We start from the raw sequence: 57,267 nt of genomic DNA on the forward strand, positions 1-57,267 counted from the left end.
GGATGGAATCAGATTTATGATTTAAAATCGGATTTGTTTGCAGCTATTTCTGAAAATGAATTCATGTATCTGGTTCATAGTTTTTACGCTCCAAATTGTGCTGAATCAATCGCTACAACCAATTATGATGTTGAATACGCATCGGCTTTGCAAAAAGATAATTTTTATGGAACACAGTTTCACCCAGAAAAAAGCGGGGATGTTGGGGAGAAAATCCTTGGAAATTTTTTGAAATTAAATTCCAAAGAATAAATTCCAAATTCCAATTGCAATAACAAAAATCAATATCAATTAAAATATCAATTTCAATTTTAGAATCTAAAATCTAAAATCAGAAATCTAAAATAATAAAAATGAGAATAATACCAGCAATAGATATCATTGAAGGAAAATGCGTCCGCTTGTCCAAAGGTGATTATGATACCAAGATAATTTATAATGAAAATCCGCTTGAAGTAGCGAAATCATTTGAAGCGCATGGAATCGAATATTTGCATTTAGTAGATCTTGACGGTGCAAAATCGAGTAAAATTGTCAATTATAAAATATTAGAACAAATTGCTTCACAAACGAGCTTAAAAATTGATTTCGGAGGTGGATTAAAATCGGATGATGATTTGAGAATTGCTTTTGAAAGTGGAGCAAAACAAATTACTGGTGGAAGTATTGCGGTAAAAAACAGAGCAATTTTCGAAAAATGGATTTCAGAATACGGAACAGAAAAAATCATTTTGGGAGCTGACGCAAAAGATGAAAAAATTGCAGTTTCTGGCTGGTTAGAAGAATCAAATGAAGATTTAATTCCGTTTATTCAGGATTATCAAAATAAAGGAATTCAATACGTTATTTGTACCGATATTGCTAAAGACGGAATGCTTCAAGGGCCAAGTTTTGATTTATATGCGAAAATTTTAGCAGAAGCTAAAGGCATAAAATTAATCGCTTCTGGAGGAATTTCAACTTTCGATGAATTGCCAAAATTAGCCGAATTAGGCTGCGAAGGAACAATAATCGGAAAAGCGATTTATGAAGGACGGATTTCGCTTAAGCAGTTAGAAAATTATATATTAAATAATTAGATTATTTCGCAAAGTTGCACAAAGCAAAACACAGAGATTCACTAAAAAAATCTTTGTGAATCTCTGTGAAAATCTTAGCGAACCTCTGTGAAACAAAAACAAAGATGCTTGCAAAAAGAATAATACCTTGCTTAGATATAAAAAACGGAAGAACGGTAAAAGGCGTAAATTTTGTAGATTTACGTGATGCTGGAGATCCTGTAGAATTGGCTGAAATTTACTCGGCTGAAGGAGCAGACGAACTGGTTTTTCTAGATATTTCTGCGACCGAAGAAAGACGTAAAACACTGGTGAACATGGTGCGCAGCGTGGCAGAAAAAATTAATATTCCGTTTACGGTTGGCGGCGGAATTTCATCTGTAGAAGATGTTGATATTCTGTTAAATAACGGCGCAGATAAAGTTTCGATTAATTCATCGGCAGTTAAGAATCCGCAGTTGATTAACGATTTGGCTCAGAAATTTGGAAGTCAGTGCGTTGTTGTTGCAATTGATGCTAAACAAATTGATGGACAATGGATTGTGCATTTAGTTGGCGGAAAAGTGCCAACCGAATTAAATTTATTCGATTGGGCTGTAGAAGTGGAAGAACGTGGAGCGGGTGAAATTTTATTTACGTCAATGGATAATGACGGAACTAAAAATGGTTTTGCAAATGAAGCTCTGGCTAAACTTTCTCAATTAGTAAATATTCCGATTATTGCTTCGGGAGGCGCCGGAAACATGCAGCATTTTGTAGATTCGTTTAAAGAAGGAAAAGCTGATGCTGCTTTGGCTGCGAGTGTTTTTCATTTTAAAGAAATCGAAATCAAAGCTTTAAAACAAGAGCTTAGAAATAATGGGATTGAAGTGAGATTGTGAAATTGCAATTTTTTAAATTCCAAATTCCAATTGTCATCCTGAGCGAAGTCGAAGAGCCAAATTTCAATTGCAATATCAAAAATCAATCAAAATATAAATATTTTCAGTTTTAAGAATCTAAAATCTGATCCCGTCCCGAAGTTTCGGGATCTGGACAAAAATCTAAAATAAAAATGGACATCGATATCAAAAGCGCACACGGATTAATTCCGGCTATAATTCAGGATTCAGAAACTAAAAATGTTTTGATGTTGGGTTATATGAACGAAGAATCGCTTCAAAAAACAATAGAAACTCAAAAAGTAACTTTCTTTAGCCGTTCCAAACAAAGACTTTGGACAAAAGGTGAGGAGAGCGGTAATTTTTTAAACCTCGTAAGTATCAAGAATGACTGCGATGGCGATACGCTTTTGATTCAGGCAAAACCTGTCGGGCCAACATGTCATACAGGTGCAGATACTTGCTGGCAGGAGCCCAATGATGCTAATTATGGCTTTATTTCGCAGTTAGAAAACACTATCAAAACCAGAAGAGAAAACGCTGATTCTGAAAAAAGTTACGTAGCATCTTTATTCGAAAAAGGAATTAATAAAATAGCTCAAAAAGTTGGCGAAGAAGCTGTAGAAGTAGTTATCGAAGCAAAAGATGATAACGACGATTTATTCCTTAGCGAAAGCGCTGATTTATTATTTCATTATTTAATACTGCTTCAAGCAAAAGGATATCAGTTGAATGATGTTGTTGAAGTTTTGAAGAAACGTCAGAAGTAAAAAATGTTTCAGATTTCACGTTTCAGGTTTAACGTTTCAGGTTGCTATACAGAACTTGAAACGTGAAACCTGAAACAAAAAACTTACTCCACAAACTCAAAAACAGCAAATTCTTTTGGCTGATGAAAACCAAACTTTGAAGTTTTATACGGCTGTAAGGCAAGATATTCCGTTGTATTACCGTAATCAATCCTAAAAGTATTTCCTCTCCATTTTGTTCCTGTTTTTGGTTTTGAAAAATGGCCGTTTTCAATTTTTTCAAGACTTGAAAAAGGAATTTTAATTTCTACAGAATAACCCTCTTTATTGATTTTGCTAACCGATTCTAAACCTGCAATATCAAAATCCATTGAAGTTTTCCATCCGCCACATTCTGCTGAAATGCATTTTAAAAGCAAATCGTAGTGAGTTGAAAATGCGTTTGCTCCAATTTCAATATAATTTCTGCCGTCTCCATCAGGATCGAGAAATATCTCTACGAGATCATCTGTGTAGAAGATTTCTGTATCTTTCTTTTGTGGCGTTCCAATAATCTTAGAATCTGTGGAATTGTAGGCGATATAAAGATTTTCGTCATTCCACGAAAGTGAAACAAGAGTCTTTTGTGTAGCATTTTGTCCTGAATTATGAATGACAAACGGACCCAAAAAAGGTGTTTTCCAGTCGGTTAAATCTCCATCAATACTGATTTTTTCTGCAGTTTTATAAATAGGAATTGTCTGTGAATAACTATTTATTGAAAACAGAAATGGCAGAAGATATAAAAACGGGGTAAATTTCATAAAAATAGAATAATTATCTAATTTGCTAATTATATTCAGCTAAAATATAAAAACAATACAGTATACTAATGTAATTTTGTAACATTATTCAAAAAAGAATACTAATTGTATAACTACATAATTCAAAACTTAATTAATAAATGATGAAAAAATACTTTGGAAGCGCTATAATGGCACTTTTTATTAGTTTTTCTAGTAATGCTCAAGGACTTATGGCGAAGTCTGAAACCACTTTTACGCATCAGGACACTTTACGCGGCAGCATTACAAAGGAAAGAGCTTGGTGGGATCTGAAATACTATCATTTGGATATCAAAGTAAATCCAGCAGATCGAACTATTTCGGGGTCTAATACAGTTCGCTATAAAGTTTTAACTGAGTATAATCGCATGCAGATTGATTTGCAACAGCCGATGAATATTACCAAAGTTACGCAGAACGGAAAAGAACTAAAATTTGAAAGAGACGGAAATGCTTTCTTTATTACTTTAGTCGAAAATCAGAAAATTGGTGAGACTAAAGAAATTGTAGTTTCATTTGGCGGTGTTCCAAAAGAAGCGGTTCGCCCGCCTTGGGATGGAGGAATTACTTGGCAGAAAGATAAAAATGGAAAAGATTTTATTGCATCGTCTTGTCAAGGACTAGGAGCGAGTGTTTGGTGGCCTTGCAAAGATCATATGTACGATGAAGTTGAGAATATGCTGATTAGCGTGAATGTTCCGGGGCATTTAACTGATGTTTCAAATGGAAGGTTGCAAAGTGTTAAAAAACAGAAAGATGGAACAAAGACTTTTAATTGGTACGTTTCCAATCCGATCAATAATTATGGGGTAAATATCAATATTGGCGATTACGTAAATTTCTCAGAAAAGTATAAAGGAGAAAAAGGCGATTTAGACTGTAATTATTATGTTTTGAGAGATAATCTAGCTAAGGCAAAAGAGCAATTTAAAGATGCTCCAAAAATGCTGAAAGCTTTTGAAAGCTGGTTTGGGCCATATCCGTTTTACGAAGACAGCTATAAATTGGTTGAAGCTCCTTATTTAGGAATGGAACACCAAAGTTCTGTAACTTATGGAAACAATTACCAGAACGGACATAATGGTCATGATATAAGCGGCAGCGGCTGGGGATTAAAATTTGATTATATCATTATTCACGAATCGGGTCATGAGTGGTTTGCCAATAATATTACTTATAAAGATATTGCAGATATGTGGATTCATGAGAGTTTTACCACTTATTCAGAAGTTCTTTTTATCGAATATTATTACGGCAAAGATGCAGCAAATGAATATGCTAGAGGAATTAGAAAAATGATTTCTAATAAGGAACCAATTATTGGGCATTATGATGTAAATAGAGAAGGTTCTGGCGATATGTATCCAAAAGGTGCTAACATGATCCACACCATTCGTCAGGTTGTTAATGACGACGCAAAATGGAAGTCGATTTTGAGAGGAATGAATAAAACTTTTTACCACCAAACGGTAACCACTAAAGAGATTGAAGATTTTATTAGTAAAGAATCGGGAATTAATTTTGGTCCCGTTTTCGATCAATACTTAAGAACGGCTCAGGTACCTACTTTGGAATATTATTTTAAAGATCAGAGATTGGTTTATCATTGGATTAATTGTATAGAAAAGTTTAATCTTCCTATAAAAGTAACTTTAAATGGTGTTGAAACTTGGCTGAAACCAACTACAGACTGGAAAGCTGAAAATGTAAAAGGAGATAAATCTACTTTAATAGTCGATAAGAACTTTTATGTTACTGAATTCAATATCACAAATTAAGATCGCTTAAATGGGACGCAGATGAAACGGATTCGCTATCGCAAAGACGCAGAAAAAAAACGGATTTTTACTTTTTAGATCGAAAAAAAATCCGTGCAAATCAGCGTTTTCGCAATAGCGAATCCGTTTCATTCGCGTTTACTTTAGATCAGAAATCATAAAATTTTAGAAATCTTAATTCGAATGTTTACATTTGTTTCAAATTGATTTCAAAATAATACTATTTTACTAATGAAAAATTACTTCGGAAGCATTTTTACTGCTTTTTTAATTGGTTTTACTGCCAATGCTCAAGGACTTCTTAATAAAGGAGAAACCGTTTTTACACATCAGGACACTTTACGCGGAAGCATTACAAAAGAAAGAGCCTGGTGGGATTTAAAATATTATCACCTTGATGTAAAGGTTAATCCGAAAGAAAAAGCTATTTCGGGTTCAAATACAGTTCGTTATACTGTTTTAACAGAAAACAACCGTATGCAGATTGATTTGCAGGAGCCAATGAACATTACCAAAGTAACGCAAAATGGTAAAGAATTGAAATTTGAAAGAGACGGAAATGCTTTCTTTATTACTTTGACAGAAAAACAAAAAGTTGGCGATGTAAAAGAAATCAAAGTTTTCTTTAGCGGAAAACCGAAAGAAGCTGTAAGAGCGCCTTGGGATGGTGGTTTTTCTTGGAAAAAAGATAAAAACGGAAAAGATTTTATCGCTACCTCTTGCCAAGGTTTAGGCGCGAGCGTTTGGTGGCCTTGTAAAGATCATATGTACGATGAAGTTGAGAATATGCTGATTAGTGTAAATGTGCCTGGAGACTTAACAGATGTTTCTAACGGAAGACTGCAAAGCGTTAAAAAAGAAAAAGATGGTACTAGAACGTTCAATTGGTATGTTGCTAATCCGATCAACAATTACGGCGTAAATATCAATATTGGTGATTATGTAAATTTCTCTGAAGTATTTAAAGGAGAAAAAGGCGATTTAGATTGTAATTATTATGTTTTGAGAGATAATCTGGCTTTGGCAAAAGAGCAGTTTAAAGACGCTCCAAAAATGCTGAAAGCTTTCGAAAGCTGGTTTGGACCTTATCCATTTTATGAGGACAGCTATAAATTGGTTGAAGTTCCGTATTTAGGAATGGAGCACCAAAGTTCTGTAACGTACGGAAACCAATACAAAAACGGCTATTTAGGACGTGATTTAAGCGGAACAGGCTGGGGATTAAAATTTGATTTTATCATTATTCACGAATCAGGCCACGAATGGTATGCGAATAATATCACGTACAAAGATATTGCCGATATGTGGGTTCACGAGAGTTTTACCAATTATTCTGAAAGCTTATTCTTGGAGTACTATTATGGGAAAGAAGCTGCCGCTGAATATATTATTGGATGTAGAAAAAATATTCAAAATGATGTTCCAATTATTGGACATTATGATGTTAACAGCGAAGGATCTGGCGATATGTATCCAAAAGGAGCTTCAATGTTGCATATGATTCGTCAAGTTATTAATGATGATGCCAAATGGAAGTCGATTCTTAGAGGAATGAATAAAACATTTTATCATCAAACCGTAACCGGAAAACAGATTCAGGATTATATGAATGAACAATCGGGAATTAACTTCAACAGGGTTTATGCGCAGTACTTGACAACAACTCAGATTCCAGTTTTTGAATATATGTTTAAAAACGGAACTTTCGGATATCACTGGACGAACTGTGTTTCTAAATTTGATATGCCGGTAAGAGTGAAATTAAACGGTGTAGAAACTTGGTTGAAACCAACAACAGAATGGCAGTCAATTAAGACAACAAGCGAAGATAGAAAATTGGAAGTAGACAAAGATTTTTATGTAACGACTTCTAATATTGTAGAATAACTTTTAGAAAATTCCAATATTTTAAATCCCAAATTCCAAATTTTGGATTGTACAAAGCGAACCCGACAGGTTTTTAAAACTTGCCGGGTTTGTTATTTTTCATAAAATTTGTCATTTCTGAGGAACTTGGCGAGAAAAAGATTATTTATAAAAGAATTACTTATTTCTTTCCACAATAGCGAGACCTAATCGAATTTTATCATAGGAGATTTTTTCTTCAAAATGATCGAAATATGGTTTTAGTGCCGTTGGATATTCTAATTCGACTTGTGCTTTATGCAAAAGCTTAACTTCTTCATCAGAAACAAATTGGCTCAAATCGATATCATTTCCGTCGGTATATAATTTGGCTAAATGAGAGATAATGGTCGGAACTCCAAGTTTTCGTCTTTCAGCGATTTCTTCTACCGAAACACCATTTTGATATAACTCTAAAGTTGCTTTATACGTGTTGCCTTCTTTTTTCTTTTTGGAATTCTCTTTCTTTACTTGTTCATAATAAATTATGGCATCAATAAACTCAGAACCATATTTTTCCAATTTTGCTTTTCCAACACCATCAATGGTAAGAAACTCTTCTTCACTCATAGGTCTTACTATTTCCATTTGCCTTAATGCAGCATCACTAAAAATAACATAAGCCGGAACTTCTTCGTCTTTTGCAATTTCATAGCGTAATTTACGAAGTATTTCAAAAAGAGAATTTTTGGCTGGTTTAGCTTTCGTTTCTTTGATTTCTTTTTTATCAATTACTTTCTTGATGACAGTTGTCAATTTTACTTTTTCATTTTCAAATAAAACTTTCTTAGCAAAAGAAGTAAGGAGAATTTTATTATGCTGATGAAATGCAATTTCGCAATATCCTAAATTAATAAGCTGAATAAGGTATTGATTCCAATCGTACCAAGAAACGTCAGCTCCAATTCCATACGTTTTTAGCATCTGATAATTTTTTTCGTAGATATACGCGTTTTTCGAGCCTCTTAAAAAATCAACTATTACAGCCAAAGGCTCAGATTCTTTTAAACGCACAATAGCAGACAAAGCTTTTTGCGCGAGAATCGTCCCGTCGAAAAAAGTTGGAGGATTTTTGCAAATATCGCAGTTTCCGCAATTCTCTGTAACCAATTCACCAAAATAAGAAAGCAGAATTTTTCTGCGACAACTTACAGCATCGGCATATTGTTTCATACGATCCAATTTTGCTAACTGAATATCTGCGTTCAAACCTTCTGAAGCAAATTTCTGCAATTGAATTACATCGGCATAACTTTCAAACAAAACCGTTTCAGCCGGAAGACCGTCTCGACCAGCACGCCCAATTTCCTGATAATAGCCCTCGATATTTTTTGGAAGATTATAATGAATAACCCAGCGTACATTAGATTTATCAATTCCCATTCCGAAAGCAATCGTAGCACAAACGACCTGACAGTCATCATTAATAAACTGATCTTGAGTTTTAGCACGTGTGTCATTATCTAAACCTGCATGATATGCTTTGGCTTCAATGCCGTTTTTTCTTAATTTATCTGCCAACTCTTCAGTAGTTTTTCTGCTTAAGCAATAAATTATTCCCGATTCATTGGGCTTTCTTTCAATGAAATCTATAATTTGTTTCACACGTTCCAAAGCCGGACGGACTTCTAAACTTAAATTCTTTCGATCAAAAGAAGCTATAAAAGTTTTTGGATTCTTTAGCTTTAATTGTTTAGTTATATCTGTTCGTGTCGCTTTGTCGGCTGTAGCGGTCAGGGCTAGGACAGGAGTAGAGGGAAAGCGACTTTTTAAATACCCTAAATTGGTATATGCAGGTCTGAAATCATGCCCCCAAGAAGAAATACAATGCGCTTCATCAATAGCTATTAAGCTAATATTCAATTCATTGAAAGCCACATCCAAATAAGAAAGACTTTCTGGTGCAATGTAAACTAGTTTAAAATGATTTGATTTTAAGTTGTCTATATAGTACTGTTGCTCCTGCGAAGATTGGCTGCTATTGATATAACAAGCATTAATTCCGTTAGCTTTTAAGCTGTCAACCTGATCTTTCATTAAAGCAATTAGTGGCGATATTACAATAGTAATTCCTGGTAGCACTAATGCGGGAAGTTGAAAACAGATTGATTTTCCACCACCAGTCGGCATAATTGCCAGAGTATCTTGACCCGATAAAACCGTATTAATAATACTTTCTTGATTGGGTCTGAACTTTTCAAAACCAAAATTTTCTTTTAATTTGGTGTGTAGTAATTCTGAATTCATTAGGCTGGTAATTTGTAAAATCATTATTAAAACCGAAAAATATAAATTTAAAAATAATCTTACGAATTTTAAATAATTTTGTTATAATTTGGAACAATTCATAAAAAAAAGGAACTCTAAGAGAGTTCCTTTATATTTTAAAGAAAAGAATTAATCTTCGTCTTCTTCATCTTCATCGTAATCAGTATCAGCTTTGTCGTCATCATCGTCATCGTCATCATCTCCGCCATCTGAATCTGGTTTGTCTTGAGTATCATCATCTTCGTCATCATCATCGCTTATATCATCATCAAGATCAATACCTTTAACTGGTGCAATTGCATCTACATCAACATCTAAATCGTCATCTTCATCGTAGTTTTCAATTCTGTCAGCAAGTTTAGTACTAATTTTTACCAAATAAATAGTGTCTTCAGTACGAACTTCTACAGCTTCAACCAATTCGTTTTTAGCATTTCTAAAACGGATTACATCCGAATCATCATAACCATCAGGAAATTTTTCAACCAAAAGGTTCAAAATTTCATTGGTAAGTTTGGCGTAGTCTACTATAACTCTTTTCATAAATTATCTTATAAATCTAATAAGTATGCAAAAATTAACGGAGCAACAATTGTAGCATCCGATTCAATAATAAATTTAGGGGTTTTGATGTCTAATTTACCCCAAGTGATTTTTTCATTTGGAACTGCTCCAGAGTAAGAACCATAACTAGTTGTTGAATCTGAAATTTGACAGAAATAACTCCAAAATGGAACATCGTGCATTTCCATATCTTGGTACAACATAGGTACAACACAGATAGGGAAGTCACCAGCGATACCACCACCAATTTGGAAGAAACCAATTCCGTTTGAACTGTTTTTAGAATACCAATCTGCAAGGAAAGTCATGTATTCAATTCCAGATTTCATGGTAGATGCTTTTAAATCTCCTTTAATCACGTATGAAGCAAAGATGTTACCCATCGTACTATCTTCCCATCCTGGAACGATAATTGGCAAGTTTTTCTCTGCAGCTGCATACATCCAGCTATCTTTTAGATCAATTTCATAATATTCTTCTAAAACACCAGATAATAGCATTTTGTACATGAATTCATGTGGAAAATAACGCTCTCCTTTATCGTCAGCATCTTTCCAGATCTTGTAAATATGTTTTTGTAAACGACGGAAAGCTTCATGCTCAGGAATACAAGTATCTGTAACACGATTTAATCCTCTTTCTAATAAAGCCCATTCGTCTTCTGGTGTCAAATCACGGTAGTTAGGAACTCTCTCGTAGTGAGAATGAGCTACTAAATTCATGATATCTTCTTCTAAGTTTGCTCCAGTGCAAGAAATAATATGCACTTTGTCTTGTCTAATTACTTCGGCAAAAATTTTACCAATTTCTGCTGTACTCATTGCGCCAGCCATACTTACCAGCATCTTTGCACCATCGGCTAATTGCTGCTCGTAAGCTTTTGCAGCATCTACTAATGAAGCAGAATTGAAATGCAAATAATGTTTTTCAATAAACTGACTGATTGGTCCTTTCATTTTTTTTTGTTTTTTTTGAATTAAAAAGTTTAACCTTTTTGGATGTTATTGCAAATTAAGAATTTTTAACAAAACTCTATTATTTAATCTGCCGTTTTTTTTACAACTTTTTTTTGTAGCCTAAAATCTTTAAAACATCGTCTGAAGTCTGTTGTTCTGAGAAAACCTCAGTTGCCAAAATTCCATTTTCGTCACGATCAATTAAAATATGTTTTGGCTGCGGAATCAAACAGTGGTGTAGACCGCCGTATCCTCCAATTGTTTCTTGATAAGCGCCAGTATTAAAGAATCCGATATATAACGGTTTTTCTTTGTTGTACTTAGGCAGGTAAATTGCATTCATGTTTTGCTCAGAATTATAATAGTCGTCACTATCACAAGTCAGACCTCCCAACAGTACCCGCTCGTAAGTATCATTCCAGCGGTTAATAGCCAGCATGATAAAACGTTTATTTATAGCCCAAGTATCTGGTAAAGTGGTAATGAAAGATGAGTCGATCATATTCCATTTTTCTCTATCATTTTGCTGTTTTTGATACAAAACCTGATAGATTGCACCACCGCTTTCGCCCACAGTAAATGACCCAAATTCCGTAAAAATATTTGGAACATCAACTTCCGCTTCATCACAAGCAATTTTAATTTGATTGATAATTTCATCAATCATATATTGATAATCATATTCAAAAGCAAGTGAGTTTTTAATAGGGAAACCACCGCCAATGTTTAGTCCGTCTAGTGTCGGGCATTCTTTTTTAAGAGCAATGTAAACTTTAATACATTTTACAAGCTCATTCCAATAGTATGATGTATCGTTGATTCCGGTATTGATAAAGAAGTGAAGCATTTTAAGCTCTAATTTATCATTTTCCTGAATTTGCTTTTTATAGAAAGAAACGATGTTTTTGTAACCAATACCTAATCTAGAGGTATAAAACTCAAATTTAGGTTCTTCTTCGGCCGCAATACGAATTCCGATTTTGAATTTGCTTTTAATTTCTGCCTGAAGTAAATCTAACTCTTCATAGTTATCAATAATTGGAATAGTATTTTTATGTCCGTTATTGATTAATCTAGCAATATTACTGATATATTCGTCTCTCTTGAAACCGTTGCAAATTACAAACGTACTTTTATTGATTTTTCCGTTTTCTAATAAATTCTCCACAATATTAACATCAAAAGCGGACGATGTTTCGATGTGAATGTTATTCTTGAAAGCTTCATTCATAATGTATTCAAAATGAGAGCTTTTTGTGCAATAACAGTAATAGTATTTTGCGTCGTATTTATTTTTCTCCATTGATTTTCTAAACCAAGCTTTTGCTTTATTGATGTTTTCAGAAATCTGAGGCAAGTAAGTAAACTTTAATGGCGTACCATATTGTTCAACCAATTTCATCAAATCGATATTATGAAATTGAAGGTTGTCTTTGTTTAGTTTAAATTCCTCTTGTGGAAAGTAGTATGTTTGGTTTATTAGATCAGAATATTTTGTATTCATTTATTTGTCAATGTTTTAGAGATTGTGATTTTAATTTAATTTTAGTTTTCTGAGACTTAATCTTAAATTTATACTCTAATGTTGGCAAATATAATGGGCAACTTTTCGTGCTCCGCTTTTGTACATTGGAAAACATCAATACAAAAAGGACTTTTAGTATTATAAAAACGGTTCAGCATTCTTAATAAAGAACTGCTGAGTCTGTTTCTGTAAGAGCTAAAATGCCTTTGCTGCTTGTTTGTTTTCATGGGGCAAATGTAAAAAATAATATATACCAAATGCAACGCTTTTGATTAAAAAAAGTTTAAGATTTATAATCTTGAAACGCCTCTAGAATCAATTTATTTTCAACGGATTGGTTAATTTTTATTTTTCCGATTCCTTCAATCAATGCAAATTGAATTAAACCGTATTCATTTTTTTTGTCATGAATAAGCAATTCTAAGATCGGATCAATGTCTTTTTCTTCAAAAATGACATCGTCATATATATCTTTAATAATGGTTTTAATTTCCCTGTATTCTTCTTCAGTAATTAATCCTTTTAGAAGCGAAATATAGCTTTCTAAAATCATGCCGACCGCAATGGCTTCACCATGCAGTAAAGTTGTTTTTTCTTCACTTTCTAAAAAATAACCCTCGATGGCATGCCCTAACGTATGACCAAAATTTAATGCTTTACGGATATTTTTCTCCGTTGGGTCCTGAATAACAATTTCATTTTTAATTTCAACAGAGCGATAAATCAGCTGATCTAATTCATCAAAAATAATTGACTTTAAATCTGAGAACTGTCTCCAATAGGGCGCATCGTATATTAAACCGTGTTTAAGCATTTCTGCCAAACCAGAACGCATTTCGCTTTGTGGCAAAGTTTCTAAATATTTCGTATCAATTAATACCATTTGAGGTACATTGATAACACCAATCTGATTTTTAAGATTTCCTAAATCAACTCCTGTTTTTCCTCCAACAGAAGCGTCAACCATAGACAATAAAGTAGTTGGAATGTTGATAAAATCGACACCTCTTTTAAATGTAGAAGCGACAAAACCTCCCAAATCTGTAACAACGCCACCGCCCAAATTAATAATCAGTGATTTTCTGTCAGCGCCAAGCTCTGTCAAGATATTCCAGATTTCAATACAAGTTTCTATATTTTTATTTGCTTCTCCAGCTTCAAATTCAATAATTTCGATTGCCAATTCTGTTTCAAGAAGCGGAATAAATTTTGACAAACAATACTCATTAGTCTGATCATCTACAATTATAAAAATATTAGAATATTTACTTTCTCTTAAATGTTTATTTAAAGCTTCGTAAGCATTCTCATTGAAATGTACGAGATAATTATTGGCTTGAATAGATTGCATAAGTCTTTAGTTAATTGAAAACGCAAAATAAGGCATTTTAAACTAAAAAATAGGGAGATTGATCTTATAATTTATTTCAAATTTGAAGATTAATGTGACAAATTAGATCTTTATTTTTTTGGTTTTAATTGCAATTTGCAGTTGTCTGTAATGCTTGAGCAAATTTTTTAGCTTTTGCTGAATTTAAATATTTGCAAAAATTAGACTCGTCACCAACATTCCTATAACAAAAACCTAAAAAATATTCTGTTTTACCATCTTGTAAATCTGGGTATTTTATTGCATTTAAAAGGTAAGGTATTGCTTCTTTATTTTTTCCTCGGTTGTAATAATAAAAACCAATATTTTGCAAAGCATATACATTTTTAGTGTCAATTTCTAAAGCCTTTTTATAACTCTGCAGCGCATTCTCAAATTGTGCTTTGGATTCAAATTCTTGTCCTTTTACAAGATAATCGGTAATTAAAATGCTGTTTTTAGACTTTAGCAAGATACTGTCTTTAGGAAAGATTTTTAAACCTTGGTCTATAAATTTCACTAATTGTTTTCGTTCAGCACCGCCATTTTGTAAAGCAGATAATGCGAGCGTCCATGCTACAGGCTTTTTTGTAATGGAGAAAAATAATTTATGCTCTTTTTTTATTTCTCCAGTATCTTTTTTCGTTGAAGCCAGTATAGTCGAAGTTTTATAAAAAAACAGATTAACAGGTTTTAAATAAAAAGCTTTTTTACAATAGATATAAGCACTGTCTAGATTTCCTTTATTTAATGCTATCATATATTTGTAAAAATCTATTCTACCCGAATATGGATTAATTTTGCTAGCCTTAGAGAAACAATTCATTGCTTTATCATAATTCTTTTCTCTCAGATAATAAATCGCAGCATATTCATAAAAAGATTCCGAGGTATTAAATACATTGGGATAGCTAGGAATTCTTTTTACTACTTCGTCTCCGCTTAAATAAAAACTGTTTACGTTTACATTTGTATTTACATCGTCGGTTTTTATCAAATATTCTAAATTTGAGGCCTTACAAATTAAATATGCAGAATAACTTGTAATTAAAGAAACAAAAACAATACTGCAAATTATAACTTTTGTTCCTTTAAGAACTGGTTTAGAATCTGAATTAAATAATGAAGAATCATTTATAATAGTTAAAGCTAGCAACAAGGCAAAAAATATTTGCATTGTTGGTCTGTACATTGGGAAATTGAATAATGAATCTAAGCCATAAACTATATTTAGCAGAAGGCAGAGTATAGCAACTGTTTTTACAGTAGAATCTTTAGATTTAAAAATTCGTTTGATATTAATGAAAGTAACTAGAATAAATATAGAGAGATAAATTAGGGAATTAAAGATTCCAGTTTCTGCCATTATTTCTAAAAAATCATTGTGTGCGTGTAAAGAAACTATAGAACCATCTCCGTGATTTTTCTCGTACGGAATTGATTCAACCTGATAGTTGCCTAAACCAATTCCTAAAAAGGGATATTTTTTGCTAATCTCAATTGCATTCTTCCAATAAAATAATCTAGCTTGCGACGATTCATCATCAGTGTTTATCTGCGTAAACCTATTTTCTATCGATTTATATCTTCCTGTATTTTGTGTTTTTTGAAGAATAGAATTAGAATATAAAAATGCGACTAAGATTGGAATAATTAGGTATACAATTTTTACGCCTGTTTGTTTATTAAAATGGTATTCCTTTATTAAATAAATTATATAAACAATATAAATTAAAATAATGTTGATTAACGAAGTTCTAGCGCCTGTTAAAAAAATGATAGTGGTTGCTGTAAAGAGTGCTAAGAGTAGAAAGACTCTTTTAAAATCTGTAAAATAAGTTATACCTAATAGTAGAAAAGGAATTTTAATACTTAGACTGGCTGCCAAAATATTAATATTTCCTGTATTTCCTTTCATTGCTCCAAGAACATTAAGAATAGACGAACCTCTTGGAACAATTAAAATATCCATTAATTGTTGTGCTGATTGCAAAAAAGCGGCAACACCAACAATTAAAATTATTTTGCTCCATAAGTGAAGTTTGTTTTTGAATAAGATAGAAAGATTGATAAAAAGACAAAATACAATCGCAATTTCTGTAATTTTTGTAAAGACAAGCGAAAGGTTTTTCCCAGTAAATATGGAGATGCTGCAAAGAAAAAGAAATGCTACATAAAACCTAAATGAATAGCTATTTTTAATGGAAATTATAGCACATGGATCAATCCTATAAGTATTCAAAAACAAATAAAGGCCAATTAATAAATTTAATATAGTGATATAGAAAAATTGTACATTAATGATTTCCATTGTTTTAAAATACGGTAAGAAATCAATAACTAATAAAGAAATTACAAACAATAATGCTACAAAATCGGGTACATTTTTTTGTCTATAAAAGTATCTATCCATAATGTAAAATAAGCAGAATAATTAAGTTAAAATTGTGATGTATTTTATTACAAACTTAGGTTAAATATTGCTAAAACTTTAGTTGTAAATTTAATTATGTCTTATTCTGATACAAATAAAACCTCAAAATTACTCCTCTGATATTGATCATTGTTTAAAACTCTGTCCTATATTTGCATAAAAAATAAATTTAATGGAAAAGATATTCGATAATACACAAGTTGCATTTTCACTTAAAAGTGATACAGAACTTGATAGAGCTTACTTTCTTTTTAAAATGATTGATAGCGAACCTCTTGTGAGGATTGGAACTGCTGTTACTAACTTTGCAATTAAAGCTCATTTGCCAGTAGAAGGATTAATACGAGCAACGGTTTTTGACCATTTTTGTGGTGGTGTAAACGAAAATGACTGCCTTACTGTTGTTGACAAAATGTTTACAAAAGGGGTGTCTTCTGTATTGGACTATTCTGTTGAAGGAAAAGAAGAAGAGGAGCAGTTTGATGCTGCTTTGGAAATGACATTAAGAACGGTTGAATTTGCGAAGGAACGCCTTGCTATTCCGTTTGCTGTATTTAAGCCAACAGGACTTGGACGTTTTGAATTGTATGAGAAATTAGGCGAAAAACAAACTCTTAGTCCAGCTGAACAAGCAGAGTGGGATAGAGTAGTGGCTCGTTTCGATAAAATCTGTAGCGAAGCACATAAAAAAGATGTTGCATTATTAATTGATGGTGAAGAAAGCTGGATGCAAGATGCTGCTGATGATTTGGTTACCGAAATGATGCGTAAATACAATAAAGATAAAGCAATTGTATTTAACACTTTACAAATGTACCGTTGGGATCGTTTAGATTATTTGAAAAAACTTCATGAAGTTGCAAAAACGGAAGGTTTTTATATCGGAATGAAATTGGTTCGTGGGGCTTACATGGAAAAAGAAAACAAAAGAGCCGAAGAAAAAGGTTATGTTTCTCCAATCTGTGTTTCTAAAGAAGCAACCGATGTGAATTATGATAATGCTGTTCATTATATGTTAGATCACATCGAAAAAATGGCCATTTTTGCAGGAACTCATAATGAAGCGAGTTCATACAAATTAATGGAAATGATGGCAGAAAAAGGAATGGATAAAAACGATTCTAGAATCTGGTTCGGTCAATTATACGGAATGAGTGATAATATTAGCTACAACTTAGCAGAAAACGGCTATAATGTTGCTAAATATCTACCATTCGGACCTGTAAAAGATGTTATGCCGTACTTAATTCGCCGTGCAGAGGAGAATACTTCTGTTGCTGGTCAAACGAGCCGCGAATTATCTATGATTAAAACAGAACGTAAACGTAGAAAAGGGAAATAATTGAGTGTTCAGTGTTCCGTTTTTTAGTGTTCAGTTACAATAATAATTGAAAAAGCTCCAATCAAGAAGATTGGAGCTTTTTATGTTTAATTTAGATTTATATTTTTATTAAACCCGACAGGTTTTTAAAACCTGTCGGGTTTGAAATCGAAAAAACTTCATTTGATTTATCAAATGAAGTTTTTTTATTGGAATTTGGAATTTCAAAAATTGGAATTTATTTAAGAATTGCTAAACTGTAAGTTGCTTAAATTCTTATAAATACCATTTTCTAAGTTTATTAATTCCTGGTGAGTTCCTTCTTCAGAAATTTTTCCGTTATCTAGAACTAAGATTTTATCTGCGTTTCTAATTGTAGAAAGTCTGTGCGCTATAATAATGCTTGTTCTTCCTTCCATTAAAACTTCTAAAGCTTCCTGAACCAGTTTCTCGCTTTCACTGTCTAGAGACGAAGTAGCTTCATCTAAAATTAAAATACTTGGGTTTTTAAGCAATGCTCTTGCAATTGCAATACGCTGACGTTGTCCTCCAGAAAGTTTAACACCGCGTTCTCCAACCAAAGTTTCAAATTTCTCTGGGAATCCGTCAACAAAATTAAAAGCATTGGCTTGTTTCGCAGCAGCAATAATTTCTTCTTCAGTTGCGTTCGGATTTCCGTACGCAATATTTTCTCTTATTGATCCTCCGAATAATATAACATCTTGAGGCACAATACTCATATTTCCGCGAAGGTCTTCTAAATCATAATCTTGAATCTTTTTGCCGTCTACTAATATCTCTCCAGAAGTGATGTCATAAAAACGCAATAAAAGTGAAGAGATAGTTGATTTTCCTGCACCACTTGGACCAACGATTGCTATTTTCTGTCCGAAGTCTGCATTAAAATTAACATCTTTCAAAACCTGAACTTCTTTTCTTGAAGGATAACTAAAAGCAACATTTTTGAAAGCTACATTTCCTTTTATTTTATCTACAGCAGTAAGTCTTGGTTTAGCATTGATTTCTTCAGGAGATTCTTCTAATAATTCAAAAACACGCTCTGTTGCTCCAACGGCTTTTTGAATCTGAGCATACATCTCGGCAATTCCACCAAAAGAAGCCCCGATAAAGGTAGTATACAAGACAAATGAAATTAGATCGCCCACACCTTCAACTTCTCCTTTAATCGTTAAAGTAATTCCGTACCAAACTACGGCAACAACGCATCCGAAAAGGCATAGGATAATAAACGAAGCAAAATAACCTCTATATTGACCGCCTTTAATAGCAATTTTTACAATTTCTCTAATCTTATTTTTATAGCGCTGAATTTCGTACCATTCGTTTGCAAATGCTTTCACATTACTTATTCCTTGCAAAGTTTCTTCGACAATAACTTGGCTTTCGGCTACTTTATCTTGTGTTTTTTTTCCGTATTTACGAATAAATCTTCCAAATATTACTGCCGCAATTGCCACAAGAGGTACAATTGCCAGCATCATTAAAGTCAGTTTTGGACTAATACTTCCTAAAATCACAAAACCTCCAATGATCAAAATAAATTGACGCAGAAATTCGGCGATAGTTGTACTGAAAGTGTCTTGTAACTGCGAAATATCAGCACTGATTCTACTATTCAATTCACCAACACGTTTTTGAGAATAAAACGACATTGGTAACTTTATTAGGTTCTCATATAAGGCAAAACGAATATTAGAAAGTGAGTTTTCTGTAAAATTTACGAAGAGTGAAATTCTAAAGAAAGAGAAAACGGCCTGCAGAACCAAAATCCCCATTAAGCCAAGCGCTATTTCGTTGGCTCTAGAAAGATCTTTATTGGTAACGCAATCTACGAGCATTCCCATAAGTTTAGGAAAGGCTAGGGCGGTGGCGCTGGTTAAAAAAAGGAAAATCAAACCTAGGAAAAATTTCCATTTGTGGTTTTTAGCATATTTAAAAATTCGAAGTGCTTTTTGAAGGGAGTTAGAGTTTAATTTAGCTTTCGGTAAATCATTTTCTTGAAATCTTGCCATTTGAATATACAATTAAGGTACGCAAAGGTATGACTATAGCAAATGAATACAAAAAGAATATGCCGAATTGCCTTTGATGGATCTGATTTTTAACTAAATTTAAGAAATTCCAGATTTTTGTCTTTTTTTAATTCCTTGATAAATAGATCTCTAATTATTTCATCAAAATTATTTTTCACTTTTTTCATAAAAAGGCTTGCAAATATAAAATCTAGCTGTATATTTGCACTCGCAATCACAAACGATAGCAACCTAGTAAAATAGGGCGATTAGCTCAGCTGGTTCAGAGCACCTCGTTTACACCGAGGGGGTCGGGGGTTCGAACCCCTCATCGCCCACCACTTTAAACAACCTCTAAAATCTTTTGATTTTGGAGGTTTTTATTTTATATCTATTTATGAGTTTCGTTGTTTACATCTTATTTAGCGAAAGCAAGAACAAAATTCTACATTGGCTTTACTTCTAATTTAGAAGAAAGAATGATCAGACACAATCAAAAAAGCAAAGGTTTTACAGGAAATACAAATGACTGGAAAGTAGTTTACACAAAAAACTATCAAACCAAAGAACTTGCACACAAAAGAGAACTTCAAATTAAGTCTTGGAAAAGCAGAATCAAAATAGAGGAATTAATTTCTAAAAAGATTAGTTCAGCTGGTTCAGAGCATTCCGATTAGCATCGGAATTCGTCGGGGGTTCGAACCCCTCATCGCCCACAAATTTCCGAAAACTCCAAAGTCATTTGATTTTGGAGTTTTTTATTTTACATCTATTTATGAGTTTCGTTGTTTACATCTTATTTAGCGAAAGCAATAACAAATTCTACATTGGCTTTACTTCTAATTTAGAAGAAAGAATTATCAGACACAATCAAAAAAGCAAAGGTTTTATAGGAAATACAAATGACTGGAAAGTAGTTTACACAGAAAACTATCAAACCAAAGAACTTGCACACAAAAGAGAACTTCAAATTAAGTCTTGGAAAAGCAGAATCAAAATAGAAGAATTAATTTCTAAAAAGATTAGTTCAGCTGGTTCAGAGCATTCCGATTAGCATCGGAAGTGGTCGGGGGTTCGAACCTTCCGATGAATCGGAACAAGCTATCATCGCCCACCAAGAAACTCCTTAAGAAATTAAGGAGTTTTTTTTATTGCACAATTAATATTATTTCTGCTTTATCATTCCAAAGTATTATTTTTTGTTCCATACTAGAAGTAACAATCCTGTTGCCTTTGTTATTCCAGGAGACACCCCATAAATAATCCTTTGAGTTGCCTTCTGAAATTAGATTTAAGTTTGCATCCCAAATTCTTAATGCATCACTTGCCGTTGCTAATCTATTTCCTTTTGAATTCCACGTTAAGTTTCTGTATTCAGCTTTACTTATATCAATTGCTTTCAAAAGTTCTCCTTCCTCATTCCAATATTGAAGCAACGATTTATCTTTTTCATCTCCATAGTCACCTGTAACAAAAAATAAACCTGAATTATGCCAAGCAACACTCAGCAACATAACATCTTCCTGTCTATGTTTTATTGATTTTAAAAGATTTCCTTCTATATCAAAAACGCGTATTTTATCTGCTACAGTTATAAGAATATTTTTTTTAGGATGCCAATCAACAGCAGTTATGCTCTTGGCATTTTCGTTGCTAAATTTTCTAATCAAGTTGCCTTTCTTGTCGTAAATCAATATTTGTCCTTGATTGTCTGCAACAGCTAAATATTCACCAGTATAATTCCAATCAATTCCTCTAGCTCCATCTGGAGAAATGCCGTTTAGCGCCACTTTCTCATTTGTATCTAAATTGAGTATAAACGATTTTTCATCTGACATTTGAGTTGTGACAGCAACAATGTTCATTGAAGGATGCCACTTTATACATGTAGTTGTGTTCTTTACTGGAAAGGATTTGTATGGTTTTAAATCGCCTTTTCTATAAATTTTTAAACTATTTACATTTCCGCCAATCGCTATGTACTTACCGTTAGGACTCCAATTTGTTGTCCAAAGAATTTCTTTTGTGGAAGCATTTTGTCCAAAAATCTAATTAGACAAAACAATAATCAGTAAGCTTAAGAATTTTAGTGTTTTATTTCTTTTCTTCATTTAAAATGGTTACTTAACAACCGCCTTCGCTAGGTTTACGTTTATAAATTACTTTACCATCTCGCTTTACATAGTCGCCCGATATAATTGGATAAGAATACTTGGGCGCATGCGATACACTATGGCTTTTTATAATTATTTTGTCATTAACTTTTAGGCTGTGTAATTGCTCAAATTGACTATTTCCAAACTGTTCTGGTCCAAAACTAAGAATATAATCATCATCATTAATTTTCACCATAACTCCAAAACCTAATCGTGAACCTGGCGGAAGAGTAAGAGATGTTACAACTGCTTCCATATCGGTATAATCACGAAGAGATTTCCTTATTTTAGCTTCACTGGCATACACTTTTTTACCTGCTGGCGAATTTTCCCATTTTTTGAACGTTATACCATCTGGTGTAGCTTCCCATTTTTTCAATCCAGCTTTTCTTTCAGCAGCAGAGCGCGGTTTTGTGATTGATTTTTTAGAAGTTTCTTTTTTAATTTCGCTATTCGCGAATACTAGTCCGCTCACCACAATCAAAGTTAAGATCAGCGCATAAATGATTTTTTTCATCGTTTTTTGGGTTTAATTAATAATTTCGTTTTCTCTCTTTTGAGGATTATGAAGCAAAATTAGTTTGATATTTTTCGGCTTGAGCAATTAGAATTGTAAATAAAAATGTAAACTTTGTAAATAAATACTTGACACTATGAATAATAGTAGAAACTGTCTGTTCGGAAAACGCAAATCTATTTTTGAGTTTATATTACTTTTATCTATTACTATAATCTGCGTCGCTTTTACTACGGAGAATGGAAATGATTTTAATATTTCCAAAAGAGAAATTTTATTCCGCAAAATCGGACATGAGCTACTGCTTCAGTCAGGTGACAGTACATCAAGAGTGCTTCCTGTAAAAAAGATTGCTGAAAATGAATATCAAATTAGGTTTGAAAATGAACTTACTTTCCAACCTGATTCTCTCGTGAATATTACCAGACGTATATTGGCCGAAGATCAGCTTGCAAATAATTATATCATTAACGTTCTTAACTGTGGAAATTCTAGTGTCGCTTATGGATATGGCATATCCAAAAATAAAGATGATATTGCATCCTGTTTAGGAAGAAGACAACCCAAAGCGTGTTACATAATCGATATTAAATTCGAACCAATAGGAATAAATACAACAAAGAATAGATATGTTCTAGGTAGCCTTTCACTTTTAGCATTTGCAGGTTTTATTTTTTTTAGATCTACTAAGCCGAGAAAAACATTGCCTGATGCTCAATTTACTGATATTTATACTTTGGGTTCGACATTATTCGATGCGAAGAATAAAAAACTTATCATAAATGGAGAAACAATCGTTCTTACAGGAACGGAAACTCGAGTATTACTAATTTTCGCTTCTTCTCCAAACCAAACAATAGAGAGAAGTCGCTTGCAAAAAGAAATATGGGAAGACGATGGTGTTATTGTTGGCCGTAGTTTGGATATGTTTATATCTAAACTTAGAAAAAAACTGGAATCAGATTCAAATATCAACATTGTTGTTGTACGCAGCAAAGGATATAAGCTTGAAATTAGTCAGTAAGAAAAAAACACTTACTTTAAATAGTGTGAGAGTAAAGAACAAGGAATTTGCCTCCTTATACTAATAAATAAAACTCCTTAAGAAATTAAGGAGTTTTGCTATATATCTTTTCAATATATTTCCTTTTGATTATGAATTTTGATTTCCTAATTAGCAACTTTATCTTTACGAACAAGTTCTATTTTAGTCTCCATATTATCTCTGATCAAGGTTACAGAAGTTGCTTTTCCATCAATAAATTCAAATTTCAATAAGTTAGGATAATCTACGATCTTGAACAATCCGTTTTTTAAATAGACTAGTTCATTGTCATTTTTTCCTTTAAAATGATCCAACAACATAGATTCAACATACAAACGATTATTTTTTTCTACTATTTTAGTTTCTACTCCTTGTTGATAAAGAAAATCATCGTAAGATCCAATTAATTGATTTTTAAGAGACGAAGACATTTCCTGAACCTCGCCATAAGTTGCTTTACCATTCCAGTTCATCAGCTTCAGAATTGTCTTTTGAGTGTGGCTCATTACAGGAAAACGATTCGGTTTTTCGCCATTGGCCAAAAAAGCAAAACCATTGCCATCAGTCATTGTTCCAGTAATAGTGCCGCCAACACCAGTATTAGAACCATTGCAGAAAAACCAATCATAGTTGTTGTAACCAAACGACTTTTGCCATCCGTAGCTCCAACCTCCAACTGCATTTTTTAGAGCAGTTACTTCCGTTACCTTTTTTGCTACATTATGAGAGATTACCTTATTATTTTTATTACGAAGCGCATTTTGCATTTCAATAGCAATTTTAGCTAAATCAGTAGGAGTAGACCACATTCCTGATGGTGCAACTTGTGGCGTAATGGGTAATCCTGTCTTAATTACTTTTCCTTCTTTATCATGAACCAAAGCCACATTTGTCGGGAATCCTTTTTCATTTGGCTGAATCATTGTGGTATTTTTCAAGCCAAGAGGAGAAAAAATATATTCTTTTGCAAGTTCTGCTATAGATTTATTAAAAGTATCTTCTAATGCCATTTGAACAATTGTGTACCCGCCGCCACTATATTCCCAACCAGTTCCTGGTGTAAACAAAAATTCTATTTCTTTATCATATCTCGGTATTTGCCCTAAAAGACTTTGTTTTAATGTCGGAATTGCTTCTCCTTCATAATGATCTTCAAACCCACCTTGAGTTGTACCAGCGGTGTGATTTAGAAATTGTCTCCAAGTCGGACTGCTGTTTTCGATAAATTTACTTTTAGGCAAATGCCAGCGTTTAAGATACGGATCTATCGGTTTATCTAAGTTAAGCAATCCTTTTTCTTCCAACATAAAACAAAGTAATGCCGTAATTGGTTTTGAAATAGATGCAGTAGAGAAAGCCGTATTCTCATCTATTTTTTCCTTCGAATCTAGTGATTTCACACCAAATTGGTTTGAATATACAATTTGGTAGTTTTGAAAAACGACAACACTAAATCCGGCTAGCTTATATTTTTCTAATTGCTGGTCAATATTTAAACTGTCTGTTAAAAAACTATAGTCTGCATTTTTTGTCAATATTTTATGACTTGTCTGACAATTTGCGCTTGCTACTACAAAAAGTAGTATGTAAATAATGTTTTTCATTGTATCGAATTTTGGTTAAAAATTTATTTCGATACAAAGATGTGGAGGAAGCCTATCGTGTGCGACCGAATGAAAAGATTCGAACGCATTTGTTTAAAAAAAGAAGTTCGAATAGTTTAAATAAAACGTACGAGTAATTACAAAATACTGATTTATAATTCTTTGCGGTAGTAAGTTGGCGTTTTTCCGGTATGTTTTTTAAAAGCTGTATTAAATGAAGATTTCGAATTAAATCCAACTTCATATAAAATTTCAAGAATTGTTACTTTACTTTTTGTGGCATCTTTCAAAATATTCATTGCATATTCTATTCGATAGGAATTTACGAAATCGTAAAAATGCTGTTCTAATTTATGATTGATTAAAAGCGACAAATCACGCACAGGAATTTTTATCGCTAAAGAAACATCCTGAATGGTTAAAGAAGGATCTAAAAAAGGCTTTTCTGTAACCATGTATTGCTGCAATTTCTCTAATTCTTCTTTATCTCTCCCAGTTATTGCAGCTATCAAACTATTCTTTTCTTCTAAAACAATATCCGAAACCAATTTTAAGTTCGAATCGATATTTCGAAATAAATTAGGATGATTTAAAGCTTTATATAAATACCAGCAGGCAATAAAAAGTTGAAATACGATAATTACTATTTTTATATATTCGAAAATTTGAGGATAATCAGAAAACTTAAAAATATTTTTAAAAAGAGCAATAAAATATAAAATACTCAGCACAACCGTAAACTGAAACAGCCAATTGTAAGAATTAATATTGGCACCTGCGAAATTTTCGAGATATAGTTTTTTCGCTTTTTTTAATAGCACAAAAACAGCAATAAAATAGACGAATATCTGAATATGAATAAGAATATGATTGAATGGTATTTCTATCATATTCTTTCGATTTATAATAAAATTCATTTTGGCCGCAGCATCGACTAAATAAAAGCGAGGCAATAAAATCACATTTGAAACTATAAATGGAAGAAGATGAAGGATGTATTTTGGTTTTAGCCTAAAATCAGAATAACAAACCGAAACCACATATAAATAAAAAACAGGCAGTTGCAAAAAAGCGAGCGTGGTTCTAAACATTCCCAAATTTGAAGGGCCCGTAGTTACTAACTCTAATAAAGGTGAGCTAGAATCTATAGCAGTTAAAATTAGAAAAAAAGCAAAAAGAGAATTACTTGTTTTGTGCTTGGTTTTGACTGTAAGTAGAAAAAAAGCCAAAAATAACGAAATGAATAAAGAAATTACAGTTAAAATAAGCAATACATTAATCTTATCATTCATTTTATTCTTGTGGTATTATTTTGGTTGTTAAGGCTTTTTGAAGCGAATATAAGAAAATATTATACTACAATTTTAACAACTTTTGAAATTTAAATGAAACATCGGTAAAATTTAATTTCCTTTTGCTAATACTTTTTAAATGCAACAATTTCAATAACTTCTAGGTATTATCTTTTCTCTGGAAAACAAAATCATATTCATGAATTGTAGTTTTAAATGTATTATTTTCAAATTCATAAATTGGCTTTTTATACAAAAGTTTATTTGTTTGAAAATGATAATGATAAAAAAAGCCCTCTTTTATCTGAACATTTGTTTCGTAAACTTTAACTAGGTGAACATTTCCAGAAATATAGTTTCTCACTGTTGCAAGGCAGATAAATTTATAATAATCTTCTTTGAATAGCTCTATTTTCAGATTTACTTTTGACCCAATTGGCATCCAATCGGTCATGTTATAATTTATTCTCAACTGCCCCGTTTCTTTAACCGAAATCCAATCGCCAAGCAATTCATCTGCACTGACAATACTTACTTCATAGAAAGTTTCAAATTTCAAACCATTTAAAATAGCATTAAAAATATCGGTAACGTATATTTTATTTTGAAGTTCCTCATAAATTATTCGTCCTACCTTTTTATGATCTAGATTTACAAATAGTTTTGATTTTAATACATGATTTAAATCATTCGAAATCAAGTTGAATCTCTTAGAATTAATTGACTCAAAAATTTTGATGAAAGAATCTTTATTTTCACGCGTGAGAACACTATTTAGATCTAATTGACGAAAACTGCCATATTTGAGACTTGAATTAAATTCAGATAATAATTTGCTGTATTCTAAAGGCATCATTTCTTCAAATTCAGAACTTTCTAACAACTCAAATAAAATCAGAAAAACAAATTTCTTTTCATGTGTAAAAGTCTGGTCAAATATTTTTAATAAGTTCATTTTTAGTTTAAATAAGAATACTTTTTACTTTTAATTATTGAAAAACGCATTAAAGCTTTCTTTTTTATCTTTTCGATTTTTTTCGATATAAACATTTAAAAACCCGCTTTGTTTTAAGAATTGTAACGGATCTTTTATATTCAGAATTTCATTAATTGCTTTTTGTTTGTCTTGGTGCTTGTAGAAATAAGCTTCTGTTATTTTATAGCCAATCCAATATCCTAAATCATTTGGTCTGTCGTCTTTTTTGGAGGTTCCGTAAAGCCAATCCTGATAATCTTTATTTTTTAATCGAGTTACAAATTCTTGACATAATTTATCTTGATTCTGGTTTCCATATTGATAGGAAAGCTGATTAATAGCATCTCCCGAAATAAGTTCACCAATAAAATCTGCGCCACCTTCCATCAAGCACCATTTCAACAGCATGTCTGCACCTTGTATATTTTGCTGATAATGTATCAGTTCATGCGCAATTAAACCAGAAATTCCGTCCAAATTTTGAAGCTTTTCAGTGCCGATAATAATTCCTTCGGGAGCAGAAGTTCCGCCTGAATTAAACCTTCCATAAACAAAATAAATAGGAGGGAATTTTGCATTTGGATACCAATATTTTAATGCGCTATAAATAGTTCTAACTCGCTTTTCTTTAGTCGAAATATTGTCTAAAACATGTCTTGAAAGTTCATAATCGACTTTTCTTTTCTTGACAATAGCAAAAAGAGAATCAGCGTTGATTATTCTGTTTTCTGTAAAAGCCTTGACACCTGGAGAGCCTTTTTGCATGTATTCCACAAATGGATTTTCTTTTGATTTGTCCATTTTATCAAAAGCTATCCAGAAACTTTTTGTATCTGCTGTTTCAAAGACGGCATCCAAAGGATTTAAGGAGAATTTATTCTGCCCAAGAACAGAATTTTGAATATAAATTAAGGCAAAAAGAATAATATGCTTTAGTTTCATGTTTTTTGAGATTATCGAATAGGATTGGTAAATTTTAGTTAGATAAAATTCTTCGTAAATATATTTTAAATATAATAAAAGCTTTTAGCTCTTGTAAATCTATAGAAAAATCAATAAATTACAGTCAATAAAAAAACTTAAAATATATAGATGAAAGAGCAGAAAGATTGGTCAATAGATGAAATACAAAAAATATGGCAATTGGTTTCTAGACTGCACAATAGTCAGAAATATGGCGGAGCGAAAGATGGAGAACAAGTTGAATATATAAATCATATTGGAAGTGTTGTTTTTGAAATTGTAAAAGCAATTCAATTGACGCCTTATATAAATGGCGATTTGGCGATAAAATGCGCCATGATGCATGATACAATTGAAGACACTGATATTTCTTATGAAAAAATAAAGGATCTTTTTGGCAAAGAAGTCGCAGATGGAGTTTTAGCATTGACTAAAAACAGCCAAATTGAGAGCTCATCTGAAAAAATGCTGGACAGCTTAAGAAGAATAAAACATCAGCCAAAGGAAGTTTGGGCAGTTAAAATGGCCGATAGAATATGTAATCTCTACGAACCGCCTTTTTATTGGAATGATGAGAAAAAGCTAATATATATTGAAGAAGCCGAAACGATTTACCGCGAATTGAAAGATGCAAATGAGTATTTAGCAGAAAGAAAAGATTAAAAAACAAAATTAAAGAATATTATCGGTTTGTTGAATCATCTAAAATTGAATCGTAAGAACAAAACTCCTTAAATTTCTTAAGGAGTTTTCTTCTTAGTATGACAAGAATTTCAATTCATCTTTATATTGATAAATTAAAATATTGTTGCCAGCATAAAATGCAGACCTAAAATCTCTTTTTAAAGTTTGTTTTAATTTTTCAAATTCTAAATCGTAAATTAAAATATCAGAATTTCTTATAACACAAATAAATCTATCAGTAAGATAATGAGTGTGTAATTTGCCAAATTCCCAATAAGCATATTTAGTTTTAATTATTTTTAATGGTTTTTTGTGATCTAAAACAGAATATTCCAAAATAGAAAAACTATCAGCATTAAATTTATCGTGTTTATAAAGTAATACTACAAATCGATCTCCTTTTGAATTAAAGCTTAAGTTATGAAAAGCTCCATCAAAATCAAGGTCGTCCATATCATAAATCAACTCAATACTTTTTGATCGAGTAAAATTGAAAATTTTAACGCCTTGAACTCCATAATTTACATCATGAGCTATAAAAGCAAATTGATTGGAAATATTCGTTCTTGTCACTGATTCGATATATTCGTAACCAGACCATTCTTTTTCTGGATATAATTCATCATCACTTAACAAAAAATCAAAAGAAGTTTCGTCATTTACCCAAAATGCTTTAACGGGCTTGTGAGTATAGTCTTCATCTGAAATTGAAATAAATTCACCTTCTTTGTGATAAATCAAGAATATTTGGTTTTTAGCTCTCGAAAAATACTTTTTATAAATATTCAATCCATCAGAATTAAAATGATAATAATAGATGTTATCAATGTCAATCAGGCATATTATTATAACATCTTTGCCATCCTCTAAAAAAGTATTTATTACAGCACTGTTATTCACTTCAGGAGAATGGAGAATTTTCAAATTAATCTCTTTCAAACAATTAAATTTCTCATCATAGGTTAGTAAGTAATATGAATAGTCCTTTGATAGTAACTGATATATTTTTCTACAATCTTTATTAAAATGTATTGCAACTATTAAATTGCCGTAATCTTGATAATCGAAAAATAAATATTCCTGATTTTCTAAATTACTTATAGAGTTTGTTTCATTTTTATCTTCTGAAAAGTTATAAGTTCTAAGAATTGTAGCATTTCTATTTGGATTTTTATTGTTTTTACTTACATACAATATAACTGGAACAATACAAAAAAATATAATAAGAATTGAGAAAATAATCATTTTAGTATAACTATAGAGGTTGTTTTTTAGTTCAAATATCTTCCTTCGTCAATCTATCCAATTCTTTCAATAAAGTAGGAAATCTGAATTCTCCGGCCATACTTTCGACCTTTTTACACGCTTCATCCAAATCAATTCCGATAGAAGTGATGTAAAGCGGTTTTTTGCTATCTCCTCTAAAAAGAGCTTTTTTATTCTTTTCTATAGAAGCAAAATTCGTTTTGGCAACACCAATTATTGGAATTTCTTTATTCAGCTTTTCGTATAAATAACCGCCTAAACCATATTTGTTTTCATCATCTAAATAAACAAATCCGTCGACTACAATAACTTCAATAGTCGAGAGGTCAATTTGTTTTAATAAGCTTAAAATGCATGGCAATTCTCTTTTATAAAATTCGCCAGGAATATATTCTTCTACATTGTCTATTGTTTCAGAATGAATTTTAAAGTTTTTATCTTCATTCCATGCTGCAAATTCAAGGCAGATTGTTTTTGCTTTTTGGTCAAAATAATACGTATCAAAAGCTATAATCATATTAGGTAATAGATGTTTATTTGGGCTAATTTAGAAAAACCTTACAAAGAATAGTATTGTAAGCGTGAATTAATTTAAAAAGTTTTCTATTCAGAGATATCATTTCAAAAATCAAAAAGCTTTATCATTCTCTTACAATCATTTAAGCGATTAATTTAGTAACTTAGTTATAAATCAAAAAACTAGAATTATGATAACTAAAATGATATGGGCCAATCTGGTTTCGAGCGATATACAGAAAACGATTCAATTTTATACCTCTTTGGGTTTTAAGCAAAACGGAGCAGAAACAAAAGAATTGGTAAGTTTTGTTTTTGGAGAAAATGATTTTGTAATTAATTTTTTCTCACCCAAACGATTAGAAAACGCTGTAAAAGGAAAACTCTCTAATACGGCAATCGATAACGAAATTGTATTTTCTTTGTCTGCAAGCAGTGTAGAAGAGGTAGATCTTTGGTATCAAAAAATAAAAGAAATCAACGGAACTATTTACTCTGAACCAGAAAACTTTGAAGTTGGCTATACTTTTGGCTTTTCAGATCCGGACGGTCATAAGTTTAATTTTTTGTATTGGCCTGGAATGTAGTTTTTTTTGCCATATGACAAATTCTCAATAAAAACTTATGACTAACTTTCGTGCATGAAAGAATTAGTAAATTACATATTACAGTTTGGCAATTTGAATCAGCAGCAGATTGATTTGATTTTAACGAAAGCCCAAGAAAAAGAAATCAAAAAAGAAGAATATTTTTCTGAAGCAGGAAAAATAGCAGCCGAAGTTGGCTTTATCGTAGACGGAATAATGCGCGTTTGCTACTACAACAACAAAGGCGAAGAAATTACAAAATACTTTATCGATGAAAATAACTTGGTTGTAGACTTAGAAAGTTTTGACAACAATATTTGCTCGTCTGCTTATGTGCAAGCGGTTACAGATTGCAAAGTTATCGTGTTTTCTAAAGCAGATTGGCAGGAATTACTTGATACCATTGTGGGCTGGGACACAATTGTGCATAAAATCATTTCAAAAGCCTTAATTCAGAAAGTCGCTAGAAGAAGTCCGCTGGTTTCAGAAGACGCTACAACCCGTTATTTATCTTTTATGGAAATGTTTCCAAAAGTAATTAATCGAGTTCCGCTTTCGTATTTGGCTTCGTATTTGGGTATTACACAATCTTCTTTGAGCAGAATTCGAAAAAACATTCGTTAAAAATCGCTTTTTGCCATATGGCAAATGTTTTTGTTTTTAATCGATGCAACTTTGCCTCAGATAATTTAAATAGATAAAAATGAAAACAGTATTAATTACAGGCGCAAATAGAAGCATTGGTTTAGAAACGGCTAAACAGCTTTCAACAAAAGGATTATTCGTTTATTTAGGAACACGTGATCTTGCAAAAGGAGAAGAAGTTGTAAAAGAATTGAATGAAAAAGGATTTGAAAATATTCAAGCCATTCAAATTGATGTTACCAATGCAGAAAGCATTTTAGCAGCAAAAAATAGAGTAGAAAAGGAGCAAGGCAAACTGGATATTCTGATTAATAATGCTGGAATTCTAGGAGATATTCCGCAAGGAGCTTCGACAACTTCTATAGAAAGCATTCAAAAAGTTTTTGATACGAATTTCTTCGGAGTGATAAGCGTTACGCAGACTTTCATGGAACTATTAAAAAAATCTGATAGTCCTAGAATCAGCAACATTACTTCAGGATTAGGTTCGCTTACTTTGCACAGCGATCCAACTTGGAAATATTATACCATAAAAGCGGTTTCGTATGTTTCTTCTAAAACGGCTTTAAATGCGTTCACAGTGACTTTATCTCATGAACTAAAAGAGCTGAATTTCAAGGTAAATTCAATAGATCCTGGCTATACAGCAACCGATTTTAATCATCACAGCGGACCTCAAAGTGTAGAAAGCGCGGCAAGTTTTATTATTAAACATACTTTAGTGGATGAAAACGGGCCGACAGGAAAATTCTTTAGTCCGGATATAGAAAATGAAACACAAGAAAGTCCTTGGTAAAAAAGAAAAAACCTTTCAAAGTCAGTGATTTTGGAAGGTTTTAGCATTTAAATAACGCTTCATTCTAGAGAAAATGGTAATTTTAGCCCATTAATAATTCTAAGGAAGAAACGATGTCTATTACAACAGAAGCCGAATTAGCAGGAATGAAAAAAGCGAGTGAAGCAGTTGCATTCACTTTAAAAGAAATGAGGAAATTTGCCAAACCTGGAATGTCCACAAAAGAATTGGACGATTATGGTGGACAAATTTTAAATGATTTGGGAGCAAAATCTGCACCCTATCTAACTTACGGATTTCCTGGTTGGACTTGCATTAGTGTTGATAACGAATTTTGCCACGGAATTCCATCTGAGAAAAGAATCTTGAAGGAAGGCGATTTAATTAATATTGATGTTTCGGCTGAGTTAGACGGATTTTGGTCAGATAACGGAGGCTCTTTTGTAATTGGTTCGGATATAAATGAACATCAAAAACTAGTTGAAGCTTCTAAAGCTATTTTATATAAAGCAATTCATAATATAAAGGGCGGAGTCCGTATTTCTGATATCGGATTTTTAATTGAAACCGAAGCCAAAAAACGTGGCTATAAAGTGATAAAAAATTTAACGGGACATGGAGTAGGAAGAAGCCTTCATGAAGCACCACATGAAATTGCCAATTATAGAGATCGTTTTAACCAAACGAGATTCAAGAAAAATTCTGTAGTTGCCATTGAAACCTTTATTTCTACAGCTTCTACGTATGCTGAAACCTTACAAGATGGCTGGACAATGGTTGGAAACAAAGGCGGTTTTATGGCTCAGCACGAACATACAATTGTGGTCACAGAAGGAAAACCAATTATTCTAACAGAAATGAATGAAATTTGGAATTAAAAAAATCCATATAAAAAACTCCATTAGAAATAATGGAGTTTTTGATTTTTAAACCGCTTCCCAAAGCTCTATTTTGTTGCCTTCAGCATCCATAATATGAACAAACTTACCATAATCGTAAGTTTCGATATTATCAAGAATGGTAACACCGTTTTCTTTTAATTGCTTTACCAAACCTTCTATATTTTGCACACGATAATTAATCATAAAATCTTTTTTGGAAGGCGAGAAGTAATCGTCTCCTTTTTGAAAAGGACTCCATTGCAGAGAGTTTATCTTATCTGGATTGTTTAAATCTCTCGATTCAAAAGTCGAACCCCAATCGTTTGTATCTAATCCTAAATTTTTGGAATACCAGTTTTTGGTTTCATTTGGATTATCCGAAAAAAAGAAAATGCCTCCAATTCCAATCACTTTTGCTGTTTTATCATCTTGATTTTCCATAGCAATAACTATCTAAATTTCTAAAATTGATCTTTTTTTTAATCAACCTAAGGTATTAAAATAATACTTGCATTTTCATTTTTTATTGTTTTGAACTATATTTACATTAACCTTTTAAGTAAAATAATACTACAATGAAAACGGAAAGAATTTACAAAATACTATTTTCTAGCGTATATCCATTATACATTCAAAAAGTCGAAAAAAAGGGACGAACAAAAGAAGAATTAGATACTGTAATTAAATGGCTTACAGGATATAGTGATGATCAAATTAAAGAACAAATTGAAAAGAAAGTAGATTTTCAGACTTTTTTTGCTGAGGCTCCAGAACTTAATCCGAATGCTTCTAAAATTACGGGAGTTATTTGCGGTTATAGAGTAGAAGAGATAGAAGATCCGCTAATTCAGAAATTGCGATATCTAGACAAACTAGTCGATGAAATTGCCAAAGGCAGAAAAATGGAAAAAATTTTAAGAGAATAAAAAAAGACCTTCAAATTATTTGAAGGTCTTTGATTTTTAAACTCGTAATAAACCGCGAAAACCTCTCGCAGCATAATAAGAATCGGCACCGTTATGATATACAAAAACGGTATTGTATCTGAAATCGGAGAATATGGCGCCTCCTAATTTTCGTATTTCTGGCGGCGTTAAAATCCAGCTCGAAGTTTTAGCGTCAAATTTTCCTAGCTTTTGCAATTCTTTGTATTGTTCTTCGCTTAATATTTCAATTCCCATTTCCTGCGCCATATTTATAGCGCTGTCTGCAGGTTTATGTTCTTTTCTTTTTTCGAGCGCTTCATGATCGTAGCAAATGCTTCGTCGCCCTTTCGGACTCTCAGCAGAACAATCTACAAAAAGATATTCGTCCGTCTTTTTATCGTAACCTATAACATCGGGTTCGCCTTCGGTTCTTTCCATTTCGTCAAGCGATCCTAATTTTGCTGGATTTGCTTTTAGTTTAGCTTCAATTTTTGCCCATTCCAGATTTTCATGGCGGTTTTTATTGTTCTCAAAACGTTTTTCAAGAATACTCAAAAGTTCGTCTTGCTCGTTTGCTGTCAGTTGTTTTTTCATGTTCTTAAATTTTAATTAGAAGTGCATTTTCTATTTTCTGGTGTGAAATACCAAGAAGTTACAGTTAAAACAATTAATAAAATTGGTCCGAAAAGCGCTGACGCATCATCTCCAACGGCTAAATGCGAAATAACCGCTCCAGACATTGCAAAAAAGAAACCGGCATAAGCCCATTCTTTTAATAAACCAAATTTCGGAATTAAAATGACAATAACACCCAAAAGTTTCCAAACTCCCAAAAGCGTTAAAAAATAAAGCGGATAGCCCAGATGCTGCATCATTTCAGCTTCTTCTTTCACTGGTATAAGCTGTACAATCCCAGTTGCTGTCATTCCTAGTGCCAACCAAAGCGTAGCAATCCAGTAAATAATTCTATTACGTTTTGTCATGATTATTTTATTTTAGGTTAGTTACAATTTCTTCCAGTTTGTTATGCGCCATATTTAAACCTTGAGCAAATGGCAGTTTTAATTGCGTCATTCTATGCTCAACCGATTTGTAAATAATCTGCATCGTTAATTTGCTTGTTTCATCCGTTATTTTTTCGAACTCCAAAAATTCCAACTGAGGTGCAAAATTGATATTATCCATTTCAAAAGTGCGAACAATTTTTTCGTTTGGAACAAAATCATGAATAGCACCATTTGCTTTAAAAACTACATTTCCATTGGCATCGCTGGTTTCAAACTCCCATCCGCCATGTTTCTTATTTTCTAGTTTTACAACTTTTGTTCCCATCCATTGCGCCACAATTTCAGGTTCAACATAAGCTTTAAATAATAATTCTACTGGCAGATCAAATTCTCTTGTAATGATAAGATCGTGCCTGTCATCTTCTGCGTGAATTTTTGTTTTCTTTTCCATAGTTTATTTTTTATAGTTTTTCATAATTGCTTCTAACTTATTAAAACGTTCGTCCCACATTTTTCTAAATGGCTCGATGAATTGATCAATTTCTTTCATTTTTTCTGGATTTAAATGATAATAAATTTCTCTTCCGCTTTGAGTTTGATGTAGTAATTCGCATTCGCTTAGAATTTGAATATGTTTAGAAATCGTCTGTCTTGACGAATTAAAATTCTCGGCAATTGTTCCAGGAGTCATGGCCTGAACAGCAACTAAACTTAAAATAGCTCTTCTTGTAGGATCTGCTATTGCTTGAAAAACGTCTCTTCTAATTTCCATTGCGCAGTTATTTGACTGCAAATATAATGCAATCATTTGACTGCACAATATGAAATTTGAAAAATTTCAAAAATTTCAAGAAAAGAAATTCCAAATTCCAAACACTAAGGGAAATGGAATTTGGAATTTTAAAAATTGGAATTTTGTATATTCAATCTAAACCAGCAAACTGAAAAGGTTTAGCTTCTTTAAAGTTTATAAGAGAATCTCCAGAATAGTTTTCATTATTGGCCAGACTCAGTTTTTTGATTTTTCCTTTTTCGCTAAAATCAATTTTACTGAATTCAACCCAAATCACATTCGGATTTAAAACATTATCAAAATAATACACTAGATTTTTCTGGTCTGCAACCGTTCTCCAACGGGTAGAGGAGATGTTAGGTTCTGTTTCAGACGCAATTCCTAACGGAACAGAGCAATTTCTTATTACGCCAAAAACACTTGCAAGCGCTGTTCTTGTATTATCGGTTTTCGGAATGGCATCTATATAATAAGAGGCTCTTACAAAACGGTCTGCAGCGCGGTTGGTTCCTGGAAGCATAATCGTGCCGGGAATTCCTTTCCAATAAGCATTAATCGCCAATTGCTGATCGAAAATTGGAGAATTGGTCATTGCAACATATTTTCGGTCATGATGAATTACCAGTTTTCCATTTATATATTCAAAAATAGCATTGTCGCCGCTAGAGTCAGATATAGAAAGATGCACGGTAGTAAAAATATTGGTTCCTGGAATGTGTGAAGAAACAATTACAAAATCATTTTTTTCTAATGCGGCAACAGTTTCTGCAACTGTCGAAAAACTATCTAAAACATACTGAAGCCATAAAGAAACAGCTAAGCCTTTTACCTTTCCGTTTTTTTCAAATGCAGGATACTGAGACTCAACCAGCCATAATAGGTTCCCTACAAGTCCCTTTTCATTCATTCCGTCCGAAGAACCAATATCCCATGAACTGGTAATAACACTTCCATATTTAGATTTCCATTTAATGGAACTGGTTCCAGCTTCTCCAGATCTTTCAATTCCTCTTGGAAAAATCCAAAGATTTGCGGGAATTTCTCCACGCCAGTCCATAGAACGAGCAGTAATAATAGTTCCGTTCAAACCTTCGTAAACTATTCTTGTACAAGGTAGTACAGTTTCACTTATTAACAATATAAAAGCTAATAGGGCAGGAAAAATTCTGTTTTTTGGTTTCATAAATTTAGATATTTAATAGACATTAAGTTCTGATTTACAACACTTTGTTTGGGAAGAAAAATAACTCTCTAAGCTTCTCTGCAATTTACAGCTTTTCTGTAGAAAAATGGCTATAAATTGAAAGTTGTAAATAATAATATTATTTAGAATAATTATAAATAGTTTTGAATTCGTTTAAATTAAAACTACTTTTGAAAACCATAGAATATATTTTAAATCCTAAAAAATGACAAAAAAACTACTCAAAATAGTAAAGAAATTATTTTTTATACTTTTAATTCTAATTCTTATCGGATTTTTGTTTGAACAAATTGCTCGTTTTTACTTTGACAATAAATGCCCTGATGACAAAGAATTTGTAGCAATTAATGGCAGAAAAATTCATTATAAAAAGCTAGGAAACGGTCCTTGCACCATAATTTTTGAATCTGGTCTAGGTGGAGATTATCTGCATTGGCAGGATATTCAGAACAAACTTTCTAAAAAATATACTACAATAGCTTACGATAAAGCTGGAATTTTATGGAGCGATCCTTCTAAAGATATTTCACTAAAAAGATATTCTGATGATTTAGAAACCTTACTAAAACAAACCAATTGCCCTAAACCATACATTTTAGTGGGACATTCTTTTGGTGGCATTACTCCGCGATTGTTTATTCAGAAAAACAAAAAAGATATGGCAGGAATTGTTTTTGTTGATGTTTCGCATCCTCAACAGCTAGAAAAATCGTCAGAAGCCTTAAGAAATTCTGTTCAGCCACCGCAAAGAATGCTTTTAAGTTTTTTGAATGAAATTGGCATTATTAGAATTTTGTACAGCTCAACAGCTTTTACAGCTTCCGTTCCAAAAGAACATTGGTTTAATCAAAACGTGAAAAACTATTTTTACCGCATTTTTGATGGTATGATGACCGAACTTGAAAATGATAAAAAATTGATGAAAGAAGCTTCTGAAATAGATGATTTTGGATCAATTCCGCTAACTATAATTACAGCAAAATATCCTGGTGGAGTAGAAGGGGCAAGAGACAAAAAGCTGGAAAAAGAATATTTAGATATTCATAATGCCCTACAAAACGATTTATTGCAGCTATCCACAAACAGCAGACAGATTTTTGCAACAAAAAGTGGTCATTATATTACGCTTCAAGAGCCAGATTTGATTTGTAATGAAGTTGAAAAACTAGCGCCAAGATAAGTTTGGCGCTAGTTTTTTCTTTTTAAAGCAAAATACTTTTTTCAATATTAATTTGCTCTAAGAATGATTGATCGTGCGAAATCACAAGTAGAGTTCCTTGATATTCATTGACAGCCGCGGTCAGAATTTCAATATTTTGAATATCTAAATTGTTTGTCGGCTCATCTAGAATTATAATTTCAGGAGAATCGCTGCTAATAGTCAAACAGCAAAGCATTAAACGCATTCTTTCGCCTCCGCTTAATGCACTGCAAGGCTTATCCCAATCATTTCTAGAAAATAAAAAGCGATTTAGTCTCATTTTTATTTCGTGTTCTTCTAAACCGCAATCATTAAAAAGCTGAGCCTGCTCGTAAATTTTAAGATTTTGATTCAATAAAGAATAATCCTGATCAATATAAATTGCCTTTTTTACTAATGAAGTGATTTGCCCTTTCGTTGGACTCAGTTCTCCAAGAATAATTTTGATTAAAGTTGTTTTTCCCGAACCATTCAATCCTTTTATCGCGAGACGGTCACCAGACAGAATTTCAAAATTGAGATTTTCATTCCACAGCTCTTTTTCGCTATAACTATAATTGAGATCCGAAGCTTTAAACAGAGTTTTGCCCTTTAGAAAAGAAGCATTCTGAAACCCAAATTTCATCTGATCTATCGAAGGCAAAGAAGATCGCAGCTGTCTCAAATCTTCAGAAATACCGCTGATTTTTTCGGCATGAACATCTTTTAGTTTCGAACTGCTATTTTCGGCTTTATTTCGAAGTGTATTCATCATGATTCTAGCAACGCCCGATTTTTCCTGTTTCTTTTTGCCTCGAGAATCTAATTTATTCTGACGTTCGACTGTTTCTCTTTCTTTTTCTTTGGCTTTTCGCAATGCTTTTTCTTTGTTTTGAACATCTTGTTCTAGAGCATTGTTTTCAACTTTTTTCTGTTCGCTATAAAAATCGTAACCACCGCCATAGACCGAAATTTCATTTTGGGTCATTTCTAATGTCTTGTTTAAGATATTAAGCAAAGTTCTGTCGTGGCTTACAATTAGAAGCGTACTTGTAGTTGACTTTATAAAATCGTAAAGCAATGTTCTTGCCTTAAAATCCAAATGATTACTAGGTTCGTCCAGCAAAATTAGCTTTGGTTCATGAATCATAATTCCAGCTAAAAAGACTTTCGTTTTTTGGCCTCCACTTAAGGTTTCCATTTTCTGCTTCAAATCCAAATCCTGCAGCTGCCAATACGATAAAGCTTCATTGCAGCGTTCTTCAATGGTCCAGTCGTCATCCAGTAATTGAAGATTTTCTTCGGTTACCACACCTTCAAGTATTTCTTTAAGTGAAGTTACTTTTTCTTTTATACGTAAAGCTTCAGCGATTGTAAGATCATTAAACTGACCAAACAATTGCGGAACAAAGTAAGGTTTTGAATCTTGAATAATCTGTCCCGAAAAAGCAGCTAATTCGCCTGCAATAATTTTTAATAAAGTTGATTTTCCAACACCATTATTGCCGACCAAAGCGGTTTTATCGTGGTTGTTGAGTGTAAAACTAATGTTTTGAAACAGCATGTCTCTATTCTCATGCTGATAGGAGATATTTTGAAGAATAAGCATAATTCCTTTCTTTTATAGATAAATATTATAGCAGCCATGTAATGTGGTTGCTTACTAAATTTTTCTGAAAGAAATTATTTTTCACATAGAGCGAGACTTATTTAAGAGGTGCAAAGATATTTATTTTAGCTTTAAAAATCAAAAAACCATTCGTTACAATGGTATCGAATGGTTTTTTGTATCGAATTAGAATCTAATTCTTCGTTTAAATTTTATCAAATGTTAGTTTGGCTTCTTTGGTATCTAAAATTAATTTATCTTCTGTTATAGTACTTTCGCAAACATAAGGAGTACCAACTTCATCTTTAATAACAAGCTTTTTGCCTTTTTGTGATAACGCATAAGTCCCGTCTGTGATTTCACGAAGCAAATATCCTGTTACATGTCCATCTTCTGTAAAAGTTAGCATGCCATTGGTTAAAATCGCATTTTTTGTAGAATCAGAAGCAGTTTCTTTTAGTTCTACGGCAGTAACTTTCCATGAATTTATTAGTTTGTTTCTTTTATTATGACATGAAACCAATAATACGACAGCAAAGGCAATTACGAAAGTAAATAATTTTGAGTTTTTCATGATTTTGAGATTAAAAGTTAAACAGGAAAAAGTTACAAAAAAAAATAACATTAAAATATTCGTTATCAAATATTTATAAAGTTTTTTTTTACTTCTAAATTTGAATTGCTTTTAATACGGAAAGCCTTTGTTCTCGGTACTTTAACTGATAACCAAGTATTTACAATTTGCTTGCAAATCTGGTCAAAATTAGTCAGACAAGCTTTTTGAGGCGCTTAGTTAAGTGTCAAAGCTCCCAAAATTTCTTCATACATGAAGGGTCCTCCAGGATAAGTTGCCGTGTAATCTAAGTTCATCCAGACTTGCCCACGTTCATCTATATGATAATGCAGTTTTTTACCATAACTTTCTTTTGCGAAGAGAACATTTTTGATAAGATAATTGACTTTTTCCAAATCAATCATCGAACCGATTAAAATTTCTGGGTAGATATGCCCTTTGGTATGAATAAGACGTGGAGTTCCGCCAATAGAGCGTATGGCCGCAGCCATCAAGATAGAGTGATCATCGCAATCGCCGGAGAAATACTCTAAAGATTCGCTGGCAGTTGCGATGTAATCACCTTCTTTTGGATCGTTTACATAATTCCATCTGCCGTTTATTTCTTTAAAAACAGCAAAACACTGAATGATGGTTCTATAGTCTGAATAGCCTCTTATGCCTTTAAAATGCTTTGTTGTTGCCATAATAGCAAAATTTCGCACTTTAGGATTTTGGTATTCTATTGCATTGATAATCTTTGTTTTATTAGGAAACGGAAGCAGTTTTGCCACAATAATATCTTGCGGAAACGGATTGTCTGACATGGTGTAAACCATAGAATTATAATCTTCTGAGATTTCGCTGAAACCATAATTTCCAATGACCGATCCGTAAAATAAAATTAGGAGATAAACTGCAACACATAAAATAATTATTGTTCTGAGATACATCAGAAGAAAAAAGATTGCAGCAAAAACAAAAATAAAGATAAATACGCGATCTAGATTGAATGCCCATTCCAGATCGATTAAGTTTTGATGCAGTATGATGAAAATCGGTATGGTTATCAATAGACTCAACAGCGAAATAATAATCCTGTCCCACGGGGATTTCACCTGTAGCTTGGATTTTAAATACGGTAAGTCAATTTTAGGGAATTTCATCATACAAATCAAAAAGCAGTATTACAATGCTTTTACTGTTTCTACAAAAATACTTTTTTTATCAATAATTCCCAGATCAAATAATTGATTTTGAATTTTATTAAAAGATTTTTCTGTCAAATTTTTCTGTGACCACTGTGTCAGTTTCAGCCATTCTTTAATATCTTCGGCTTTCTGATTAAACAGTTTAGACAATTTCTTGTCAATTTCTGGAATCTCTTTAAAATCAACCGTCGTTTTATTGATTATTTTAAGGATCTTTTCTACCGTTTTGGCATTCTTTTTTAAGAATTCGTCGCGACCTACAATGATAAATGATGGCCAAGGAGTAGGGCAGTCGTCTATTCTTCTAAAAATTCCTTTGTCTACAAGAGGTTTAGTCATAAAACGCTCCCACATAAAATAATCGGCTTTTTTGTTCGTCAGAGCATCTACAGCGCCATCTATTGTGTTTACGATTTCAAACTGAAGATCATCCATTGCCCAGCCTTGTTCATTTGCATTTACATAAGCCATCAATTGTGATCCTGAACCCAATCTCGAAATAGCCGCTTTTTTGTTTTTAAGATCTCTCAACGTTTGAAAGTCAGAATTAGCATCAACATGAATTCCCCAGATTAAAGGTGATTGAACATAAATCTGGATAATTTTACTCGGATTGCCGGCCGAGATATCTTTTAGAATTCCTTCGGTCAAAATAACAGCAAGATCTGTTTCTCCGTCGCGAAGCATTTGACACATTTTTCCTGTGCCTTCAGGAACATTTGTCCATTGTAAATCGATGTTCTCTTCTTCAAATTCGCCGTTTTCGATACAGAGATGCCACGGCAAATTGAAGTGCTCTGGAACACCCGCAATTTTGACAGTTTTCATTTATTTTAAGTTTAAGTTAAGTTGCTTGGTATGCGTATGCGTAATCTAAATATATAATGTATGGTTAGTTTTGCTTTCTTATTGAAATTAATTTAACACATAGAAACATAGATTTTTAAAGCTTTTAAAGGCGTTTCACTATTTTCAGTCCATCCCGAAGCTTCGGGACTATGTGTTAAAGCTTGCTTTTTCTGTAATCTTAAAAACAAACAATAAAAAATCTATGTTTCTATGTGTTTAGATTAAATTTTAATTTTTTAATAAATCTGCCCTATGTTTTTCTGAAAGGCAAGGTTCTGCAAATTCAATGATTTCTTGAGATTCATATTCATTCAAAATGCTTCTTACCAAAGAATAATCAACATCTTTGCCAATCTCTGCAGCAAAAAAGGTATCGTTTAATGCTTCCGACAAACAATTAATTGCCTTTAACTTTTCTCGAATAATTTCTTTGTCAAAACCTTTTTCTAAAATAGCTATTTGCACAATCGAATTTCCAGAATTCTGAATGGTCTTTCTGTGCATGAATTTTTCTTCTGTTTCATCAAATTCAGCATAAAAAAGATCATCTGTAGCAATCAAAGGCCCGAAAAATGGAATATTATCCAGTTTAAAAAGACCTTTCTCCAAATCTATAATTTCTGCCCACATCGTTTCAGATACTACTTCGTCTAGATAATCACTATAATATTTAAATAGTATTTTTTTATGAGTTTCCTGTTCCATTCTTTAATTTAATTTTGTTGCTTTTAATGGCGAAATTACGATGCGATAACTGTCTGGATCAAGAAACATTCTTCCATTTTCATTCCAGTATGTATTTACTGCTTCAAATAAATTCAATATTATGATCCATAATTTGCATGTACAGCAAATTGTATTTTCTAATTGTATCCGGATAAAGAACCAATATATCATCTTCATCAAAAACGTGAGCCACCTTTGTTACAGATTGCGTAAATTCGAAATGCCAATCTAAATCTGGTTTTCCTATAAAAACGCCATCATAATTGTTGTGATTTTGAAAACCTCCTAAACGTTCAAATCCTAAAACATGGACATAGAAGTTTTCAATTTCCTTTAGATTATTCGTATGCCGTGCAACTCTCAAATGCATCTGAATTTATTGTCGTTTTTTAAAATTATTTCTCTGCCATCTTGTTTAAGGTATAAGCAATTAGCTCATCGACTGCTTTGTACGGATCATTACTAAAAGTTCCGCTTGCACGATTTGCAATAATTGCATTCAACGATAGTGCATTATGTCCTAACAAAGCAGAAAGTCCATAAATAGCTGCCGTTTCCATTTCTAAATTAGTGATTTTAGTTTCATTAAAACTAAAATTATCCATTTTATTATTTAATTCTTCATCCTGAATATTCAAACGCAAAACTCTTCCCTGCGGACCGTAGAATCCGCCAGCAGTTGCAGTAATTCCTTTAAAAATTCGATCAGATTCAATTAATTTTTCCAATGCTTCAGAACATTGCGTTACGTACGGTTTTCCTTTCTTAGGATCCCAATTCGTATGTTTTACAAACGCATCTTCAATTTCTGTAATAGAAACATCGTCGATTAAGTAGGAGCGAAGCATGTTATCTAATCCTAAACCAAATTTAGACATTACAAAGCTGTCAACCGGAATATCTTCCTGCAACGAACCCGAAGTTCCAATTCTAATAATATTCAACGAAATTAAATTTTCTTTTTGCTGACGCGTTTCTAAATCAATATTCACCAAAGCATCAAGCTCATTTAGCACAATATCAATATTATCTGGGCCAATTCCTGTAGAAACAACAGAAATTCTTTTTCCTTTATAAATACCCGTTTGGGTTTTAAATTCTCTTTTTTGAGCAGAATGTTCGATTGAATCGAAAAACTGAGTAATTTTTTCTACTCTATTTTGGTCACCAACAAAAATAATGTCGTGTGCTATATGTTCTGGACGAAGATTTAAGTGATAAACACTCCCGTCTGGATTAAGTATTAATTCTGATGATTGGATCATTTCTTTTAAGGTGCTAAGTTACTAAGGTACAAAGGTTCAAAGGTTCTTCAAAAAATTCCAATTTTTGAAATTCCAAATTCCAAGCATTACGTATTTGGAATTTGGGATTTATCTTTTGGAATTTCATTTTTTATCCTCCAACACGTTTGGTTTTAAAGCCTTTTTCTTTTAAGATTGCCATAATTTTATCTCGATAATCGCCTTGAATTATGATCGAATCGTCTTTAAAAGTTCCGCCAACGCTTAATTTGGTTTTAATTTCTTTGGCTAAGATTTTAAAATCTTCGTTAGAGCCTTCATAACCTTCAATTATAGTCGTTGCTTTTCCTTTTCTTTTTTCAAATTTACAAATCATAGGTTCTTTCTGAACATAGAGAACGTGTTCTTGTTCTTCAACTTGTTCAGACTCATTCGATTCTTCGTGATCTGGAAATAGATTTTTTAATTGATCTTTTAAATCCATAAATTTTTATGCTAAAATAAATTCGAATAAATATAAAAAATTAAATTCCAAATCCCAATACGAGTTTGGAATTTGGAATTTTTTAATCCCGAGGCTTCGGGAGAAATTTAAAAATTTTACTTTTTAATTAAACCTAATTCTACTAAACGTTCGTATAAGAATTCACCAGCAGAAATATCTTCAAATTTCTTTGGATTTTCTTCATCAATACAGTTTTCAAGGCAATCCAGACGCATATCGCTTACTGGGTGCATGAAAAATGGAATTGAATAACGTGAAGTTCCCCACAATTCTCTCGGCGGATTTACCACTTGGTGAATTGTAGATTTTAATTTATTGTTTGTGTGTCGAGATAACATATCTCCAACATTAATCACTAATTCGTCATCTTGCGCAATAGCATCAATCCATTCGCCATCATGATTTTGAACCTGTAATCCTTTACCTTGAGCTCCCATCAAAAGTGTAATCAAGTTGATGTCGCCGTGAGCTGCCGCACGAATAGCATTTTCTGGCTCAGAAGTAATAGGAGGGTAATGAATTGGTCTCAAAATAGAGTTTCCTTCTTTTGCATATTCGTCAAAATAAAACTCATCCAAACCTAAATGTAAAGCCAAAGCTCTTAAAACATAAACACCCGTTTTTTCTAGTTTTTGATATGCTTCTTTACCAACTGCGTTAAAACGTGGTAATTCGGTAACTTCAACATTGTCTGGGTATTCAGAAGCCCATCTTGAATCTTTGTCAACATATTGTCCAAAATGCCAAAATTCTTTCAAGTCTCCTTCTTTTCGTCCTTTAGCATGTTCTTTTCCAAAAGAAACATAGCCTCTTTGTCCGCCAATTCCAGGAATTTCATATTTATGCTTAGTTTCTATTGGCAAGGCGAAAAAATTTCTAATTTCACCATAAAGTTCGTTTACCAATTGATCATCAAGAAAATGACCTTTTAAGGCTACGAAGCCAATGTTTTCAAATGCACTGCCGATTTCATTTACAAATTTTTGTTTACGTTTCGGGTCGTCCGAAAGGAAATCACGTAAGTCTACACTAGGAATGTTTTGCATACTTTACATTTTTTATTTAAAGAAAGAAAGGTGTCATAAGTACCTTTCGCTAACAAAGGTATAGAATATTTTAGAAAATAATCTTACGCTCAGGCATTAAAGCTTGCTTCGAATTAAATTTTTATTCCCAAAACCTATAAAATTAACGCAAATTGTTATATTTGAAACACTAAAAAACAAAAAATTACATGATTTTTTACCGACAAAACCTTACTGACGCCGAGTTATTAGATTTATATAAAAAAATATTAAAACCAAGACTGATCGAAGAAAAGATGCTCATCTTGATTCGTCAGGGAAAAGTCTCCAAATGGTTTTCGGGAATAGGGCAAGAGGCTATTGCTGTTGGGGTTACCACTGTTTTAGACCAATCAGAATACATTCTTCCAATGCATAGAAACCTTGGAGTTTTTACTACTAGAGAAATTCCGCTTCATCGTTTATTCTCGCAATGGCAAGGAAAAGCAAATGGTTTTACAAAAGGCCGCGATAGAAGTTTTCACTTCGGAACTCAAGAATACAATATTATTGGAATGATTTCGCATTTGGGTCCGCAATTAGGAATTGCTGATGGAATTGCACTAGCCAATAAACTTCAAGACAATAAAAAAATTACCGCTGTTTTTACTGGCGAAGGTGCTACAAGTGAAGGCGATTTTCATGAGGCTTTAAATATTGCAGCCGTTTGGAAACTGCCTGTAATGTTTATTATTGAAAATAATGGTTACGGACTTTCGACACCGACTAACGAACAGTACGCTTGTGAAAACCTTGCCGATAAAGGTATTGGTTACGGAATTGAAAGCTGGATTATTGACGGAAATAATATTGTGGAAGTTTATAATAAATTGTCTCAGCTTAAGAAAGAAATGCAAGAGAATCCGCGTCCGATTTTATTAGAATTTAAGACTTTCAGAATGCGCGGGCATGAAGAGGCGAGTGGCACAAAGTATGTTCCGCAGGATTTAATGGATCAATGGGAATTGAGAGATCCTGTTACCAATTATAGAAAATATTTGACCGAAAACGGAATTCTGACTGCCGAAGCAGATGAACAACTTCACGCTGAAATAAAAAAGGAAATTGATGAAAATTGGGCTATGGCAAATGCCGAACCTGAAATTGAACCAACTTACAACGGAGAGTTAGATGATGTATACAAACCTTTTGATTATGAAGAGTATACTCATGGAGAAGAAGTAGAAAACATTCGTTTTATAAATGCCATTAGAAACAGTTTAGAGCAATCTATGTGGCGCCATAAAAACCTAGTGATTATGGGGCAGGATATTGCAGAATATGGAGGAGCTTTTAAAATAACAGAAGGTTTTGTTGATGCCTTTGGAAAAGACCGAATTCGAAATACACCAATCTGCGAAAGCGCTGTTGTTTCTACCGGAATGGGATTGTCTATAAATGGATATAAAGCTATTATAGAAATGCAATTTGCCGATTTTGTTTCTACAGGATTTAATCCGATTGTGAATCTGTTGGCAAAATCGCATTACCGCTGGGGCGAAAATGCCGATGTTGTGGTTAGAATGCCTTGCGGCGGCGGAACACAAGCTGGACCATTTCATTCGCAAACCAACGAAGCTTGGTTTACCAAAACTCCAGGTTTAAAAGTAGTTTATCCAGCTTTTCCTTATGATGCAAAAGGGCTTTTAAATACCTCTATTAACGATCCGAATCCGGTATTATTCTTCGAACATAAATTATTGTATCGCAGTATTTATCAAGATGTTCCTAAAGATTATTATACCATTCCTTTAGGTAAAGCCGCTTTGGTTAAAGAAGGAAAATCGGTAACTATTATTTCATTTGGAGCACCAGTTCATTGGGCTTTAGAAACATTGGCTAACAATCCAGAAATTGATGCCGATTTAATTGATTTAAGAACTTTACAGCCTTTGGATACTGAAACTATTTTTGAGTCGGTTAAAAAGACTGGAAAAGCGATTATCTATCAAGAAGACACTATGTTTGGCGGAATCGCAAGCGATATTTCTGCTTTAATTATGGAAAATTGTTTTGAATATTTAGACGCTCCTGTAAAACGTGTAGCAAGTTTAGATTCTCCGATTCCGTTTACTAAAGCTTTGGAAGATCAGTTTTTACCTAGAAATAGATTTGAGGAAGCTCTGTTTGAGCTTTTAAAATATTAAGCTTTTGCGTATCTTTTTTAACGCAAAGTGCGCTAAGATTTTTTTTTAAAGCTTGCGTTTATTTTTGCGTTGAATAAGTTCGCAAAGCTAGATTTGTTAACCCGACAGGTTTTTGAAACCTGTCGGGTTTATATTTTGAAATCTTTTTTGATCTCTGTATTTTTTAACGCAAAGAGCGCTAAGTTTTTGTGTTTATCAGTGCGCTGAGTGAGTTCGCAAAGCTGGATTTGTTAAACCCGACAGGTTTTTGAAACCTGTCGGGTTTATATTTTAAAAATCCTTTTAATCTTATAATCTGTGGCTTTTTTAAATGCTAAGTAGTATGATTCAGAACAGAAAAACTTAGAATCTTAGTAGCTCATTAGCTTAGCACCTTTATTTAACTTCTACCTCAAAAAGCTGTACTTTAGATTTCAGTCTTTCAATAACCAAATTCATCATTCGCTTATTTAAATTAGAAGAATTCTGAATATACGTATCGTATTCCTCAATCGTAAAAAGAGCCATTACGATTCCTTTTAACGAATTTCTGAATTTAATATCCTTCTGAATGGAATTTTCAATAGTTTGAAGTTTCTTTTCTACCGAATAAGAATAGAAATCTCGTTTGTTTTTATTGATATAATTTATAAAAACTGCCAAAAACAAATCGTTTTGCAATTTTAGAATCGGCCTGATTGTCTGGTTTTGAAAGATCTCATCTGGTGAAGATTGAGCACTTACGGTTCCTAAAGTTTCGCCTCTGAATTCTCTTAAAAAAGTGTCTCTGTCTTCCATGGTGGTTTTTATTTAAATTTAGCGAAAAATAAAATACTAAAAGTCTATTTTTGTTTTAAATGTAAATTATTTATAAACCGTTATAGTTGAAAAAAAATAGCATGAAAACATCTTTTATCTTAATTATATCCAGTCTGTTTCTGATTGTTTCCTGTATTTCTAAAGAAAACAGCTATAAAGAGGTGCATTATCAGTCCGTAAATGGAAAAGATACTGCAATTTTGGCTTTAAAAATTAGCGAGAAACGTTTTTTTGGACGTTATGAAATTTTCTATAATAAAATTGGAAAAGATTCTGGAGATGTTCGCGGCAATATAAACGGTGATACTTTGCGAGGAGATTATCATTTTATTTCGCAAGGCGGAAGCTGGAAAAGAATTCCGTTGGCTTTATTAAAAAAGAATAAACAGCTTATTCAAGGAAAAGGCGCAATTGGAACGTATATGAATCTTCCTTGCTTTTATCCAGGAACTTTGAGTTATAAAAATCCCGATTTCGTTTTTGAAGAGGTTAAGAAATGATTTTTTTATCGCAAAGGTCGCTAAGATTCTTTTAAGCTAGACGTAGCACAAACGCTAAGTTCGCAAAGCTTTGTGTTTAATTTTTGCCACAGATTATTTTGATTAAAAGGATTTAAATCTGTGCTAATCTGTAAAATCTGTGGCTAAATTTTACTGCAAAGGGCGCAAATTTTTTTACATATTAAATCTTCTAGAAAACGCAAAGTTCGCAAAGCTTTATACATCTAGCTTTGCGAACTTTGTATTTTTATATAGAAGCAGTTTGACAAAAAAACTTAGCGCCCTTTGCGTTAAAATATCAATCCACAGAACCAATCTGAGAAGGCAATTCGAATATTTCAAGATCGAAGTACCTTACTGATGCCATAACATGATCGAAAATATCGGCCATGATATATTCATAATTGGCCCAACGTTTATCACTTGAAAACACATAAATTTCCAAAGGAACTCCGTGTGCAGTTGATTGCAACTGTCGGCACATGATATGCATATTCTTATTCAAACCAGGGTGATCGTGCAGATATTGCATGATGTATTTTCTAAACAATCCTAAATTGGTCATATTGCGGCCATTTAGCGAAAGCGTTTTATCAATTCCTCGAAGATCGTTGTATCGGTCAATTTCCGCTTGGCGGCTTTCAATATAAGAACTAATAAGCTGTACTTTTCGCAATTGATGCAAATCTTCGTCATTTAAAAAACGAATCGTACTACTTTTTATTAAAACATGTCTTTTAATACGTCTTCCATCAGATTTCTGCATACCGCGCCAGTTCTGAAACGAATCGGAACTTAAAGCATAAGTTGGAATAGTGGTAATCGTATTGTCAAAATTTCGAACTTTTACAGTCGTTAAATTGATTTCGATCACATCTCCATCAGCACCAAATTTATCCATCGTAATCCAGTCACCAATACGCACCATATCGTTTATGGCAACTTGAACACTCGAAACAAAACCTAAAATCGTATCTCTAAAAATTAAAATGATAATGGCTGAAAGTGTTCCTAAAATCGTTAGCAATTCACCTTTTTTGATTCCGAACAAAGTCGAAATAATCATGGCAACACCGAAAATCCAGAGCACAATCATGATAACCTGAACGAAACTGTCGATTGGTTTATCACTGTATTCTGGTTTCTGCTTTAAATAATCGCGTAACGAATTAAAAACGGTTCTTACAATCCATAATCCTAACAATACAATATAGATACCTACGATTTTTCCAAACATAGATTCCCAATATTCGTATTTATCTAAAATAACGGGAACCGCTTTGTAGATAAAGAAAAACGGAATTAAATAAGCCGTATATCTAGTAGTTTTGTTTTGAATTAAATAATCGTCAAACTTGGTTTTTGTACGCTGAGCAAAAACAGCAGTTAGGGTAACTAAAATAAATTTGGCTGCGTAATAAATAACATACGCGAGTGCTATTAAAATAGCGATATTAAAGATTAGGCTGGTATAAGACGCCACATTACGGCTCATTCCCCAATCTCTAAATAATGGATATAAAAAATTGAATATTTTCTCCAAAAGCTTATGCATTTTCAAGATACTTTTTCTCTATATAAAAAGTTCCGAACGGAATAAGAGAAGCTACTAAAATGATTGCAAAAGTTTTTAAATCCCAATTCATGGATTTTTTCAATAAAAAGGCTAAAAGAATATATTCGATAAATAAAATACCGTGTGTCATTCCTAACGGACGTAATAATGTATGGTAAAGTTCAGGATTGTTGTTTTTGATAATCAACATATTAGCAAACAATACTAAATAAGAGATTCCCTCTAAAATGGCAGTGATTTTGAAAAGCTTGAGCATGTATGTATTTTTTAAGTTTTACAGCAGCAAAATTAGGCATTATGTATTGATTTTAGGATTTAAAAATTGAAAATTAAATTAGTTTTAACTTGTACTTTGACAGCATTTTTTATTTTGTAAGGAAGACAAAAAGTGCGAATAAATTTTGGAATTTGGTCCCGAAGTTTCGGGATAAAAAAATAAAAATTACCTTTACTGTATGAGCAAAAGAGATTTAAAAAAGTATTTAGGCGAGTTAACCAAAGAGCAATTAGAAGAACAATTGATAGAATTGTATGAGAAATTTGCTCCGGTAAAAGTATATTATGATTTTGTTTTTAATCCGAAAGAAGACAAATTGCTGCAGGAAGCAAAGGTTAAAATCTCGCACGAATATTTTCCGATAAAAAAACCTGAAGCAAAATGGCGACCAAAAGCCAAAATGCGAAGATCGGTTGCTCAAAAACTAATTAAGCATTTTATAATGTTGGGTGTCGATTCGTACGTTGTTGCCGATATTATGCTTTACAATATCGAAATTGCGCAAACGTTTTCTTCTCAAAACTTCATCAAGCAGGAATTATTTTACAAAAGTATTTTAAATTCTTTTGAGCAAGCAGTCAATTTTGTCGTTTCAAACGGAATTTTTAACGATTTTAAATTGCGAATTAACGCAATTCAAAACGAAACTGTAGAGCAAAAATGGAAGAATAAGTACGATTTTAGTGCTATTTTGGAGAAAATCGACTACTAAAACCCCTTCTCATAAAAAATCTTTATTCAAAAAAAATATTTATTTTAGGTTAAAATAAGATGAATAACTGTTTTTTCGGTGTATTTTTGCAAAAATCCAAAAATAAACAATGTCTCAAAACACTTTAGAAATACAAAGAGAAGATAAGAAAGAACTTTATGCATACCAAAAAGGCGATATAGACGCTATTTTTGACCGTTTAGACAATGCTCCTCCCAAACATCACTTACTGTATCAGCTTCCTACGGGAGGAGGAAAAACAGTAATATTTTCTGAAATCGTTCGCCGCTATTTATCTCATAATGATAAAAAAGTGGTTGTTTTAACGCACCGTATTGAACTTTGTAAACAAACTTCTAAAATGCTTACAGGTTTTGGTGTAACAAACAAAATAATTAATAGTAAAGTAAAAGAGCTGCCAGACCAAAATGATTTTTCTTGTTTTGTGGCGATGGTTGAGACTTTAAAAAACCGTATTAACGATGAAAAACTTCATTTGGACAATATTGGTTTGGTTATTATTGATGAGGCACATTACAACTCATTTAGAAAATTATTGAACTCCTTTAAAAATGCATTTATTCTTGGAGTAACAGCAACGCCTTTGAGTTCGAACATAAAATTGCCAATGCACCAAAGTTACCACGAACTTATTGTTGGTGACACTATTGGATCATTGATCGAGAAAGGTTTCTTAGCCAAAGCAACAACTTATAGCTACGATGTTGGTTTAACTTCGTTAAAAGTTGGTATTAATGGTGATTATACTGTAAAATCTTCAGATGATTTGTATACGAATACTTTGATGCAGGAAAAACTGCTTCACGCGTATACAGAGCGTTCTTTAGGAAAGAAAACTTTGATTTTCAATAACGGTATTCATACTTCGTTATATGTATATGAAACATTTAGAGAAGCAGGCTATGATATTAGACACTTAGACAATACAAGCAGTTCTGAAGAGCGTAAAGATATTTTACAGTGGTTTAAAAAGACCCCAGACGCAATTTTGACTTCTGTCGGAATTTTGACAACTGGTTTTGATGAGCCAACTGTAGAGACTATTATCTTAAACAGAGCAACAAAATCATTGACTTTATATTTCCAGATGATTGGTCGTGGTTCTCGTAAATTACCCGGAAAAGACGAATTTACGGTTATCGATTTAGGTAATAATGCTGCGCGTTTTGGTTTATGGAGTGATCCTGTAAACTGGCAGCATATCTTTAAATCTCCTGAGTTTTACTTAGAAAACTTACGTGATGACCACGAAATTGAATTGTTCTTTAAATATAGCATGCCGCCAGAATTGCGAGCAAAATTCAGTAAAACAGCCGATGTTAGTTTTGACGTAGATGAAGAACACAAGTTAATCATTAAGCAAAATCTTCGTTCTAAAGTTGTTTTAGACAAATCTTTAGATCAGCATGCTGGAATGTGTGTAGACAATACAGAAACACTTCAAGAGGCTAAAATGCTGGCTAGAGAATTGGAAGATGATATCGAAGACCGTATAAAACGTTATTCAAAATGTTTGAGCCAATGCAGTAAAAACTACCGCGAATGGTTGGTTGACGATTACAAACAAAGATTGACTTTATTAATCGGTAAAAAATATCGTGAGAAAATCATGAACGAACCGGATTGATAAAAATTTAAGTTGTTTCAGGTTTCATGTTTCAAGTTGTTGGAATCTAAAACATTTTATATAATACAAAAGGAGAAATCGCATTTCAGAAGAAATGCAATTTCTCCTTTCAACTTATTAAGTTTCTATGTAACTTGAAACATGAAACGTGAAACAAAAAAACTAAAATACTCATGTCTAAACCCTTCTCAACATTAGGAATTTCAGCTCCAATTTTAAAAGCTTTAAGCGAATTAAATATTGTTGAACCTACAGAAATTCAACAAAAAACGATTCCTTTATTTTTGGAAGAAACTCACGATATAGTAGGTTTAGCCAAAACTGGAACAGGAAAAACAGCCGCTTTTGGATTGCCATTGCTGCAATTGGTCAATACAGAATCTCCTGAGGTTCAAGTCGTAATCTTGGTTCCAACAAGAGAATTAGGACAGCAGATTTTTAGAAATCTAGAAAGTTTTTCAAAATATATTCCTAATATATCTATTGCTTCTATTTGTGGGGGAACTCCAATAAAACCGCAAATCGAAAGATTAAAAGAAGGTGCTCAAATTGTAGTAGCAACGCCTGGACGTTTAATCGATTTGATTCAGCGAAAAGCCATCAACATTAAGCAAGCTGAATATTTAGTTTTGGACGAAGCCGACGAAATGGTAGCAATTCTTAAAGAAAGTCTAGACGAAATTATTGCCGAATTGCCTAAAAAGCATCGTACTTTATTATTTTCGGCAACACTTCCTGGAACTATAAAACAACTGATTCAAAATTATTTGAATAAAAATGTAGTTCAGATAAGTGCCAATATGGAAACTGTTGGTAACGAAGGAATTGATCACGAATATATTGTGGTTGATCCTATTGAAAAACTGGAAGTTTTAATGCATTTCTTGAATTCTCGAGAGGGAGAAAGAGGAATTATTTTCTGTAAAACCAAAGCTGCAGTTAATAAATTGGCTAAAAATCTAGCGATTAATAAATTTTCTTCTGGAGCGCTTCACGGCAGTTTAACGCAAGGAATTCGTGATCGTATTATGGAGCAATTCCGTGAAGGGCATATTAATATTCTAGTTGCAACCGATTTGGCAGCGAGAGGAATAGACGTAAAAGAAATTTCGTATGTGATTAATTATCACCTTCCTGATACGTACGAAAACTACGTTCACCGAAGCGGAAGAACCGCAAGGGCAGGGGCAAGAGGACTTTCATTAACTGTTTTACAGCAAGAAGAAGTATTTGAAATTGCAGATTTTGAAAGAGAATTAGGAATTAAATTTTCTGAGTTCAAAAAACCTTCCGCAGCAAGTTTGGAAGAAAATAATATGCTTTTATGGGCAAAACAGATTTTCAAAACAAAACCAAATCATGAACTTGCACAAGATTTAAAAACGCGAGTAAAAACTGTTTTTCATCATTTAACTAAAGAAGAACTAATCGAGAAATTAATGGCCAATTATATCTTACATAACAAAATCGATATAGTTGAAAAAACAGTTAAAAAATTCAAAAAGTAATAAATATGACAATTGTCATTGTATATTAAAGTTGTATATTTATAAGGAATTATTTTATAATCCTACTTAATACAATATATATGAAAATAGTCATTATTGGAGGAGGGTTTGCAGGACTTAATCTAGCGAAAGAGCTTGTAAATCAGCCTCAAATACAAGTAACTCTTGTAGACAAGAATAATTATAACTTTTTCCCACCACTTATATATCAGGTTGCCACTGCGTTTTTAGAGCCTTCGAGCATTAGTTATCCTTTTAGAAAGTTCTTTGCAGGCAAAAAAAATCTTCAGTTTCGTCTAGGCGAATTAGTTTCTGTTTCTCCAGCTGAAAAGAAAATTACTTTGAGTAATGGAGAATTGGATTACGATTATCTGGTTTTTGCCACTGGAGCAGAAACGAGTTACTTTGGCATGGAAAACGTTATGAAAAACGCCATTCCGATGAAAACCTTAAATGATGCCATCGTAATGCGTAATACATTACTTAAAAATCTTGAAAAAGCTGCTATTTGTAAGGATATGCGTAAGCGTCGTAAATTGCTTACCATTGTAGTCGCTGGAGGTGGACCAACAGGAGTAGAAGTTTCTGGAATGTTTGCCGAAATGCGTAAAAGTATCCTTTTAAAAGAATATCCAGAATTAGACACATCTGCAAGTAACGTTTATTTAGTCGATGGAGGAGATGCCTTATTGGCGCCAATGAGTAAAGAATCTCAGAAAGATACGCTAGATGCTTTAACAAAATTAGGAGTTGTTGTAAAACTGAATACTAAAGTAGTAGACTACGTAGATGATACTGTAATATTTGAAAACGGAGAAACCATAAAAACCAAAAACTTAATTTGGGCTGCCGGAGTATCTGCAAAAATATTTGAAGGAATTCCAAAAGAAAGTTATGGTCGAGGCAGACGTATGGCAACAGATCAATACAATAAAGTAAATGGCGTAGAAAATATTTATGCTATTGGTGATACGGCTATTCTATCTGGAGATCAAAATTTCCCTGACGGACATCCTCAAGTTGCTCAAGTGGCAATTCAGCAAGGACTAAACTTAGCGAAGAATTTTAAAGCAATGGTTACCAATAAACCGCTTAAAGGATTTGAATATAAAGACAAAGGCTCAATGGCTATTATTGGAAAAGCAAAAGCAGTGGTAGATTTACCAAGTCCGAAATGGCATTTCAAAGGATTTTTCGCATGGATTATCTGGCTATTTATCCATTTAATTTCATTAATAACCTATAGAAACAGATTGAATACGTTCTGGAACTGGATGGTAGCCTATTTCGCAAAAGATCAATCGCTTAGAATGATCATTAGACCTGATAAAAAGGCACAAAACTGAAATTAAATTCCAATCTTTAAAATTCCAAATTCCAATAAAAAAGCCAAAATCATTTGATTTTGGCTTTTACATTTAAGATATTCACAAGAAGTTTGGAATTTGGAATTTAAAAGATTGGAATTTTTATTTTTTTTGGAATTTGGAATTTAAAAGATTGGAATTTATTTTTTAATGTCCAATCATAACATCATCGCTATCAGATAATTCTACTTTATTTTTAATAAAACGTTTCCCGATATTTAAAATAATAAATGCTGTAATCGTTGTAGTCGTCATAATGGCAACCATTGG

At 32.6% G+C, this 57,267-nt stretch carries 59 protein-coding genes and 2 tRNA genes (2 of these 61 only partly in view); 25 read left to right on the plus strand and 36 right to left on the minus strand.

Translation table 11 applies throughout. The annotated features are described in order from the left end of the window. The 4 genes from hisH to hisIE all read left to right on the plus strand — a co-directional run. On the plus strand, window positions 1-252 hold the final stretch of the coding sequence (gene hisH / locus EG814_RS08020; RefSeq protein ID WP_125720694.1) for an imidazole glycerol phosphate synthase subunit HisH. Its footprint begins 342 nt before the window's first position; 252 of the gene's 594 nt are visible here — the last part of the coding sequence; its start codon lies off the left edge, out of view; it ends in the stop codon at window positions 250-252. Between the two features lie 101 nt (window positions 253-353). After that, on the plus strand, window positions 354-1,079 hold the full coding sequence (hisA, locus tag EG814_RS08025; protein WP_125720696.1) for a 1-(5-phosphoribosyl)-5-[(5-phosphoribosylamino)methylideneamino]imidazole-4-carboxamide isomerase: 726 nt from the start codon (window positions 354-356) through the stop codon (window positions 1,077-1,079). 104 nt (window positions 1,080-1,183) lie between these two features. Further along, window positions 1,184-1,939: an imidazole glycerol phosphate synthase subunit HisF gene (gene hisF / locus EG814_RS08030; RefSeq protein ID WP_125720698.1), complete on the plus strand. Its 756-nt coding sequence runs from the start codon at window positions 1,184-1,186 to the stop codon at window positions 1,937-1,939. Between the two features lie 167 nt (window positions 1,940-2,106). Continuing rightward, window positions 2,107-2,709, plus strand: coding sequence for a bifunctional phosphoribosyl-AMP cyclohydrolase/phosphoribosyl-ATP diphosphatase HisIE (gene hisIE, locus EG814_RS08035; RefSeq protein WP_262699900.1), 603 nt, complete (start codon window positions 2,107-2,109; stop codon window positions 2,707-2,709). An 83-nt stretch (window positions 2,710-2,792) separates the two neighbouring features. Here the strand turns inward: hisIE and EG814_RS08040 are convergent, their stop codons facing one another. Beyond that, entirely contained in the window at window positions 2,793-3,491 is a 699-nt protein-coding gene (locus EG814_RS08040; protein ID WP_125720702.1) for a carbohydrate-binding family 9-like protein, read from the minus strand. A gap of 143 nt (window positions 3,492-3,634) precedes the next feature. On the opposite strand from EG814_RS08040, the gene EG814_RS08045 reads away from it, so the two are divergent. Together EG814_RS08045 and EG814_RS08050 are read left to right on the plus strand one after the other, a co-directional pair. Next, window positions 3,635-5,290, plus strand: coding sequence for a M1 family metallopeptidase (locus EG814_RS08045; RefSeq protein ID WP_125720947.1), 1,656 nt, complete (start codon window positions 3,635-3,637; stop codon window positions 5,288-5,290). A 231-nt stretch (window positions 5,291-5,521) separates the two neighbouring features. Next, the gene (locus tag EG814_RS08050) at window positions 5,522-7,177 is read left to right on the plus strand and encodes a M1 family metallopeptidase (protein ID WP_125720704.1); all 1,656 of its coding nucleotides are present in this window, start codon (window positions 5,522-5,524) and stop codon (window positions 7,175-7,177) included. A gap of 156 nt (window positions 7,178-7,333) precedes the next feature. Here EG814_RS08050 and recQ read toward each other — a convergent pair whose 3' ends face one another. The 6 genes from recQ to EG814_RS08080 form a co-directional block, all read right to left on the minus strand. Then, the gene (gene recQ, locus EG814_RS08055; protein ID WP_125720706.1) at window positions 7,334-9,442 is read right to left on the minus strand and encodes a DNA helicase RecQ; all 2,109 of its coding nucleotides are present in this window, start codon (window positions 9,440-9,442) and stop codon (window positions 7,334-7,336) included. Between the two features lie 150 nt (window positions 9,443-9,592). After that, window positions 9,593-10,006, minus strand: a complete 414-nt coding sequence (locus tag EG814_RS20975) for a DNA primase (RefSeq protein ID WP_164515292.1) — start codon at window positions 10,004-10,006, stop codon at window positions 9,593-9,595. An 8-nt stretch (window positions 10,007-10,014) separates the two neighbouring features. Beyond that, the gene (locus tag EG814_RS08065) at window positions 10,015-10,983 is read right to left on the minus strand and encodes a deoxyhypusine synthase family protein (protein WP_057117936.1); all 969 of its coding nucleotides are present in this window, start codon (window positions 10,981-10,983) and stop codon (window positions 10,015-10,017) included. A gap of 100 nt (window positions 10,984-11,083) precedes the next feature. Continuing rightward, window positions 11,084-12,487: a type III PLP-dependent enzyme domain-containing protein gene (locus EG814_RS08070; protein ID WP_125720708.1), complete on the minus strand. Its 1,404-nt coding sequence runs from the start codon at window positions 12,485-12,487 to the stop codon at window positions 11,084-11,086. Between the two features lie 304 nt (window positions 12,488-12,791). Then, on the minus strand, window positions 12,792-13,859 hold the full coding sequence (gene aroB / locus EG814_RS08075; protein WP_125720710.1) for a 3-dehydroquinate synthase: 1,068 nt from the start codon (window positions 13,857-13,859) through the stop codon (window positions 12,792-12,794). Between the two features lie 124 nt (window positions 13,860-13,983). Next, a complete protein-coding gene (locus EG814_RS08080; protein WP_125720712.1) occupies window positions 13,984-16,290 on the minus strand; it encodes an O-antigen ligase family protein in 2,307 nt (768 codons plus the stop codon). Between the two features lie 193 nt (window positions 16,291-16,483). Here EG814_RS08080 and EG814_RS08085 point away from each other — a divergent pair, with 193 nt between their 5' ends. Further along, window positions 16,484-17,653: a proline dehydrogenase family protein gene (locus EG814_RS08085; RefSeq protein ID WP_125720714.1), complete on the plus strand. Its 1,170-nt coding sequence runs from the start codon at window positions 16,484-16,486 to the stop codon at window positions 17,651-17,653. A gap of 221 nt (window positions 17,654-17,874) precedes the next feature. Here EG814_RS08085 and EG814_RS08090 read toward each other — a convergent pair whose 3' ends face one another. Next, the gene (locus tag EG814_RS08090) at window positions 17,875-19,665 is read right to left on the minus strand and encodes an ABC transporter ATP-binding protein (RefSeq protein ID WP_125720716.1); all 1,791 of its coding nucleotides are present in this window, start codon (window positions 19,663-19,665) and stop codon (window positions 17,875-17,877) included. Window positions 19,666-19,928: 263 nt separating this feature from the next. Between EG814_RS08090 and EG814_RS08095 the strand changes: the two genes are divergently transcribed. The 4 genes from EG814_RS08095 (at window position 19,929) to EG814_RS08105 (ending at window position 20,719) form a co-directional block, all read left to right on the plus strand. Then, a tRNA-Val gene (locus tag EG814_RS08095) sits at window positions 19,929-20,006 on the plus strand. 66 nt (window positions 20,007-20,072) lie between these two features. Next, complete coding sequence (locus EG814_RS08100) at window positions 20,073-20,342, plus strand: GIY-YIG nuclease family protein (RefSeq protein ID WP_125720718.1); 270 nt, start codon at window positions 20,073-20,075, stop codon at window positions 20,340-20,342. Then, window positions 20,309-20,381 (plus strand) — tRNA-Leu (locus EG814_RS20980). The genes EG814_RS08100 and EG814_RS20980 overlap by 34 nt, the downstream gene beginning before the upstream one ends. Before the next feature lie 59 nt (window positions 20,382-20,440). Then, complete coding sequence (locus EG814_RS08105) at window positions 20,441-20,719, plus strand: GIY-YIG nuclease family protein (RefSeq protein WP_125720720.1); 279 nt, start codon at window positions 20,441-20,443, stop codon at window positions 20,717-20,719. 94 nt (window positions 20,720-20,813) lie between these two features. Here EG814_RS08105 and EG814_RS08110 read toward each other — a convergent pair whose 3' ends face one another. Further along, window positions 20,814-21,713 (minus strand): WD40 repeat domain-containing protein, encoded by a 900-nt coding sequence (locus EG814_RS08110; RefSeq protein WP_317133044.1) that lies wholly within the window; start codon window positions 21,711-21,713, stop codon window positions 20,814-20,816. Window positions 21,714-21,789: 76 nt separating this feature from the next. Beyond that, window positions 21,790-22,338, minus strand: coding sequence for a hypothetical protein (locus tag EG814_RS08115; protein ID WP_125720724.1), 549 nt, complete (start codon window positions 22,336-22,338; stop codon window positions 21,790-21,792). Window positions 22,339-22,474: 136 nt separating this feature from the next. Between EG814_RS08115 and EG814_RS08120 the strand changes: the two genes are divergently transcribed. Then, entirely contained in the window at window positions 22,475-23,362 is an 888-nt protein-coding gene (locus EG814_RS08120) for a winged helix-turn-helix domain-containing protein (protein WP_125720726.1), read from the plus strand. 146 nt (window positions 23,363-23,508) lie between these two features. Here the strand turns inward: EG814_RS08120 and EG814_RS08125 are convergent, their stop codons facing one another. From EG814_RS08125 to EG814_RS08140, 4 genes are all read right to left on the minus strand, one after another. After that, a complete protein-coding gene (locus EG814_RS08125; protein ID WP_125720728.1) occupies window positions 23,509-24,987 on the minus strand; it encodes a serine hydrolase domain-containing protein in 1,479 nt (492 codons plus the stop codon). Between the two features lie 152 nt (window positions 24,988-25,139). Next, on the minus strand, window positions 25,140-25,877 hold the full coding sequence (locus EG814_RS21170; RefSeq protein WP_235830932.1) for a helix-turn-helix domain-containing protein: 738 nt from the start codon (window positions 25,875-25,877) through the stop codon (window positions 25,140-25,142). A gap of 562 nt (window positions 25,878-26,439) precedes the next feature. Continuing rightward, a complete protein-coding gene (locus tag EG814_RS08135; RefSeq protein ID WP_125720733.1) occupies window positions 26,440-27,234 on the minus strand; it encodes a hypothetical protein in 795 nt (264 codons plus the stop codon). Between the two features lie 30 nt (window positions 27,235-27,264). Next, on the minus strand, window positions 27,265-28,197 hold the full coding sequence (locus EG814_RS08140) for a DUF2268 domain-containing putative Zn-dependent protease (protein WP_125720735.1): 933 nt from the start codon (window positions 28,195-28,197) through the stop codon (window positions 27,265-27,267). A gap of 150 nt (window positions 28,198-28,347) precedes the next feature. Between EG814_RS08140 and EG814_RS08145 the strand changes: the two genes are divergently transcribed. Continuing rightward, window positions 28,348-28,881, plus strand: coding sequence for an HD domain-containing protein (locus EG814_RS08145; RefSeq protein ID WP_125720737.1), 534 nt, complete (start codon window positions 28,348-28,350; stop codon window positions 28,879-28,881). Between the two features lie 93 nt (window positions 28,882-28,974). Here the strand turns inward: EG814_RS08145 and EG814_RS08150 are convergent, their stop codons facing one another. After that, window positions 28,975-30,147, minus strand: a complete 1,173-nt coding sequence (locus tag EG814_RS08150) for a hypothetical protein (RefSeq protein WP_125720740.1) — start codon at window positions 30,145-30,147, stop codon at window positions 28,975-28,977. A gap of 31 nt (window positions 30,148-30,178) precedes the next feature. After that, window positions 30,179-30,685, minus strand: a complete 507-nt coding sequence (locus EG814_RS08155) for an endonuclease V (RefSeq protein WP_125720742.1) — start codon at window positions 30,683-30,685, stop codon at window positions 30,179-30,181. Between the two features lie 190 nt (window positions 30,686-30,875). On the opposite strand from EG814_RS08155, the gene EG814_RS08160 reads away from it, so the two are divergent. The 4 genes from EG814_RS08160 to map all read left to right on the plus strand — a co-directional run bounded on the left by EG814_RS08160 (window position 30,876) and on the right by map (window position 33,590). After that, window positions 30,876-31,271, plus strand: a complete 396-nt coding sequence (locus EG814_RS08160) for a VOC family protein (RefSeq protein ID WP_125720744.1) — start codon at window positions 30,876-30,878, stop codon at window positions 31,269-31,271. Window positions 31,272-31,325: 54 nt separating this feature from the next. After that, on the plus strand, window positions 31,326-31,895 hold the full coding sequence (locus EG814_RS08165; protein WP_125720746.1) for a Crp/Fnr family transcriptional regulator: 570 nt from the start codon (window positions 31,326-31,328) through the stop codon (window positions 31,893-31,895). Window positions 31,896-31,974: 79 nt separating this feature from the next. Beyond that, window positions 31,975-32,712: an SDR family oxidoreductase gene (locus tag EG814_RS08170; RefSeq protein WP_125720748.1), complete on the plus strand. Its 738-nt coding sequence runs from the start codon at window positions 31,975-31,977 to the stop codon at window positions 32,710-32,712. A 113-nt stretch (window positions 32,713-32,825) separates the two neighbouring features. Next, the gene (gene map, locus EG814_RS08175; RefSeq protein ID WP_125720750.1) at window positions 32,826-33,590 is read left to right on the plus strand and encodes a type I methionyl aminopeptidase; all 765 of its coding nucleotides are present in this window, start codon (window positions 32,826-32,828) and stop codon (window positions 33,588-33,590) included. A gap of 48 nt (window positions 33,591-33,638) precedes the next feature. Here the strand turns inward: map and EG814_RS08180 are convergent, their stop codons facing one another. Next, window positions 33,639-34,034, minus strand: a complete 396-nt coding sequence (locus tag EG814_RS08180) for a VOC family protein (protein ID WP_125720752.1) — start codon at window positions 34,032-34,034, stop codon at window positions 33,639-33,641. Between the two features lie 134 nt (window positions 34,035-34,168). Here EG814_RS08180 and EG814_RS08185 point away from each other — a divergent pair, with 134 nt between their 5' ends. Further along, complete coding sequence (locus EG814_RS08185) at window positions 34,169-34,519, plus strand: DUF2200 domain-containing protein (protein ID WP_125720754.1); 351 nt, start codon at window positions 34,169-34,171, stop codon at window positions 34,517-34,519. 36 nt (window positions 34,520-34,555) lie between these two features. On the opposite strand, the gene EG814_RS08190 is transcribed toward EG814_RS08185, so the two are convergent. The 5 genes from EG814_RS08190 to EG814_RS08210 all read right to left on the minus strand — a co-directional run bounded on the left by EG814_RS08190 (window position 34,556) and on the right by EG814_RS08210 (window position 37,502). Beyond that, complete coding sequence (locus EG814_RS08190) at window positions 34,556-35,113, minus strand: DUF4256 domain-containing protein (protein ID WP_125720756.1); 558 nt, start codon at window positions 35,111-35,113, stop codon at window positions 34,556-34,558. A gap of 11 nt (window positions 35,114-35,124) precedes the next feature. Continuing rightward, window positions 35,125-35,502 carry a DoxX family protein gene (locus tag EG814_RS08195; protein ID WP_125720758.1) on the minus strand — a complete coding sequence of 126 codons (378 nt, stop codon included), beginning with the start codon at window positions 35,500-35,502 and terminating at the stop codon, window positions 35,125-35,127. 7 nt (window positions 35,503-35,509) lie between these two features. After that, the gene (locus tag EG814_RS08200) at window positions 35,510-35,977 is read right to left on the minus strand and encodes an SRPBCC domain-containing protein (protein ID WP_125720760.1); all 468 of its coding nucleotides are present in this window, start codon (window positions 35,975-35,977) and stop codon (window positions 35,510-35,512) included. A gap of 3 nt (window positions 35,978-35,980) precedes the next feature. Then, window positions 35,981-36,298 carry an ArsR/SmtB family transcription factor gene (locus EG814_RS08205; protein WP_125720762.1) on the minus strand — a complete coding sequence of 106 codons (318 nt, stop codon included), beginning with the start codon at window positions 36,296-36,298 and terminating at the stop codon, window positions 35,981-35,983. A gap of 151 nt (window positions 36,299-36,449) precedes the next feature. Beyond that, entirely contained in the window at window positions 36,450-37,502 is a 1,053-nt protein-coding gene (locus EG814_RS08210; protein ID WP_125720764.1) for a linear amide C-N hydrolase, read from the minus strand. Window positions 37,503-37,728: 226 nt separating this feature from the next. Between EG814_RS08210 and EG814_RS08215 the strand changes: the two genes are divergently transcribed. Next, window positions 37,729-38,703: an alpha/beta fold hydrolase gene (locus tag EG814_RS08215; RefSeq protein WP_125720766.1), complete on the plus strand. Its 975-nt coding sequence runs from the start codon at window positions 37,729-37,731 to the stop codon at window positions 38,701-38,703. Window positions 38,704-38,725: 22 nt separating this feature from the next. Here EG814_RS08215 and abc-f read toward each other — a convergent pair whose 3' ends face one another. The 10 genes from abc-f to EG814_RS08260 all read right to left on the minus strand — a co-directional run bounded on the left by abc-f (window position 38,726) and on the right by EG814_RS08260 (window position 46,446). Beyond that, window positions 38,726-40,312, minus strand: coding sequence for a ribosomal protection-like ABC-F family protein (gene abc-f / locus EG814_RS08220; protein ID WP_125720768.1), 1,587 nt, complete (start codon window positions 40,310-40,312; stop codon window positions 38,726-38,728). A 205-nt stretch (window positions 40,313-40,517) separates the two neighbouring features. Next, window positions 40,518-40,886: a hypothetical protein gene (locus EG814_RS08225; protein WP_235830933.1), complete on the minus strand. Its 369-nt coding sequence runs from the start codon at window positions 40,884-40,886 to the stop codon at window positions 40,518-40,520. A 215-nt stretch (window positions 40,887-41,101) separates the two neighbouring features. Next, entirely contained in the window at window positions 41,102-42,034 is a 933-nt protein-coding gene (locus EG814_RS08230) for a transglutaminase (protein WP_125720772.1), read from the minus strand. 18 nt (window positions 42,035-42,052) lie between these two features. Next, window positions 42,053-42,904: a substrate-binding domain-containing protein gene (locus EG814_RS08235; protein ID WP_125720774.1), complete on the minus strand. Its 852-nt coding sequence runs from the start codon at window positions 42,902-42,904 to the stop codon at window positions 42,053-42,055. 249 nt (window positions 42,905-43,153) lie between these two features. Then, window positions 43,154-43,630: a DUF4265 domain-containing protein gene (locus EG814_RS08240; RefSeq protein WP_125720776.1), complete on the minus strand. Its 477-nt coding sequence runs from the start codon at window positions 43,628-43,630 to the stop codon at window positions 43,154-43,156. Window positions 43,631-43,633: 3 nt separating this feature from the next. Next, window positions 43,634-43,828, minus strand: coding sequence for a hypothetical protein (locus tag EG814_RS21335; RefSeq protein ID WP_394343507.1), 195 nt, complete (start codon window positions 43,826-43,828; stop codon window positions 43,634-43,636). Then, complete coding sequence (locus EG814_RS08245; protein WP_235830934.1) at window positions 43,734-44,021, minus strand: VOC family protein; 288 nt, start codon at window positions 44,019-44,021, stop codon at window positions 43,734-43,736. Before EG814_RS08245 ends, EG814_RS21335 begins: the two co-directional genes overlap by 95 nt. A gap of 25 nt (window positions 44,022-44,046) precedes the next feature. Beyond that, on the minus strand, window positions 44,047-44,916 hold the full coding sequence (locus EG814_RS08250) for a nucleoside phosphorylase (RefSeq protein ID WP_125720778.1): 870 nt from the start codon (window positions 44,914-44,916) through the stop codon (window positions 44,047-44,049). Window positions 44,917-45,046: 130 nt separating this feature from the next. Then, window positions 45,047-45,379 carry a translation initiation factor gene (locus EG814_RS08255; RefSeq protein ID WP_125720780.1) on the minus strand — a complete coding sequence of 111 codons (333 nt, stop codon included), beginning with the start codon at window positions 45,377-45,379 and terminating at the stop codon, window positions 45,047-45,049. A 116-nt stretch (window positions 45,380-45,495) separates the two neighbouring features. Continuing rightward, complete coding sequence (locus EG814_RS08260) at window positions 45,496-46,446, minus strand: isopenicillin N synthase family dioxygenase (protein ID WP_125720781.1); 951 nt, start codon at window positions 46,444-46,446, stop codon at window positions 45,496-45,498. Between the two features lie 188 nt (window positions 46,447-46,634). On the opposite strand from EG814_RS08260, the gene EG814_RS08265 reads away from it, so the two are divergent. Continuing rightward, on the plus strand, window positions 46,635-48,611 hold the full coding sequence (locus EG814_RS08265) for an alpha-ketoacid dehydrogenase subunit alpha/beta (RefSeq protein WP_125720783.1): 1,977 nt from the start codon (window positions 46,635-46,637) through the stop codon (window positions 48,609-48,611). A 375-nt stretch (window positions 48,612-48,986) separates the two neighbouring features. Here the strand turns inward: EG814_RS08265 and EG814_RS08270 are convergent, their stop codons facing one another. After that, complete coding sequence (locus tag EG814_RS08270; protein ID WP_125720785.1) at window positions 48,987-49,388, minus strand: glyoxalase; 402 nt, start codon at window positions 49,386-49,388, stop codon at window positions 48,987-48,989. Window positions 49,389-49,489: 101 nt separating this feature from the next. Here EG814_RS08270 and EG814_RS08275 point away from each other — a divergent pair, with 101 nt between their 5' ends. Beyond that, window positions 49,490-49,909, plus strand: coding sequence for a hypothetical protein (locus EG814_RS08275; protein ID WP_125720788.1), 420 nt, complete (start codon window positions 49,490-49,492; stop codon window positions 49,907-49,909). Between the two features lie 298 nt (window positions 49,910-50,207). On the opposite strand, the gene EG814_RS08280 is transcribed toward EG814_RS08275, so the two are convergent. Continuing rightward, window positions 50,208-51,464 carry a mechanosensitive ion channel family protein gene (locus tag EG814_RS08280; RefSeq protein ID WP_125720790.1) on the minus strand — a complete coding sequence of 419 codons (1,257 nt, stop codon included), beginning with the start codon at window positions 51,462-51,464 and terminating at the stop codon, window positions 50,208-50,210. Further along, a complete protein-coding gene (locus EG814_RS08285; RefSeq protein ID WP_125720792.1) occupies window positions 51,457-51,741 on the minus strand; it encodes a DUF3817 domain-containing protein in 285 nt (94 codons plus the stop codon). The genes EG814_RS08280 and EG814_RS08285 overlap by 8 nt, the downstream gene beginning before the upstream one ends. Before the next feature lie 199 nt (window positions 51,742-51,940). Between EG814_RS08285 and EG814_RS08290 the strand changes: the two genes are divergently transcribed. The 4 genes from EG814_RS08290 (at window position 51,941) to EG814_RS08305 (ending at window position 56,976) form a co-directional block, all read left to right on the plus strand. After that, complete coding sequence (locus EG814_RS08290) at window positions 51,941-52,474, plus strand: DUF6155 family protein (RefSeq protein ID WP_125720794.1); 534 nt, start codon at window positions 51,941-51,943, stop codon at window positions 52,472-52,474. Between the two features lie 109 nt (window positions 52,475-52,583). Further along, window positions 52,584-54,122: a DEAD/DEAH box helicase gene (locus EG814_RS08295; RefSeq protein WP_125720796.1), complete on the plus strand. Its 1,539-nt coding sequence runs from the start codon at window positions 52,584-52,586 to the stop codon at window positions 54,120-54,122. Window positions 54,123-54,295: 173 nt separating this feature from the next. Next, the gene (locus EG814_RS08300) at window positions 54,296-55,630 is read left to right on the plus strand and encodes a DEAD/DEAH box helicase (RefSeq protein ID WP_125720797.1); all 1,335 of its coding nucleotides are present in this window, start codon (window positions 54,296-54,298) and stop codon (window positions 55,628-55,630) included. Window positions 55,631-55,710: 80 nt separating this feature from the next. Further along, window positions 55,711-56,976, plus strand: coding sequence for an NAD(P)/FAD-dependent oxidoreductase (locus EG814_RS08305; protein ID WP_125720799.1), 1,266 nt, complete (start codon window positions 55,711-55,713; stop codon window positions 56,974-56,976). Between the two features lie 168 nt (window positions 56,977-57,144). Here EG814_RS08305 and EG814_RS08310 read toward each other — a convergent pair whose 3' ends face one another. After that, window positions 57,145-57,267 carry the end of a multidrug effflux MFS transporter gene (locus tag EG814_RS08310; RefSeq protein WP_125720801.1) on the minus strand. The gene runs 1,107 nt beyond the window's last position, so 123 of the gene's 1,230 nt are visible here — the last part of the coding sequence; the start codon falls outside the window, past its right edge; its stop codon occupies window positions 57,145-57,147.

The sequence above is a fragment of the Flavobacterium ustbae genome (assembly GCF_003946915.1).
GTDB lineage: Bacteria > Bacteroidota > Bacteroidia > Flavobacteriales > Flavobacteriaceae > Flavobacterium > Flavobacterium ustbae.

What these genes read in the sequence shown, in the direction of transcription:
- hisA (WP_125720696.1), top strand. Translation starts at nt 354, where the DNA reads ATGAGAATAATACCAGCAATAGATATCATTGAAGGAAAATGCGTCCGC.
- hisF (WP_125720698.1), top strand. Translation starts at nt 1,184, where the DNA reads ATGCTTGCAAAAAGAATAATACCTTGCTTAGATATAAAAAACGGAAGA.
- EG814_RS08040 (WP_125720702.1), bottom strand. Translation starts at nt 3,491, where the DNA reads ATGAAATTTACCCCGTTTTTATATCTTCTGCCATTTCTGTTTTCAATA.
- EG814_RS08045 (WP_125720947.1), top strand. Translation starts at nt 3,635, where the DNA reads ATGAAAAAATACTTTGGAAGCGCTATAATGGCACTTTTTATTAGTTTT.
- EG814_RS08050 (WP_125720704.1), top strand. Translation starts at nt 5,522, where the DNA reads ATGAAAAATTACTTCGGAAGCATTTTTACTGCTTTTTTAATTGGTTTT.
- recQ (WP_125720706.1), bottom strand. Translation starts at nt 9,442, where the DNA reads ATGAATTCAGAATTACTACACACCAAATTAAAAGAAAATTTTGGTTTT.
- EG814_RS20975 (WP_164515292.1), bottom strand. Translation starts at nt 10,006, where the DNA reads ATGAAAAGAGTTATAGTAGACTACGCCAAACTTACCAATGAAATTTTG.
- EG814_RS08065 (WP_057117936.1), bottom strand. Translation starts at nt 10,983, where the DNA reads ATGAAAGGACCAATCAGTCAGTTTATTGAAAAACATTATTTGCATTTC.
- EG814_RS08070 (WP_125720708.1), bottom strand. Translation starts at nt 12,487, where the DNA reads ATGAATACAAAATATTCTGATCTAATAAACCAAACATACTACTTTCCA.
- aroB (WP_125720710.1), bottom strand. Translation starts at nt 13,859, where the DNA reads ATGCAATCTATTCAAGCCAATAATTATCTCGTACATTTCAATGAGAAT.
- EG814_RS08080 (WP_125720712.1), bottom strand. Translation starts at nt 16,290, where the DNA reads ATGGATAGATACTTTTATAGACAAAAAAATGTACCCGATTTTGTAGCA.
- EG814_RS08085 (WP_125720714.1), top strand. Translation starts at nt 16,484, where the DNA reads ATGGAAAAGATATTCGATAATACACAAGTTGCATTTTCACTTAAAAGT.
- EG814_RS08090 (WP_125720716.1), bottom strand. Translation starts at nt 19,665, where the DNA reads ATGGCAAGATTTCAAGAAAATGATTTACCGAAAGCTAAATTAAACTCT.
- EG814_RS08105 (WP_125720720.1), top strand. Translation starts at nt 20,441, where the DNA reads ATGAGTTTCGTTGTTTACATCTTATTTAGCGAAAGCAATAACAAATTC.
- EG814_RS08115 (WP_125720724.1), bottom strand. Translation starts at nt 22,338, where the DNA reads ATGAAAAAAATCATTTATGCGCTGATCTTAACTTTGATTGTGGTGAGC.
- EG814_RS08120 (WP_125720726.1), top strand. Translation starts at nt 22,475, where the DNA reads ATGAATAATAGTAGAAACTGTCTGTTCGGAAAACGCAAATCTATTTTT.
- EG814_RS08125 (WP_125720728.1), bottom strand. Translation starts at nt 24,987, where the DNA reads ATGAAAAACATTATTTACATACTACTTTTTGTAGTAGCAAGCGCAAAT.
- EG814_RS21170 (WP_235830932.1), bottom strand. Translation starts at nt 25,877, where the DNA reads ATGATAGAAATACCATTCAATCATATTCTTATTCATATTCAGATATTC.
- EG814_RS08135 (WP_125720733.1), bottom strand. Translation starts at nt 27,234, where the DNA reads ATGAACTTATTAAAAATATTTGACCAGACTTTTACACATGAAAAGAAA.
- EG814_RS08140 (WP_125720735.1), bottom strand. Translation starts at nt 28,197, where the DNA reads ATGAAACTAAAGCATATTATTCTTTTTGCCTTAATTTATATTCAAAAT.
- EG814_RS08145 (WP_125720737.1), top strand. Translation starts at nt 28,348, where the DNA reads ATGAAAGAGCAGAAAGATTGGTCAATAGATGAAATACAAAAAATATGG.
- EG814_RS08150 (WP_125720740.1), bottom strand. Translation starts at nt 30,147, where the DNA reads ATGATTATTTTCTCAATTCTTATTATATTTTTTTGTATTGTTCCAGTT.
- EG814_RS08155 (WP_125720742.1), bottom strand. Translation starts at nt 30,685, where the DNA reads ATGATTATAGCTTTTGATACGTATTATTTTGACCAAAAAGCAAAAACA.
- EG814_RS08160 (WP_125720744.1), top strand. Translation starts at nt 30,876, where the DNA reads ATGATAACTAAAATGATATGGGCCAATCTGGTTTCGAGCGATATACAG.
- EG814_RS08165 (WP_125720746.1), top strand. Translation starts at nt 31,326, where the DNA reads ATGAAAGAATTAGTAAATTACATATTACAGTTTGGCAATTTGAATCAG.
- EG814_RS08170 (WP_125720748.1), top strand. Translation starts at nt 31,975, where the DNA reads ATGAAAACAGTATTAATTACAGGCGCAAATAGAAGCATTGGTTTAGAA.
- map (WP_125720750.1), top strand. Translation starts at nt 32,826, where the DNA reads ATGTCTATTACAACAGAAGCCGAATTAGCAGGAATGAAAAAAGCGAGT.
- EG814_RS08180 (WP_125720752.1), bottom strand. Translation starts at nt 34,034, where the DNA reads ATGGAAAATCAAGATGATAAAACAGCAAAAGTGATTGGAATTGGAGGC.
- EG814_RS08185 (WP_125720754.1), top strand. Translation starts at nt 34,169, where the DNA reads ATGAAAACGGAAAGAATTTACAAAATACTATTTTCTAGCGTATATCCA.
- EG814_RS08190 (WP_125720756.1), bottom strand. Translation starts at nt 35,113, where the DNA reads ATGAAAAAACAACTGACAGCAAACGAGCAAGACGAACTTTTGAGTATT.
- EG814_RS08195 (WP_125720758.1), bottom strand. Translation starts at nt 35,502, where the DNA reads ATGACAAAACGTAATAGAATTATTTACTGGATTGCTACGCTTTGGTTG.
- EG814_RS08200 (WP_125720760.1), bottom strand. Translation starts at nt 35,977, where the DNA reads ATGGAAAAGAAAACAAAAATTCACGCAGAAGATGACAGGCACGATCTT.
- EG814_RS08205 (WP_125720762.1), bottom strand. Translation starts at nt 36,298, where the DNA reads ATGGAAATTAGAAGAGACGTTTTTCAAGCAATAGCAGATCCTACAAGA.
- EG814_RS08210 (WP_125720764.1), bottom strand. Translation starts at nt 37,502, where the DNA reads ATGAAACCAAAAAACAGAATTTTTCCTGCCCTATTAGCTTTTATATTG.
- EG814_RS08215 (WP_125720766.1), top strand. Translation starts at nt 37,729, where the DNA reads ATGACAAAAAAACTACTCAAAATAGTAAAGAAATTATTTTTTATACTT.
- abc-f (WP_125720768.1), bottom strand. Translation starts at nt 40,312, where the DNA reads ATGCTTATTCTTCAAAATATCTCCTATCAGCATGAGAATAGAGACATG.
- EG814_RS08225 (WP_235830933.1), bottom strand. Translation starts at nt 40,886, where the DNA reads ATGAAAAACTCAAAATTATTTACTTTCGTAATTGCCTTTGCTGTCGTA.
- EG814_RS08230 (WP_125720772.1), bottom strand. Translation starts at nt 42,034, where the DNA reads ATGATGAAATTCCCTAAAATTGACTTACCGTATTTAAAATCCAAGCTA.
- EG814_RS08235 (WP_125720774.1), bottom strand. Translation starts at nt 42,904, where the DNA reads ATGAAAACTGTCAAAATTGCGGGTGTTCCAGAGCACTTCAATTTGCCG.
- EG814_RS08240 (WP_125720776.1), bottom strand. Translation starts at nt 43,630, where the DNA reads ATGGAACAGGAAACTCATAAAAAAATACTATTTAAATATTATAGTGAT.
- EG814_RS21335 (WP_394343507.1), bottom strand. Translation starts at nt 43,828, where the DNA reads ATGAAGATGATATATTGGTTCTTTATCCGGATACAATTAGAAAATACA.
- EG814_RS08245 (WP_235830934.1), bottom strand. Translation starts at nt 44,021, where the DNA reads ATGCATTTGAGAGTTGCACGGCATACGAATAATCTAAAGGAAATTGAA.
- EG814_RS08250 (WP_125720778.1), bottom strand. Translation starts at nt 44,916, where the DNA reads ATGATCCAATCATCAGAATTAATACTTAATCCAGACGGGAGTGTTTAT.
- EG814_RS08255 (WP_125720780.1), bottom strand. Translation starts at nt 45,379, where the DNA reads ATGGATTTAAAAGATCAATTAAAAAATCTATTTCCAGATCACGAAGAA.
- EG814_RS08260 (WP_125720781.1), bottom strand. Translation starts at nt 46,446, where the DNA reads ATGCAAAACATTCCTAGTGTAGACTTACGTGATTTCCTTTCGGACGAC.
- EG814_RS08265 (WP_125720783.1), top strand. Translation starts at nt 46,635, where the DNA reads ATGATTTTTTACCGACAAAACCTTACTGACGCCGAGTTATTAGATTTA.
- EG814_RS08270 (WP_125720785.1), bottom strand. Translation starts at nt 49,388, where the DNA reads ATGGAAGACAGAGACACTTTTTTAAGAGAATTCAGAGGCGAAACTTTA.
- EG814_RS08275 (WP_125720788.1), top strand. Translation starts at nt 49,490, where the DNA reads ATGAAAACATCTTTTATCTTAATTATATCCAGTCTGTTTCTGATTGTT.
- EG814_RS08280 (WP_125720790.1), bottom strand. Translation starts at nt 51,464, where the DNA reads ATGCATAAGCTTTTGGAGAAAATATTCAATTTTTTATATCCATTATTT.
- EG814_RS08285 (WP_125720792.1), bottom strand. Translation starts at nt 51,741, where the DNA reads ATGCTCAAGCTTTTCAAAATCACTGCCATTTTAGAGGGAATCTCTTAT.
- EG814_RS08290 (WP_125720794.1), top strand. Translation starts at nt 51,941, where the DNA reads ATGAGCAAAAGAGATTTAAAAAAGTATTTAGGCGAGTTAACCAAAGAG.
- EG814_RS08295 (WP_125720796.1), top strand. Translation starts at nt 52,584, where the DNA reads ATGTCTCAAAACACTTTAGAAATACAAAGAGAAGATAAGAAAGAACTT.
- EG814_RS08300 (WP_125720797.1), top strand. Translation starts at nt 54,296, where the DNA reads ATGTCTAAACCCTTCTCAACATTAGGAATTTCAGCTCCAATTTTAAAA.
- EG814_RS08305 (WP_125720799.1), top strand. Translation starts at nt 55,711, where the DNA reads ATGAAAATAGTCATTATTGGAGGAGGGTTTGCAGGACTTAATCTAGCG.